The organism is Paenibacillus eucommiae, from assembly GCF_017874215.1.
Taxonomy (GTDB): Bacteria; Bacillota; Bacilli; order Paenibacillales; family NBRC-103111; genus Paenibacillus_AI; species Paenibacillus_AI eucommiae.
Window position 1 is genome coordinate 1 of record NZ_JAGGLB010000034.1, and the last position, 57,671, is coordinate 57,671.

A 57,671-nucleotide genomic window follows, 5' to 3' on the forward strand; every position below is an offset into this window, starting at 1 on the left:
AATCGGGCTCGTTCTTTAACCCTTACTACAAAGCGAATGCTGTCTTGAAGCCACTCTTTAAAGTGAAGGTATTTTTCATAGCCTCGATCCATCACGTAAGTTACATCGTCGGCTTGAATGAGCTCCATGACAACTTTGGATTCACGAACATGTGAAGTGGTAAAGATTACTTTATCGGGAAAGCCGACAGATGGATTCACCACCAGATAGCGCATATGTAGCGTCACACCACATTTTCTGGAACCGCATTTAGCCCAGCTTCCGAGTAAGCCTGGGAGCGAAATATTCGAGGCATCGATAATACTTAAGCGACCAATCGTAGGAGAAATACCGGAACCTTGCTGGCTCAACTGCATAATTTGGCCTACCAATTCAACAAACAATGCTTGTAAACTAGATGTACATAAACTGAGTGTTTTACGAGAAAGTTGAGAACTGCTGATGGATTCCAAATTCAAGATGGTTTTGAGTTCATCATGAGCGTCAAGTAGTTGAGTAATCTCGCCGTATGTTCCTAAATTCATAAGTTGGCCTAACAGATGAAGTTGAATGGTATTTCCGGTGTACAGCTTCTTTGCTCGATGATCAAAAAGTACGGAACGATATTGTTCAACGTTTAAAACATTTAGGCATTGACAAATGACGGAAATTTTCTTATTGTTATCCATGGTTGGCTCCTTTTTGTGAGTGGGTGATGGATAACACGTCACCTCTTACATTAGGAGCTTTTCTTGTTTTTGTCCATGAAAAGATCATCATAATTTACCTTATTTAGTAAATTATTCTTCATTACATTTCATGTCAGATTCAATGCATGCTTAATGTGAAAAACATCGTTAAAGCAGCAGATCCTTCTCAGCTGCATGCTCTTCATTCCTAGCGCTGCGCCCGCTAGGAAATCTCCTCCAATCAAGATAAAAACCCTTGCTGGCTGTTCGTTTGAGCTTGGTGTTCGTGTGATTCGTACGATTGTAGCTAAAGAAAGGGAATGGCTGTGGTGGAAGAGCGTTAGCGTCCGCCTTTAAAGATTTGTTCTTACCTCCTCATCGATTCCACTTAAGGGAACAAATCTTTAACAGCGGCTGGAGCCCACAGCCATTCCCTCCGCAACGCACCCAAGTCACGAACACGCACATCAAAGGACGCGGCAAGACGTTTATTTTATCCAGCTTGTCGAAAGGGATTTTCGCACAATAAGCGAATACAATTGAAAATGATCCAATTGACGATTGGAGGAGACCCGTTTGGTAGGCTGCAGGTTTCAGTTGTTAGGCAGTTTGAAAGTTACCCTCGACGGCGAAGAGTTATCGGAAATCCCCGGCAAAAAAGCCGCACTGCTGCTGGCTTACTTGATTATCGCTATGGATGCGTCACCAAGTAGAAGGCAAATCGCTTTTCATTTCTGGCCTGACTCCACCGAGAAGCAAGCATTGTCCAATTTGCGGAAGCTTCTTCACGATCTTCGGGAATCCGTTCCGGGAATCGATCGTTATCTGAAGATTACGCCCGCATCGATCCGCCTGAATACGGAACTACCCCTCTATTCGGACGTGCGCGAATTCGAACAGACAGCGCAAGGAACAACCGTTCGTGAGCTGAGCAGAGCAGAAGAGCTATACAGAGGCGAGCTGCTGCCGGGGTTCGGCGAGGAGTGGCTCGTGGTGAAACGGGAACAGTTGGCGCAGACGTACTTGACCGCGCTCGACAAGCTCGTATCGGTTTTGGAACGTCAGCGGGAGTATGCGCCGGCTCTGTTATTCGCGCAAAAGCTGCTTGTGCAGGACCTGTTAAGGGAGGAAACGTACCGCACGGTGATGCGGCTGCATGCCTTGAACAAAGATATGGCAGGCGTCGTGCAAACATTTCGGAGGCTGCAAGATGTTCTGCATGCTGAACTCGGAATCGCCCCTTCGGAGGAGACGCTGCATCTGTATGAAGGGCTAACGAAAAATAGGAGCGGGATTTCCACGGCTTTGCAAAGCAAAGTCCCTCTGATCGGCAGAATAGGCGAATGGGAAAGCTTGCTGGGCGTCTGGAAACAAATCGCGGCCGGCGGAAACGCCCTGCTTCTGTTGAAGGGGGAGGCGGGAATCGGCAAAACCCGATTGGCCCTGGAGTTTAAGGCACACTTGGAAAGCCTGGGGATTCAAACCGCTTTTGCCGGCTGCTATCCGTCGGTCAGATCGCTATCCTATAGGCCAGTAACCAGTTGGCTCAGGAGCCTTCCGCCGCCGAAGCTTGGTTCGGTGTGGCTGTCCGAATTGGCGCGTCTGCTGCCCGAACTGCTGGAGCAATATCCGGACTTGTCGAAGCCATCTCCGATTCAAGAGAAATGGCAATTGAACCAATGGTTCGAAGCGATCGAACGGATGCTGTTGGCCAGCGAGCCGCTGATGCTTCTACTTGACGATATCCAGTGGAGCGACGAAGAGACGCTTCAGCTGCTGTCCTACCTGATCCGGGGCGATTCCAAAGCCAGGCTGCTTTTGGTGGCGACGATGAGAACGGACGAAGATGCAGGAGATGCCGTCGCGCATGTTCTGGGCGAGCTTCGGTCCGAGCGGAAGCTGATCGATATCGAGCTGGCTCCACTTAGCCGGGACGAAACGGCCCGCTTGGCGGTCGAAACGCTCGGCGATGCGCTGGCGGACCGCCATTCCGCGAATTTATACAGGGAAACCGGCGGAAATCCGCTATTTATTGTGGAAACATTGCGGGAATGGCAAACGAGTGGGGACAGCGGGGAATTCCGATTGTCGCAATTGGCGAAATCTATTATTGAGAATCGGTTGAACAGGCTGTCGCCGGTCAATCGCAAGCTTGTATCGATCATCGCGGCCGTCGGAAGGCCCTCCTCTACAGCGCAATTGACGATGATAACGAACTTGGAGGAGGACGCGATTCTAGAGCGTACGGAGCAACTGGTGCAATTGAAGATTTTGCAGGAGACGGGGGGCGGGAATTACGGCTTCACCCATGACATCGTCAAGGAAATCGCGTACAAGCTGAACAATGAGAGCAGGAGGCGCAGGTGTCACCGGCAAATCGCGGAAGGTTTGCTTGCCTACCATCGTATGCAGATCGAACCAGTTGCCGGAGAAATCGCCTTTCACTACGAGCTTGCGGGGATGGATCGAGAGGCCATTGCCTACTATGAATTGGCCGCGACGCAGGCGGAGAAGATCTATGCCAATGAGACGAGAATCCATTATTATCGGAAGCTCTTCAGCCTGCTGCCAACTACACAGACTTTGCCCGTTCTGATGAAGCTAGGGGACGCTTTGATCGTGACAGGTGATTGGAATGAAGCGGAGAAGACTTACAAGCAATGGCTTGAGCGTTACGGATACTTGGTCACGATCAATGAGCGGTCCTATTGCGACGTCGCGCTCGGCAACTGCTTGCGACTGAAGGGCAAATATGAGGAAGCCAGACTCCATCTGGAACGGGCGTCCTACCACTTCAAGCTGACGGAGGACCATGACGGACTCGGCTTTGCATACGGAACGCTCGGTATTTTGCATTACTTTATGGCAAGCTACGACAAGTCGCTTCGATATTTCCTGGAAAGAATGGAATTGCCTCGTACCGAAAATCAAATGCAAACGCAAACGCAAGACGATGTCCGGTTCCTCGGCATGATCGGCTTCCTGCATTATGACCAAAGCGAATACGACCAAGCGATTTATTGGTTCGAGAGACAAATCGGCCTCGCCACGGAAATCCGGGACGCGTTTTTCGTCGGAGATGCAATGGGCGGATTGGCGTTGGTTTATTTTGAGACGGATGATATGGACCTCGCTTACGACCGCATCGTCGAGAAGCTGGAGATCAGCAAGTCGATCGGGGCGCAAATGGGCTTCGCGATGGGGATGGGCATGTTGGGCAAATATTATTACTTGCTCGGCTCCCGCCTGCAAGCGGAACAATGTATCGCCTTCTGCCTTGAAGAAGCGGTGCGCATTCAGGATTGGCATATTGCCGCGGTAGTGCTCGGCATCGAAGGCTGCAATCTAATGGAGCAGCACCGGTATGAAGAAGCCGGCCGATGGATCGAACGTTCGGCGAGGTTAACCAAGCAGCTGCGTATCCCTTTCTTCGAATGCGAGGCGCTCTATTTCACGAGTCTTCTAAGGGAGCGGCAGAATCAAATAGAAGGTTGCGCGGAGGCTGTCGGTGAGGCGCTGAAGCTCGCAATTCGGCTTAAACGGCGGGACTTGCAGGTTAAGCTGCTTGCGCAGCAGCAGCATCTGAAGACGCGCTTGGGACAGATCAGTTCTGGTGAAGCGTTGGACGAACTGCAGCGTCTGAAGGAACAATACGCCGGTGAGCAGGAACAGGCTGCAGTTTGCTTCGCAATGTGGCGGCTGGAACCCGGCTCGGATGTACTTCGGACCGCCGCGTTCTCCTTGAACGAAGCGCTGTACCGGAAGTCGGGCAAGCAGGAATATTTCGGCCGTTTGCGCGAGCTTTGCGGCTTCGACCAAGTCATGGCCGCACGCCCAATGCCGAAGCTTGCGGCAGAGGCCGTGCGGCAGAAGCGAATTTCCCCGAACCTATTGGTAGATATCGATCGTTTTTTATTGCTCGATTAATTTCGACAATAGTCTATTCTACGGTTTTTCCACATTTCGTCCCTCAAAACCCGTCTTCAATGTGGGTTTTGAGGGTTTTTTCCAGACTTAGTTCCACTCCAGCTTACACACCGACTCTCTCAGTTTATGAAAGTAGTCTTTCTTGCTCCCTATAATTTTCACATTGCGAAGCCTCCATTTAGCAGGATTTTCCTCCATTTCTGTCGAAATTGGTAGAATGTGTTTTGGAATTGGAGGAAGGAAAGCTTTGAGACTACATAATAAATTAATAGGTGGAACCGCCATTTTTGTTTTGTTATCCGGAGGAGCAAATGCAGCATATGCGTCCGTTCAGAGCGTAACGACAGAAAAGACTATTAGCACGAGTGTTGAGCAAGTTGAGCAAAGTAAATCTATTTCTAGTAAAGCAACAGTTGCAAATATTGTAGATATCACCAATCTGCGCAAAGGGCCGGGGCTAAATTTTGAGATAGTCGCTAAGGCAAAAGCTGGTGAATCCTATCCAATCGTCGGATTTAAAGGGGAGTGGTATCAGCTATCGCTGAAAAGCGGAGGTACTGCTTATGTTGCTAATTGGGTCGTGAAGACTGATGTGATCGATAGCAGCCAACCTGTTTCAAATGGTGAACAAAAGCCAGATATTATTGAGGAGAACATTGATAATCAAGTTAAGAAAACGATAGTTAATATTGTAGATAATACTAATTTGCGCAAAGGACCGGGGCTAGAGTATGAAATAGTAGCTAAGGTAAAGGCTGGTGAATGGTTTCCACTTGTTGAGTCATCAGGGGATTGGTATCAAGTATCCCTGCAAGGTGGAGGTATTGCTTACGTAGCTAAGTGGGTCGTGGAAACTAGCGTTATTAGCGAAGGTGATAGTAAAGTGTATATCTATCATACTCATAATCGCGAGTCTTGGAAAAATGTTGCACGTGATACGAAGGGTACCTCTTTCGATGATCGAGAATGGAATATTACGTTGGTAGGCAAGCAATTGGCGCAACAATTGTACAAGAAAGGTATACCCTCATTCGTTGAAGAAACTGACTTTGCAAGCAAGCTGAGTGAGCAGAAATTAGGCTACTCGCAATCTTACGCTGAGTCACGAAAAGCTGTAAACAAAGCAATCCAGTCTAATCCTTCTCTATCCTATTTCTTCGATATTCATCGGGATGCCGATATACCGCGTGACAAAACAACGGTGACTGTCGATGGAAAAACGTACGCACGAATTATGTTCGTCATTGGAGACGGCAACCCAGCCTATAAGGAAAACAAAAAATTAGCAGAAGCGCTGCATGCGATGTTGAACAAGAAATATCCAGGAATATCAAGAGGCGTTTTGCTAAAAAGCTCTCATCAAGGGAATGGGGAGTACAACCAATCCGTCTCTAACGGGAGTTTACTGCTGGAATTCGGGGGCATAAACAATACGCTTCAAGAAAACCTGCAATCAGCAGAGGCCTTCGCCGATGTTTTTGCCGAGTATTATAAATCAATAAAATAGAGGGTGAAGAGGAGGCAACGCAGCGGGCAAGAACTGTGTTGCCTTTTTTTCATAGGTTCAATAGAAAGAGTGATCATTTATGACAAATTCTCAAAGTAAAAAAGAATATGTACGTCGTATTCATAAAGTGCAAGATTATATAGAAGCGAATGTTTGCGATTCTCTTTCATTAGATGAACTTGCTGCCATTGCAGGTTTTTCAAAGTATCACTTTCATAGAATTTTTAAGGGTATCGTAAATGAATCTTTACTGCAATATGTGAACCGTGTGAAGCTGGAGAAAGCTTTGAATTTACTTATTCATCGGCCAGATATGACAGTTACGGATATTGCTTATCAATTTGGATTTACTGATCCTGCTATTTTTTCGCGGGCGTTTAAGAATTATTTTCAGGTAAGTCCAAACTATTACAGAAATCATTATCGCAAGAATTGCAAAGACTTGACTGAGAATTCTCCTTATCATGAAGGTATGATCAAAATTACAGAAAGGGAGAACGAAAATAAAGTACAGGGCAAAGTTACAATTGAAACTGTTGATGACATGCATGTTGCTTATGTGAGACATCTTGGCACGTACGAGGACCTAAAGATTGTTTTTGGATCTCTCATGCAAAAGCTGTTTACTTATCTAAACAAACGAGATCTCATTGATCACAAAAGAACAAAAGTGTTAACTATTTATCACGATAATCCTGAAATTACTGAGGACCATCACAGAAGGACCAGCCTTTGTATAACGATCCCAAGTAACGCTGCCCAGGCCTTAGAAAATGGGGACAATGATATTGGAATTATGATAATACCTTCGGGCAGGTATGCTGTAGGCCATTTTGAAGTCTTCCCACATGAGTATAGTGCAGCTTGGGATTATTTGTGCGGAGAATGGCTGCCCCAAAGTGGTTTTCTTCCTCGTGACACCTCTAGTTTTGAAGTATACCTTAGCGAACCAGACCCAGATCCACGAACAAAGCAATGGGTTGATATCTACTTGCCGATAGGACCTCTTGCTTAGTCAAATATAAGGGGCGATTTCATGAAAAATATAACCATAAAAGGCGCGCGGGTGCACAACCTCAAGCATATAGACATCTCTATTCCTAAAAACAAGCTGGTAGTAGCAACAGGTGTCAGCGGGTCAGGCAAATCCAGCCTTGTGTTCGATATCCTATTCGAGGAAGGGCGCAAACAATACCTTCAATCTTTAGGCATACTTGCAGGACTGGATGACGAAGATAAGTTCGACAGGATTCAGGGTCTAAGCCCTGCCATAGCCGTACAGCAAAATATAATACGCCAAAGCAACGCACGTTCAACCGTAGGCTCAAGAACCAATATCATGAATAGGCTGGCACTGCTCTATGCCGGTGAAGGCAGCATCATCTGTTCTTCCTGCGGCACACCTGTGAATGACAACCTCACCTGCTTACAATGCGGGCATATAGAGGAGCGCCTGCCGCCAAGTTATTTTTCCAATAATTCTCCGAATGGAATGTGTATCAAGTGTTCTGGACGTGGGGCGTATTTTGAAGTGAATATAGAAAAATTTGTGGCGGATAGCCGCGCAACTCTCGGGCAGGTTCTGGATAGGGCCGGGTTAACTCCTGGTTATTTGCGGTTATTTCAAAGGAAATTCAGCGAATATGTAGGGATCCCTTTTGTACAATTACCCGAAGAAGTGAAGGAAGATATCATCTATGGGCATCATGCAACCGGCAATTCTGAAAAACGCAGCCCTTGTTTAACAAGAATTTTTCATGGCCGCTTTTCTAGAGGAGAAGACTTAAACGGTGTGTATGCCAATGTACTATGTTCCGATTGCTATGGATTTAGGATTGGAGAAGAAGCGCAAAGAGTGCTGTTAAATGGCAAGCATATTGGCGAACTCGGGTTAATGACAATCTCAGAAGTGCATAAGTTCCTTAAGGATTTGCTCCAGCAAAATGCGCTCACACAATTTGGTAAGAACCTGCAGGAAGAAATATTACGCAAAACCCATAACTTGATTAGAGCACGGCTCGGCCATCTTTCCCTGTACAGAGAAATGCCAACGTTGAGTGGTGGAGAAATACAGCGGCTATTCCTGCATGCTCATTTGGATTCCAAAATGGATTCCCTAATCTATGTTCTCGACGAGCCAACAGCAGGACTGCATGAGTCTGAAAAAACGGAACTTCTTAAATCCATCCAGGAACTAAAAGATTTGGGCAACACGGTAATTGTTGTAGAGCATGATAAACATGCTATCCAAATGGCGGAACATATCATTGATATAGGGCCAAAAGCCGGCATCGAAGGCGGACAGGTTATTTATCAGGGTGATTTAGAGGGACTGCTCCAGTGCAAAGAATCCATAACAGGCCAGTATCTTTCGGGCAAAACTACCATGCCTGCAAGAGCCATTCATCCGTGTATAGAAACGGCACCTAGTCTTACAATCCGACACGCCAAAACCAACAACCTCAAGGATGTGACAGTCGCATTCCCTTTAGGCGTTATGGTCGGGATAGCAGGTATGTCGGGCAGTGGGAAAAGTTCGCTGATTTCAGATACTTTGCTCCCTCTTCTGAAAAGCCATTTTCATGACACGTCGGTTGACACCGAAGAGAACGAAATGGACAGCGAAGAAGGAGGAGCAGTAGTGACTCAACTTGTTGCCGACAGGCTGGAAGGCTTGGAGCATATTAGTGGATATGCGGAAATATCACAAGCTCCCATTGGCAGAAATGTAAACTCCAACCCCGCGACCTATATCGGTATCTGGGATAAAATACGCAGGCTGTTTGCAGAAAGTCCGGAAGCCATTCGGCAAAATTTATCCGCGGGTCATTTTTCATTCCATTCAAAAGGGGCTTGTTCGGTATGTGGCGGCAGCGGAAGCGAGACGATTTGGCTTGGCGGTAACCTGAAGATAGATAAAACTTGCGCAGAATGCCACGGAAAAAGGTTCAATGATGAAGCTTTATCTGTTAAGTACAAAGGTAAAACTATTCACGATGTTCTTGAAATGAGTGTTTCGGAAGCAGTTGTTTTCTTTGAAGATAACAAGGGCATTGTTGGGACTTTGAAAGTAATGGAACGGATCGGCATGGGATACATGAAACTGGGCCAGTCCACTCCAACATTAAGCGGCGGCGAAGCGCAAAGGATCAAACTTGCAAAAGAGATTGGCCGAAGACGGAAAGGAAATATCCTTTATGTTCTTGATGAACCTACCACTGGCCTTAGTCTGTATGATACGGCAAAACTCATCGAATTGTTAGATGAGCTTGTAGCAAATGGTAATTCTGTAATCGTCATTGAGCATAACACGGTCGTCCTCACTTCCTGCGACTGGATGATAGAACTTGGGCCGGGCGGCGGTCCAGAAGGAGGGCATATCCTTGCAGAAGGTCGGCCCGGGGCACTGAAGGAAAATCCAGAGTCCATAACCGGGAGGTATCTATAATGCAAAGAGACTACTGCAGAGATTACTGGCCAACAGCAGAGTGGCGGACGCAAAATCCGGCAACCTTGGGCATGGACATTGAAAAGCTTTCAGAGCTTGATCCTATGATCAAGGCCCAATATAGTGGTCTCAGTGGTATTGTTGTTGCGCATAAGGGATATATGGCCTTTGAAAAATATTATAACGGCTGCGGCCCGAATGACACCCACCATGTAGCTTCAGTGACGAAAAGTATCACATCTGCCCTCATTGGCATCGCTATAGACACAGGATGTATCAAAAGTGTTGACGAAAAGGTACTGGATTTCTTCCCCGAATATGTTTCCGGTGCCACCGATATACAGAAGCGTGGGGTAACCATCCGGCATCTTCTCACCATGACGGCGCCGTTTCCCTTTACATGGAAGCCAGGAGGAGGCGTGCAGGAGCCACTCGACAGACTGCGGAGGCAGAAGGACTGGGTTAAGTATGGCCTTGACTTGTTGGGCCAGAAAGGGCGGCCCGGCGCGTTCCAGTATTGCACTGCGGGGGCGCACCTGCTTTCGGCTATTCTCACACGCACCACAGGAAAAAGCGCCCGCGAGTTTGCAAGCGAGCGTTTATTTGGGCCTATTGGCATGCAACCAATTCCTGATTTCCAGATGAAATCATTTGGTCTCGAAGATGTGTTTGGGAACAATCTAAAAGGATGGATTCACGACCCAAACGGCAATTCAACAGGAGGATGGGGGATTACACTAACTCCCAGAGATATGGCACGTTTTGGATTTCTATATTTGAATGGTGGTAGTTGGGATGATAAACAGATTATCTCCAGAACGTGGATAGATGACTCGCTAGCGATGAACTCCAACAAATACGGCTATTTATGGTGGTTACATGAAGAGGACGGAATTTTTGCCTACTTAGCAATGGGTGATGGCGGCAATGCTATTTGTTGCATTCCGGACAAAGACCTCATAGTAGCCATCACGTCCAAAATCGTCAGCAAGCCTCGTGACATATGGGCGCTGATTAAGAATGGTATTCTTGCCTCTGTAGTAGGTTGTTGAGCGGCGGTTTTTAAGATGATTCAACCTACTTTCAACCTACATTCAACAATAGCCCTCCCTTTTGGAAGGCTTATTTCTTATTTTAGATTTTCCGGCATTCTTTCCTTATGTTATACTTTGTATAAAGTTTAGCGTCAGCGTTAGTTTCCATCTTGAACCATGCAGGAAGATGGTTAATTCGAGCGATGACGCGTTAGAGATCATTCATTCCACGAAAAGGAAGGAGAAACAATATTGAATAAGGAACAATTGGAACGAGTTTATAAGGGGAAGGGTTTTATCGCAGCGCTGGATCAAAGCGGGGGAAGCACTCCAAAGGCGCTACTGCAGTACGGTATTAAGGAAGACAGCTATTCGAATGACGAAGAGATGTTTGCAATGGTTCACGAAATGAGAGGGCGCATCATCAAGAGTCCAGCGTTTGTTTCGGAACATATTTTGGGAGCCATCTTATTTGAAAACACCATGGATCGTACGATTGATCATCAATTTACCGCCGACTTTCTTTGGGAGAAGAAAGGCATTGTGCCTTTTCTGAAGGTCGATCAAGGGCTTGCCGGGCTTGAAAATGGCGTTCAACTTATGAAGCCTATTCCTGATCTCGACGATCTTTTGGGGCGGGCGGTTGAAAAAAATATTTTTGGAACAAAAATGCGCTCGGTTATTAAAGAAGCCAACCCGGAAGGCATTAGACAAGTAGTTGAGCAGCAGTTCGAAATTGGCAAACAAATCCTGTCGAAGGGGCTCGTTCCTATTATCGAACCTGAGGTCGATATTCATAGTGCGGATAAGAAGGAATCGGAAAAAATATTAAAAGAAGAGATTTCCAAGCAATTGTCCTCCCTTGATAAAGACGCAAAGGTAATGCTGAAGCTTTCCATACCGACAGAAGATAATTTTTATCGCGAATTGATGGACGACCCGCATGTTGTAAGGGTTGTAGCCTTGTCGGGCGGATATGATCGAAGTGAAGCCAATGAGAAACTGGCTCGTAATCACGGCTTAATCGCCAGCTTTTCACGTGCCTTATCTGAGGGGCTAACAGCGCAGCAAACAGACGAAGACTTCAACGCGATGCTATCGAGTACAATTACGTCCATTTATAAAGCATCCATCACCTGATTCTTGGTAGATGGCTCAGCATAAGTCAACAACAATGAACACGCCGATTAAGGCGTGTTTTTTGTTGTTGACGTTGAGTAATGGGGCATCCGCTAACCCTGGAAGGTAGTCATGGACAACATTGTAGCAGCACGGTGGGCCGTTAAATGGTTGCAAGTGACCGTCAATGACCTAGATCATGACCAGGTCATTGACTAAATAGGAGGTGGGACTCTGACGGGTGCTGCTTAATCTCTGAGAAGATAAGGGGGAAGAAAAAAGTGACAGGAGGAAGTCAAGATGGCAGTAACAAAGGAGGGACGCGGTCCTCGGAAACGGATGATCCACAACCCAGTGATTGGGGATACCGTTGAGTTTTTGCAGACCAAGGAAGAGACGGGCGGTAAGTATGAATTAGTGGAGGTGACACTTACACCGGGAGGGGGCAATGATCTACACTATCATCTGGACTATGAAGAGGAGTTTGAAGCTGTAGAAGGTATCCTTTCGATTGAATGCGACGGAGAGATATACCGGCTAAAGCCCGGTGACAGGGCGATAGCCCGCATTAAGTCCGTGCATCGCTTCTACAACGACGGCAAATTACCGATTCTGTTCCGTGTTAAAGTTACACCGGCACGCAACTTTGAGCAGATGCTCCGTATTGCCTATGGTCTCGCCTATGATGGCAGAATTAAGCCAAACGGATTACCTCGTAATGTGCTCGAGCTGGCTGTTTTGTTTATTAAAGGTGGACTGTACCCGCCGTCGCCACCGTTATCCGTTTTGCGTCTGATCTTTGGAGTGCTCTATGGAATTGCCCGGTTGTCAGGGGTAGAGAAGCGACTGCTGCAGCGCTACTGCTGAGGGAGATAGCTGTTAAATTAAGTAACGCAAGTTCATTTGTATTATTTCCTGAAGGAGAGACGTCATTATGCCCTTTTTTCGAACAGCAAAAGCAATAGAACGATTAACTAGGATCCTGGTGTTTGTCTTGTTGCTAAGCTTCCTGGGAAGCAACCTGCATCCTGCGACATATACAACCTATGGAGAAGCACTACTAGCGGACAGTGTTGAGGCGAATGTCGCCGTGACGGCGGGGATCCCGAATTCGGTGCAGAATTTGGATTGGGACTTACTTGCCTACAACCGCGTCCAACTCAGTTGGGAGGCCCCCATTCCCGGGGCAGAGGAAGATCCCCCAGTCGTGAAGTATGTGATCTATGACGGGAACGACCAACTGCTGGGTGAGACGACGGACACCCGGTTTGTAGCGGATAATCTGGAGCCGTCTAAATTATACCGGTTCAAGGTTGTAGCGGTGAACGAATTGGGAGTATCGTCCGGATATAGCAGCGCGTACGCTGGAACTTCACCCCGATACATGGCCGAGATTGTCAGCCTGCCTGACATTACAGGAGAGGAATATCCGAGTCTAGCTCTTAGCAGAGACGGCAAACAGGCGGCGGCAGGCGCTGATTGGACACCTCTGTACGGCATCGACATAGCGGCCAAGACGGCGGCCCCTTTGCCCATCACGGCGGACGGCGCTGCCCCGGATGGAAGCATCAAGGAAGTGATGATGAATCGCGACGGCAGCGTTATCGTTTTCGCTTCCAATGCGACGAATCTGAGAGATAGCCCCCAATCGGGAGAAGTCATTGGCGTCTATGTGTTTGACAGGACCGATGAAACTCTGGAGCTGCTCAGCGCCCCAGGAGAGCGGGGATTCAGTCCTTCCATCAGCGGTGACGGTAAGAAAATCGTTTTCGCGGAAGGGAGACATATCATCCTTTACGACCGCACGGACGGCTCACGCAAACTGCTCAGCGTCGGGGAAGCCGGTGCGGAAGAGAATGGTACCAGCACCAGTCCAGCAATTAGCGCTGATGGAAGCACGGTTGCATTCATTTCGACCTCGACCAATCTGTCTGGTGGACAGGCGGAAAACATGAATGAAAACGGGCTGTTTCTCTACAATCTGGACGCAGGAATGATCACTCACGTGAACACAGAAATCGCTTTCCGTCGCCTAGCACTTTCGGAAGATGGCGGCAGCGTCGCCATTCTGGGCAAGTGGGGTGGCTATAACGTACCTGGAGTGTTCCGCCCGGGGACAGGGGAATTGATATATCTGAATGAGGGAAGACCTCAGGGGGATGCCGGCGACAAGCCGTATTCGTTCATTTCCATCAGCGATGACGGGACGGTAGTTGTTGCCGATGCCGCCGACAACAACCCGAATTCTGGGCAATCTTCACGTTATAATGAAAGGTACGACCTGGGAGCGGTGGTTACGGCGAGACAGCTGTATAATCCTACCTACTCCAACAGATACGGAGTCGTAGACGGTTCCGGTCAGCGGATGTTGTATTTCATCCCCGGTGGTGTTGTGCTGGAGTGCACCAGCGCCGAGGCATGCGAAGGGGCAGAGCCGGGCGATGTTCTCGCTAGCGCAGGTTGGAGCGCCGTTCAGGCGGACCGCATCGGCCCTGATTTAAAGCCAGGCAGCACCCTGAACCTGCAGGCGAATGGACAGCCGGGCTTATCGGTAGAGGCTGCTGTGGTATACGATACCTTGACCGAGAACGGCAAGACAGCGGCGCTGCCCTTACTTGAAGACGGGCAAACGGCCGGCCTGTACCGTGCCAACTGGACGCTGCCGGAAGGAACAGCCCGCATCGTCTCCATACAGGCGCAGGTAGGTGGCGGAAGCGGAAAGGCGATGACGGGGCTGCCTGTAGGCGTCGCCAGCGTGCTGCAGGTAGAGCTGAATGAAGCGTCTTCCAGCCTTGATCTGACTGGCGCAGTGATCGAAGCGTCAGCACCCGGCAAATCGACGGTGACCTTGCCCTGGCAAGCGGGTCAAAGTCGTTACCAATTAACCGTATCCGCTGGGGATGGGTATACGGTGCGGATGTTTGTGAAAGATGAAGAAGGGACGATCGTGCTGGATGAGAAATCCGGCGTAACTGCAGCAGCCGGCGCAATGACTAGCATTTCGCTGATTCCGGTGCCTATAGCCAAACTAGCGGTTCACGTCCGTTCGGATGGATCATCCGCCACCGGTACCAAAGTACAGTTCAAGACCCAGCCGGACGGCTCAACGATCGGTGAAGTTGAGGTGGACACTTCGGGAATGGCGATTCTGCCCGGAGAGCATCTGGCTGGAGAACAGATCCGGATCCACATCTTGCCGCCAGTAGGCTATGTGGCGGAAGCCGATCGCACCATCAGCTTGAAGCTGGGCAACAATCGGCAGGAATTCCAGGTGTTCAATTCCAACTCCGCGATCCGGCAAGTTCGGGTAGATTATGCGAAGGAGCTGGATATCGGCTATTCCAACAGAATTCCCGTTCAGGAGAGTGATGTCACCATTGTCGCCGAGGGTACACCCGGCTTGGATCTGTTTGCCAAAGTGGATTACCGGCAGTGGGATGCCCAAGGAAAGGCGCAACAGAAAGAGCTGACTCTGCCGCTTTATCCCCACGATCAGGACAATTCCCGTTTCGAGGGTATATTTACAATCGGGGAAAATGTGCTATTGCTGGATCGAGTGACGGTAACCACGGATGATGGCCGTTCGGCCAAAACCTTGGAATTGAACCAAAACGTCGCGGGACGAATTGTCTACATCTTCCCTATGCCTGATCCGGAAATTGCCGGCTGGACCGATCAGTTGGAAGGCGCCATTTTATCGGTTGGGTATAACAAAGACAAATACTCCCGATTCTGGGAGACACGAAAGCTGAACAAAGACATCCAATCAGTTATCTTCGATGTGCCTTTTGCGAACGCGCCTTACTCTACAACGTTGAGCAGCCAAAGTCATTCCCTGATGTCGATACAGAAGGGGGTGGCCGGACCGGCCTTCGGTCAGACGGTAGAGATTCCCTTGCCACTGACATTCAAGTATGAACTCTCCGGTTCGGTTACCACTTCAGACGGAAAGCCTGTCACTGTTGATTATCAATTTACTGACATGGCTGGAGAGATTCTCGCCCGCGGCACGAATAGTTATTCGATTTACTTTCCGCTGACAGTATCCGGCCTACCGTCTGGCGAATTGCAGATTATCCCGAGGGATCCGTCCTATGCGCCTTACACACAAGCAATATCTATGGATACGTTCAAGAAGAAAATAGACATCGTACTGCAGAAGCGCCCACTGTCCACGCTCTCCGGGACAGTCATCGGCATCGATGGCACGCCTGCTGCATCGGTCTACGTCACAGCGGAAATCGTACAGGATGGATTCAGCGCTGTGTACTCCGCTAGGACGAATGCGGCCGGAGTCTATACGTTGACCGTTCCGGCAGGCCAGGTGAGCATTGAGGCCATTTCGCAATCATATCTGACACAGGGATACCGTTCGGTCAAGAAGACCGTGAATGTTCCGGAGACAGGGATGCCGCCAGTTAATATACAGCTTCTGCCTGAGGCAAAAGTCGCAATCAACCTATTCTTAAAGGAAGATGGCGGGAATTGGCGGGGGCCGCTACCGTTAAACGATTTTTATCGGAGCTTTTATGGAATTACGAGTACCTCCCCGATCCATCAATCGGGAAATCCCTTCCGCATTCTGGCATTGCCCGGAGAAAAGGTCCGGATATGTGCGGATGGCGGTAATGTCGGGATGACCACAGCCTGTGCCGAAACGGTGATTGGCAATGATAACACCGGAACAGTGGAATTAAAGCTGGAGGGCAGCTCCGCCACAGTGACCGGGAAACTGCTCTTGCCGGACGGCAAGTCAGCACCTTCCACATTTGTCCAGGTGACTGATGCGGCCAATGGAAACTGGCTGCTGTCCACTTCCATCAATCAAAAAGAAGGTCAAGGCTTCACCTTCACCTTACCTCGTGGTGGAAAATACCGTGTCGACTTCTCGGCTAATGGATTTACAGCGGTCATCGAGTTTGACGCCGCCAACCAAGAGAAAGTCTCGCTGGGCAACGTCACCTTAAGCGGTCTGGGAAGGTTTGGCGACAGCAGATCCAACGGTATCAGTTTGTCTTCTGACACCGGAACAGCGGGGAATGTGGCGACCGTTCGGTTTAACTACGGGAATGACGGAGTGGGACATACGCCGGTTAAAAACGGGGAACTGCTTATGGAATTGCCTGCTGGCGTTGAGCCGATAATCGGCAGCGGAGTGGTGGACGGCAAGCCGGCGTCCTTCTCCAGGATCGGCCAAATGGTGTCTGTGCCTATTGGACCAATCAGCGATTATCAGCGCGGCAGCGGTCACCTCCAGGTGCGCATCGGAGCGGCAGCACAGAAATACGTGACCTTTACTGCGGATATCTCCTATCTGGAGGAGTCTGGGGCGAAACACCGAGACCGGCTAGGTACCGCAATTCTGCGGATCGCATCCGTCACTCTGCGCGCTCCGCAACTTACAACAACGACCCACCTCGAACTTACTGGAAATGCGCCGGAGGGGGCGGAAGTTAGGGTGTATGACGGCAATAAATTGCTGGGAGTCGCCATCGCAGCCGCATACGGCGTATGGGGAATGAGTGTGGAGCTCGCCGATGATAGTATCCGAAATCATATCCTGCGACCCGAAGCGTTCGTTGACGGACAGCAACTGATCGGGGAAGTGGTGTCTGTACTTTACAATCCGAATGATCCGGGACTCGATGAAATGACGCTGTACGAGTCCCAAGGCAAGCCGGTAACCTTCAAAACTAATGACGGAATCGCGATCTTCCCTTTTGTCATTACCTCGTTAAATACGTTTCGCTACGAACTGAAATTCCGTAATCCGGATCTCATCTATGATGTGCAGGTGCAGATTGGGGATGCTTACTCGGAGGCAGTTAGAAAAGAAGAATTGTTCGTGGGCATCGTTCCTCGTTCTTCCAATGTGGGACCCGTGTGGGTGACTTATCGCAAGAAACACGATCCGGCTCTCCCGGCAATCCCGGCGCAGACCGAGGAACAGCTGCGCGAGACGCTGCCGGAGGCTTGGCGCAATTATGAAATTCTGAACGTAGTCAAGGAAGGGGAGGTAGACAGTTCTGGCAAAGTTCTACCGGTGGGTGCACTAGAAGTAAAGACCAAATTGAGCGATGATTTTGAGAATACGGTAAGCTTGTCCATCCAGGAAGCCGATTACACCCTCAAAGCCAAAGATCAGGCACAGATAGCGAAGACAGGACTGCCCGTTTATGGCTTCCAAGTCAGCCGACAGGAGACGGAGCAAACGCTGACCACTAGTGTGAGCTTCTATACCGACAACCCGGCACTGGTGCAGAGCTTGCAAAAGGATATTGGTGGTAAAAGTGGAGCTGTGGGCAATGCGGGAGAACCCGGTGGCACAGGCAGCGAGCCCAAAAAGAAGTTTCTAAAAATAGACATGAAGGGGATGGGAAAGGTAACCTCCTCCGCAGAAAGCGCCTTTAAATGGGCCAAGAAGGTGGAGGGCTGGGTCACTTCCCCGCAAATGCAGCGGGCTTACAAAGATCTTGAAATAGCGCAAGCGCTGTGCGATCCAGTTGCCGCCGAGTATTACTCCAATTTTGCCACAGAAATTATCGCCGACATCATCATGACGTATGTCATGAAGGAAGGTGTAGATATCGTTAAGGGGAAAGCGGAAGGCATCCCTTTTGCAGGTACGGTCATCGACAAAGTCGCTGAGATGCTAGACTCCACGATCGAAGACGAATTGAAGGAACTTGAAAAATATTTGGCGAAAAATGAATGCAAGCTGAAGCCCTACCCTTCCCCCCGGGCGGAGCGGCCGGTGGCTAATCCGAAATACATCTATGACCCCAGCGGTTATGTATACGAGGGCATGCCTGCCAACCGACTGGAAGGAGTAACGACGACGGTATTCGAGAAGGTGCTTGGCGAGTGGGAATCCTGGGACAGTGCATGGTATGGGCAGATCAACCCTCAAATCACTGATAAGCAAGGCCGGTACGGATGGGATGTGCCCTTGGGCAAGTGGCGGGTTCAATACGAGAAAGCTGATTATATGACTGCGTATAGCGATGAGTTGGACGTTCCGCCGCCGCAGACAGAAGTCAATATACCCATGATCTCTTATAAACCTCCCGCTGTAAAAAGTGTGCGGACCCTGCCGAAGGGTACTAGTGTAGAGGTGAAATTCACAAAACCTATGGCGGTGGACACCGCGGAAGGCGAGTTGATAGTGAAAGACGCCGACGGGAAAGTGGTGGAGGGTACCGTAACTGGCATCGATTCTTATACTGGAACGGATGGGCAAGAAGTCGCTATGGCGATCCGGTTCACGCCGAATGCTCCGCTGACCGTTGGCACTGCGTACACTCTGATCGTTCGGAAACAGATGACCAGCTACGCGAGTGTTCCACTGGAGCAGGAAACGAGTCATGTCCTCATTATTGAGGAGATGGATACAACACCGCCGGGGGATGTTGAGGATTTGTTCGGCAGCATCATGGGGACGAAGGCGACTCTGATGTGGGAGGAGCGCGACGATTCTGACCTGGCAAAAGTCCGCATCTATCGCAAAGCTAAGTCGGACGAAGGGTATACACTTGCGGAGGAACTAATAGCGGGAACGCTGTGGGCGGAAGTGGAAGGCGTAACGGACGCTCAGGAATACACCTTCCAGGCTGTAGCCGTGGACGCAGCAGGAAACGAGTCCTCGGGAGCGGTGTGGACCTGGTCGCCTATAGCGACAGAACCGGATCTGACCGCACCGGTCAGCGTTAAGGAAGCAGCAGTCCATACAGACGGAGCGGGTGCCTTGAAGGTGATCTGGCAAGATCCGACAGCAGTAGATCTGGCCTATGTCCGCGTCACTTGGAGCGAAAGCGGCTCGGATCAGCCTGGGCAATCGGTCCAGGTAGCTGCGGGCAGCCAGAGCAGCCGGATTGTTGGGCTTCAGCCTAATAAGGTCTATCGGATCGAGCTCACAGCTGTCGATAAGGCTGGGAACGAATCGGTAGTGACCGTATTAGACGGGAAGACAAACAGCCAGACTGGCAGCACTCCAAGTGGTGGCTCTGTCGGTGGTACCGGCCAGAAGCCTATTGATCCCCTCAAGTGGAAAGTCGGTGTTGACGGTTTACAATTGGACGCGTTCGTCGGGAAGCTGAGGCTGCATGCGGCCAAGGGAGCATTACCGGAAGGTGCAGTGGTCCTGCTGGAGGAGCCGGCGAAGATCGGGAGCTTACCCATAGGATATCGAGCTTTCTCTCCGATGTATACGATCAGCTCCGAAAGTGGCAATCCGTCGCATCCGGTATCGCTTGCCATCAGCTACGACAAGAGCCTGCTGGGCTTAGTTGATCCTCGTCGCCTGGGAATTTACCGGCTGGAGGAAGACGGCAGTTGGATGTATGCCGGTGGCGCTGCGGACCTCGACAGCGGACGGCTGCAGACTTCGATCCTTGCTTTCGGCAAATATGCGGTACTGCTGAAGGAAATGACCTTTGCTGATACGCAAACCCATTGGGGAGCTTCATTCATCCACATACTGGCCAGCCGTGGCTTCGTCAGCGGGGTGAGTTCCGATCGTTTCGAGCCCAACCGATCCATTACCCGGGCGGAGGCGATAAAGATGCTAATGTCACTGCTGCGGCATGTGGGAGTGACGCGATCGGGTGCAAGTGAGACGATAGGGAACGTACAGAGCTTCTCTGACGTTCCGACAAACGCTTGGTATGCTTCAGATGTGCTATTGTCAGCGCAAATCGGGTTGGCGGTCGGCGATAACGGCAAATTTCGTCCGCTTGATAAGATTAGCCGCCAAGAACTGGTCATATTGTTAGTTCGCACATTTGAATTGTGTGGGCTGGGTTCGGCGGATGTTGCGGCTCTTGCAGACGCAACGGCCTTCAGGGATTGGAACGAAGTGGCTCCTTGGGCTCAGGATTCCCTGAAGAAAGCAATTGCTCGGGGCTGGATTACTGGAACGCCGGAAGGTCGTCTCCTGCCCGACAGTTTCGCCACCCGAGCTGAATCGGCGGCAATGATTGTTAGACTCATGACATCTCTAGGCTTAATTGAAGTGAATCCAAAAGAGAAGAACCAAGGATAATCGACCGGGATCACTATTTCTCATCAAAGCGCCTTCAGCGTCTAAGGACGCCGAAGGTGCTTTTGTTTGATGGAGCGAGCTGCTGCAAGGAAAAAAGTGACTTGCAAAGCTATCCAATGTGACCGTCATTTAACAAGATCATGACCAGGTCATTGGCTAATTAGGAGATGGGGACCTGACGGGCGCTGCTTACTTTCTGCGATGATAGGAGGGAGTTGAAAAAGTGACTGGAGGGTTTCTAAATGGCAAGAAAGATGATTGTGGGTTCTACGTTTTATTTTGTAATTGGTGTACTGATGGGAATGGGCATGTCGATGACGGAATCATTCGTGCTGAAATCGGTTCATGCACATGTTAACCTGCTGGGGTGGGTGTCTATGGCCATTGGCGGCATTGTATACCATTTATTCCCTTCTGCGGGGGAGTCGCGTCTTGGCAAGTGGCACTTCTGGCTCCATATGATCGGTATTCCTCTTATGACAGGAGGACTCACTGGACTTATGCTATCGGCGAACACGTTATACACGCTTCCGATTGGCGTTGGCGGAGTGTTGGTGGTGGTAGGTACAATTCTGTTCTCAATCAATTTACTGCTCCACATGCGGGAAACATCCACGCCGCCAGCCAAGAGAGATACCCTGGATGAGAAATAATAATTCATGCTGTTAGAAGGTGGCGATTTCATTACACATAAGCTTAGCTGAGCCCTGCCGGGACGGTAGAAAAATCGTGTTTGATTCCCAACTCAATGCCTTTGGTTGCAGCTGACTTTCAAGCACTATAAGTATAAGCACAATAAGTATACGATCGTATACTATTCTACTCATTCATTATCATGTTATATTATGGATATTAATCGGAGGCAATATGTTGAATATCAGAACGAAACAAGCGCTATTCTCATTAGTAATGTGTATTTGTTTAATGTCGGGAATCATCCCTTCTATGCAAGCGCAGGCATCAATTCCTAATGTTACCTTGCAAAAATATATGTTGGTCGATCAATTCGGCTACAGACCAGGCGATGATAAGGTCGCTGTATTGGTAGATCCACAAACAGGCTATAACAGTGCGGATGCGTATATACCTGGAAACACGCTAGAGGTAAGAAGAGTCAGTGATGATCATGTCATGTTTACAGGATCACCCACGGTGTGGAATAACGGCGCAACCCAATCCTCCTCAGGGGACCGAGGCTGGTGGTTCAACTTCTCTTCCGTGACAGCAGAAGGGGAATATTACATTTACGATGTACAAGGGAGCTTTAAATCCTACAACTTCACAATCGACGAGAATGTTTATAAGGATGTATTGAAGGCCGCAATCAAGACGTTCTACTATCAACGAATTGGAACACCGCATCTGCCAGAGCATGCGGGTGCGGCATATGCAGACGGCGCAGCTTTTGTTGGCCCCCATCAAGATTCTCAGGCCAGAAATGTATTCGATCGCAACAACCCCGCTACGGAAAGAGACCTATCTGGGGGCTGGATGGATGCAGGCGACTATAACAAATATGTGACTTACACCGCTCAACCCGTCAATGAGCTATTATCCGCCTATGAGCAGAACCAGGCTATCTTTACCGATGATTACGATATCCCCGAGTCCGGCAACGGAATTCCCGATGTGTTGGACGAAGTGAAGTGGGAGCTGGATTGGCTGAAAAAGATGCAGGATAGTGATGGAGGTGTCCTCTTAAAGGTAGGGGTTCCGAGCAGTGGCGGAATAGGAGAGTTCGCTAATCCACCTAGTGCCATAACGAGTTACCGCTACTATTTACCGAAAGCTTCTTCTTCTACCATTATTACATCGCTTAACTTTGCTCATGCTGCTTTGGTTTATCGGGACTTTCCTTCACTTAAAAGCTATGCCGACGATTTACAGCAAAGGGCAATTAAAGCGTGGGACTGGTATCAAGCGAATCCCAAATCGGACAATGCGGATCAGGGCGAGATTGAAGCCGGGGATGCGGATATGTCAATTCAAAGCCAAGCCCAGATCGCTACAGTTGCCTCTGCATACTTGTTTGCTTTGACTGGCGAAGCTAAATATCATGCAGAGTTCAAAAATAATTATAAAACCACATGGCCGTTAAGTGATGGCTACTGGGGCATGTATTACGGGGAGCAAGCAGAGGGTGTTATGTTCTATACGACACTTCCGAATGCTGACCCTGTAGTGAAGGCACATATTTTGGAAAGACGCGATGTTCAGGATTTCGATGAAGCCTTTAATGATAATGACGACTTGTACCGGTCCTTTGTACCGGATTTCTCCTATCACTGGGGCAGCCTTCAGGTTCGAGCGCGACTTGGGGCAACAGCCTACGACTTCGTTCAATATGAGATCAATCCGAGCAAGAAGGATAATTATAACAAACGTGCCCAGAACATCCTGCACTATTTTCACGGCGTAAATCCTACCGGGTTCACCTATCTGACTAACATGAGTGAGTATGGGGCCGAAAGCTCAATCTCACAAATCTACCATAGCTGGTTTGCAGATGGATCGCAGTGGGATCTGGCGCCGCCTGGATTCGTACCGGGCGGACCGAGCACGCAGTACAGCGGAACTTCATCTCCTCCGTTAGGACAGCCCATGCAGAAGATGTACAAGGACTGGAACGGCATATCTTGGGAATGGCCGAATAACGTCGATGCTTCCTGGGAAATCACGGAGAATGGCATCTATTATCAAGCGGCATACGTGAAGCTTCTGGCCAAGTTTGTGCCAGCTCCACCATTGCCAACTGAGGCGCCTTCCGTACCTATGGCTTTATCTGCACAACCAACTGGCACAACATCGATCGCATTACAGTGGAGCAAGTCGGCTGCTGCCTCCGGCTATGATATTGAAGTAGATGGTATTGTGCAGGACAATGGCCCTAGCATTGCCTATACCCACGAAGGACTAGCACACGGTTCAACTCATGAGTACCGTGTAAGGGCGAAGAATAGTATCGGAATGAGTGCATGGAGCAGTGTGATTAGCGCCGTAACCGATGTTCCGCCACCACGACCAGCGATTCCCGATCACATGACTGCATCTGCAACGAGCAGCTTTACTGTGGAAGTGAACTGGAATCCTTCAAGCGGCGCAACTAAATATGAAATCGAAGTGGATGGTGTGTCTGTGGATATCGGAAACTTCACTTCCTACATGCATAAGGGATTGGCTTCGACCTCTACCCACAGCTACAGAGTAAGAGCTAAGAATAGCGGGGGAATAAGTGACTGGGGCCCCCTAGCAACGGTGACAACACCCAAAGCTCCGCCAACAAACGTGATTGACCTTTCACATAACGGTACGAACGGCTATACGTTCGGGCAGGCTTCCGATCAAGTGAAGCGATATCAGACTTTTATTGCAGATTCTTATCCCATTCTTACTAGCCTGGATGTTATGATTAGAAAGGCCGGAGCACCCGGCAATGTAACGGTAGAGCTATATGCAGCGAACGATAATAAGCCGTCAGGTCATGCATTGGCTTCGACAACGATTGCCGCGAGCTCCGTATCCGATGATTATGCCATTGTGAATGCTCGCATCCCTTTTATTGGGCTAAAAGCCGGAACAGAGTATGCCATTGTATTAGGACAATCTACTCCGGGAGAAGGAGGAATCTATGAATGGCTTGCTGGATTTGATGTGAATGGCAGTTATGATTATGGTAAAAGAACGGTCAATGAATGGGTTGATGAATCCCATATTGGCGATGGTTGGATGATGCTTCATGTCGCACAAAGCCCAGGGCCTCAGCCATCAGTGCCTGCCGTTCCTTCAGGTGCAGTCGCTGTTGCAACTAGTGCTGCATCTGCTACCGTGAGCTGGAATGCTGCTCAAGGAGCCTCGTCTTACGAAGTAGAGATAGACGGCTCAACTATGTATGCTTCTACAACACAATTGTCCTATGATCACAGTGGGTTGGCGGCAGGATCATCCCATTCCTACAGAATTAGAGCCAAGAATGAATCAGGTACAAGTGAATGGACGAGCTACATCGCTATCACGATTCAGCAGCCCTCATCCTCCGTTATCGATATCTCCCATAATGGGTCGGAAGGCTTTACTTTCGGGGAAACCCGCGATCAGGTCAAAAGATGGCAGATGTTCGTCGCGAATACGAAGCAAAGCTTGACCAAGGTCCAGGTGAAAGTAAGAAAGTTTGGCAGCACAAGCAATATGACGGTAAGTCTATTTGCGACTAAGAACAACAAACCTACGGGATCTGCGCTGGCAAACGTTACGGTTCCGGCAAGCTCAATAAGTGAGGATTTCGAAGTCATAAATGTTCCAATGACCTATTCGGGATTAGCAAGCGGGGCTACTTACGCCATTGTCCTCGGCCAGGTGAAGAATTCCAATTACACAACTTATGAATGGTCGACGTCAGAGGTTAGCAGCAGTTTAAGATCCGGTAAGTATAGTGGTGACAAATGGATCGATGAATCCTCCATCGGCGATGGTTGGTTGAAATTGTTCGTAGAATGATTGATCTGCTTCAGCTCCAGTTCCCGAGGGCTTCGTCTTCGGGAACTGGAATTTCTGCGTTCTAAAGGAATCTCCAACCGAAAGGGGCACATGAATGTGATAACAATTGTACTAGCAGATGACCAGACACTGATGAGAGATGGCCTGCTTACGATCCTCAGCCTACAGACGGATATGCAGGTGGTGGGTATGGCACGCAACGGTGAAGAAGCACTGGCTATGGTTCTTGAACTAAAGCCGAATATTGTCCTAATGGATATACGTATGCCAGGCATTGGCGGATTAGAGAGTACAAGGCAGATTAAAGCCTGTTTACCTGAAACTGTCGTCCTGATTCTGACCACCTTCGCTGAGGATGAATACATTATTGACGCTTTGGCTGGAGGAGCAACGGGTTATCTACTCAAGGATATTCCCGGGGAAAAGCTCTCTCAAGCCATTCGGGATGCTGTGCGGGGTGAGCTTCTGCTCCCCTCGTCCATTGCTGCCCGACTAGCCGTAAGAATCACTTCCTCCGATGCCTCAGCCCAGGCGATGGTAGGGGCAAGCCGGCTGAAAGCTAGCGGACTAAAGCTTTCTGACAAGGAACAGGAGGTCGCAAGGGCATTAATGGAGGGAAAATCCAATAAGGAAATCGCAGGGCTGCTCTATATGAGTGAAGGTACAATTAAGAATTACGTGAGCGGTATATACGCCAAGCTCGGAACCCGCGATCGGACCGTAGCTGTGATGACGCTGCATGAGCTGCTTGAGAGTCATTTATGAAGATGGCAGCTAGAACCTATCTACCCCGCTCTCGCTGGATCGTTGTACTGATTGGTCTATCTTTGACGATCATGATAATAACAGCACTCCTTAATCCCTTCCAAGGGGAGACGAAGGTATCCAACTCGTCCAATCTTTATGCTCTCTATGCCGCGGAGAAGTGGGAAGCGGTAAGGGGTGATCTTCCTGTTGCTGGTGGACAGTTCGAAGAGGATAAGGCTGCATGGCGGCCGCTTCCGGAGGTGCTAAAGGAAATTGAACACAACCAGGCAGCGGCAGAAGACATCTTATGGGTTAGAAGAACGCTACCCTCCAATATAAATGATATTACTGGACCCTCGGAGCTGAAATTCCGCGGGCTTGCCCGGTTTGAGGTCTATCTAGACGACAAGCTTGCTCTTGACAGATCGGAGAGCAATGTCACACAAGGCAGCTCATTGCTGCACTGGAGCCAGCTTGCACTTCCGGATGCTGCTGCGGGTCACAAGCTGCTGCTGCGGATTTGGCCTGACAGCAGCGATCTAGGGCCAATAGGCCATGTATATGCAGGATCACAAGAGGACCTGCTCGCAACGTTTCTAAGGACGGATTCCCTTCGGTTGATTCTGTCCGTTTGTTTTTTTTTCATGATGCTTCTCTCAGCAGGAGCCTGGTTGTTCTATGAACGAAGCCGTATCTACTTCTATTTCTGCATACTCACTCTAGCGGCTGGATATTCCTCCTTGGTCGCTACCGCTCTATTTTCCATCTACTTAGAAATGCCCGTTCTCGTATTCTATGGGGCTATCGGCAATCCAGTCGTTGCATGGGCTATAAGCGGCATCTTAGAGAAGCTGGCTGAAGAACACAACCGAAGTGGTTTTCGGCTTCTACGCAAGATATTTCTGATTCTGTCTATCTGGTCGTTGCTAAGTTCGGTACTGGCTCCTAAATTATATCAAGGCTCAATGGTGTATATCTTCGGGATTATTCTGCTTGCTGCTCCCTATGTGCTGTTCACAATCTTTCGAGCCTTCGGACAACGCAGGGATGAAACGAATTGGCTGTCAGGGGGAATGATCGCCGTACTTCTGTGCGTCTCAATCGATCGTTTGGTATTCACCTTCCCTGCAATGAATAATCTTGCTTTTCGGTTACTCCCGTTAACCATCTATCAATTGTTGAGCCAGCTTGTGCTTATTTCTCTATTTCTATTGATCTTCAGTATTGGGATGGTGCTGGTCATTCGTGCGAGAGCCCAAGTACAGGATTATACGTCTCGTCTGGAGCAGCAGAATGATCGATTGCAGGAGCTCGATCGACTGAAGGATGAATTTCTGGCTAATACCTCCCATGAGCTAAGAACACCTCTGCATGGCATTATTGGACTAACCGAATCCCTACTGGATGGCACAGCTGGACCAATAGGCGAGCAAGCCCGTGATCACCTCAGTCTTGTTGTATCCAGCGGCAGGCGGCTAGCTGGCTTGATCGATGATCTTCTGGACCTCTCTAAGCTGAATCACCGGGATATTGAACTGGACTTAACTCCGGTTTCCATGGAGCATGCTGTCAACAGTGTCCTTGCTGTATTCCAGATCATCGCCGCTCCTAAAGGCATCTCTCTTCATAGCGAGATAAGTGCTGATGTACCACCGGCTTGGGCCGATGCGAACCGATTGCAGCAGATTCTATACAACTTAATCGGCAATGCCGTCAAGTTCACAGATCAAGGCAGCATTACTGTACGTATCCAAGTGACAGGACGATGGATAGCGGTATCCGTCACCGATACGGGCATTGGAATTGCTGCAGAAGATCTTGCTCGACTAGGCGAGCCTTTTGAGCAGGCAGGAGCAACTGATCGGGGTGGAACGGGTCTTGGCCTTTCAATCACACGCAAGCTTACAGAGCTTCATGGCGGCAGTCTGGCTGTGCGATCAACGAAAGGGCAGGGGACAACGTGTACCTTTACCCTTCCGGTCGCCGCTCAAGAGGCAACAATCCCGGGAATGACAGGGTACGCGAATTCGGCAGTGGAGACGAGAACTACGAGTGATTGGAGATATTCAATTCCGATGCATTCTCTGGGTCCCAAAACCATTTCTCCGACGAATGTTGATCATACTGGCCTGCATGCTTCCGTACAAGCTTCCGGGAATGGGTTTAATCGTATTATCCCAGGCATCTCAGAGGATGGAGAACTACCAGCACTGTCCATTCTAATTGTTGACGATGAGCCCGTGAACCTGCAGGTGTTGGACAGCTACCTATCCGCATTGCCTATTCTCGTTCGCAAGGCTTCTACAGGAGCGGCAGCACTTGCGGAGATCGAGGCACAGCCTCCAGATTTGATTTTACTCGATATCATGCTCCCGGATTTGAATGGCTACGAAGTGTGCCGACTCATCCGTCAGCGTCATGATATTCACGAGCTTCCGATCATCTTATTGACTGCTCGGGATCGATTATCCGACTTGCTGGAGGGTTTCGAGGTTGGGGCCAACGACTATCTCTCCAAGCCAACAGCAAGGCATGAGCTGCTCGCGCGCGTTCGGTTGCAATTAAAGCTGATTGGCCTGACTACAAGACTTGAGTTGCTCGTTCAAGAGCGGACCCGGGAACTTGAGCAGACCACCTATCGGCTAAGGGCTTCCGTCCGCGAGCGTGCTGAGGCTCTGGCAGAGGTATCCGTAATGATGGAGCGAACCCGTATCTCGCAGGATATACATGACCATGTGGGTCATACACTAACCGCGTCTATCGTTCAACTGGAGGCTTCCATCATGCTGTTAGATAGAGGGAGGGAGCTTGGAATTGAGAAAGCCCGGCTGGCACAGTCCCTTGTGCGCAAGGGGCTGGATGAGATTCGCGAATCCGTGCGTATGATACGTCACGAGGATAGGGCTTTTCCAATGGAAATAGCTATGGAACAACTGCTTGAAGAAACGATGGAGACAACGGGGTGTACCATTGATTACACAATTGAACAGCTACCCGAGCTCTCTCCTCCTCAGCAACGTTCACTCTATCAGTCCCTCAAGGAGGGGCTTACGAATGGTCTTCGTCACGGACAGGGAACCCGGTTTCGCTTTAAATTGTCGGCAGTCGCAGGGAATATCGAGTTCGAGCTATGGAATAACGGTCATCCCTATACGGATAGTAAAGTAGGCTTTGGCTTACGCGCTATGCTGGAGAGAGTCCAAGAGCTTGGAGGCCAGCTGTGGCTTACATCTGACGAGGACGACAGCGGGTGTCTGCTAACGATATATTTGCCTGTATTGGCATAGGATGTATAGGTCGTTACACCGAGTTGAAATGGCTTTCCGATATATGTGATGTGTGTTGTTAGTAGTAATTGACAGTCAGATAGGTGATGCTCAGGCCGCAGGTGGTGAGAGTGACCCAATATCGCAGTCCACTTTGAATGCCCTTGTTGTGAAGGATTACTTACTTCTTTAAGCGAGATAAGCAGACGAGGGCCATTCCATTAAAGGAAACAAATTTTTAACAGCGGCTGAAGCCAACAGACCCTCCCTCCTTATACCCACGTAATATGAACACGCTCCTCAAAGGACGCCAAAGAAGGGCTTCTTCTTTAGCATATAAGAAGGTTTAAGTACCTTGTAATGCTAAAGTATAAAAGAAGGGTTACTCTTTCTAATTGAACTAAAAGTAAGTTTAAGTTTTATGGAAAAGAGCAATCCCGCAGCAGCCCTTCTCCCCAGAGTTGAGCGTGTGCTTCACTTAACGATGTTTTTCATCGCTAAAGTATGAGTTTCCAGGCAATCAGCTACTTTAATGATGTTTTTCATCGCTAAAAGAGGATGGAGGGCCTCACTTGGGGGTTAAAAGGGGTTTTAACGATGTTTTTCATCGTTAAAGTAAGTTTGTGGACTCGGCTACATGCTTTTTAACGATGAAAAAAACATCGTTAAGTAGTAGGCAATTCATCCCCAGTTCCGCTTCGGATTGGACCTGCCTTCTAATTGGGGGAGGCCAAACCTCCGCTTGCTTGTTAACCTGACCACATTGGCCAATAGGCCTTCCGTCCCTCTCTCCATGCAACCGCGTAACGAACACGCTCCTCAAAGAAAAAAATATAAGTAGAATTTTTAGATGATGATTTTGATATAGTTTATAGTATCGGTTGCAAAAGGAGTAAAAAGGAAAATGAGGAAATATGTCGAATGTCCATTATAAGAAATTATACATAGAGAAGTCTGGAGATTACTTGCAAATGTTACTTTTTTAAAATCCGGACGTATTACCTTATGGTGGTATTGGAGGTGTAAGAGTTGGTTGGCATAAAATACATAAAACTACTCGGACTTATTTCTGGTGTGGTGGTTTTAAATATCCTCGTGCTCTCGCCCGGATTTATAGGGGTTGAGATCGGCAGCGGTGCGTTTGCGACAGCATTTGGGGTAACGCTGTTATTCGCCAGTGCACTGGGGCTGCTTTACGGGAGCTACGTCTTGTTGTTTAAACAGCCCGTTGTTCAGCCTGTAAAGCGTATCACTACGCGCGAAGATTATGTGGAAGCTTTGACTGCATACAGAAGCGTAAAAGCGCTGGAGAGTGATATCAATTTTGCCTTAGAACAGTTGGATCGGTTGAAAAAGAAGAACGACACCCTGTTCAATGTCCTGAATCAGAGATTCGATCCGGCGGAGCTAAGTTACAAAAAGTTTGCCTCCGTCATTCAGGAAGTAGAGAAGCTCTTCTATCTTAACATCAGAAGTATCCTGAACAGGCTCCATGTTTATGACGAATCGGAGTTCGAGAGTGTCAGGAACCAGAAGTCGGCTCGCTTTTCCCGGGAGCTTCTTCAGGAGAAGACAAATTTGTACAATGAGTTTTTGGCTTTCATGAGGGATTCTCTAGGCACGAACGAGGAAATTCTGTTGAAGCTGGATAAGCTGCTGCTTGAAATATCCCGCTTGGATAGTTTTGATCCGGGGGTTATTGAAAATATGCCTTGTATGCAGGAAATAGACTCGTTGATTAAGCAAACCAAATATTATAAACAGTGAGAGGTGTTACGTTTGGCAAAGAAAAGCAGGTTCCTCCTGATATCAGGCGGTATTTTGGTACTCGTTTTTGTGCTTGTGTATGTAGGGGTCAGTCTGACCTCCAACTTGGGGAAATCCACGGTTCAGGTGACCGCAGAAGAGGCGGCTAAGCGATTAAACAAGCTTTACTCCAACATCTCGGTAACTACTGAGGCGCTGGTAAAGGGGCAGATCGACGTTGACCCGATCGATGTTGCCGCGTCGTTGCCAGATATCTCGAAGTTCCCGGTTACCGTAACTAACACGACGAATAATTTTGTGGAAATCTTTTCTTCTACAGAGAAATCGGGCTCAGGCGTTGATGGATGGTTGACGGAGGTCGCGACCGAGTTCAACAAGGCGAATATCAGTATAGACGGGAAACCCGTTTCGGTCAAGGTTCGCAATATCGCTTCCGGTACGGCAGCGGACTATATTAAATACGGTAAGTATGTACCGGACGCCTTCACCCCTTCAAACGAGCTGTGGGGAGAAATGGTCAAGGCCAGCGGCGTTAAAACTCAGCTTGTTAGCAAGCGTCTCGTCGGGAATGTTCCCGGTATTGTCATTGCCAAAGCCAAGTACGACGATTTAGTCAAGACGCATGGAGCAGTGAATGTCAAAACCGTGACTGAAGCGATAGCCAATAACGAATTCTCAATGGGATACACGGATCCCTTCGCCAGCTCTACAGGCTTGAATTTCCTAATCACAGCTCTCAATACTTTCGACAGCTCCAATATTTTGGGAGAAAAGGCTGTTCAGGGGTTTGAGCAATTCCAAACCAATGTACCCTTTATTGCATCTACAACCATACAAATGCGCGACGCGGCTAAGTCAGGTATGCTAGACGGTTTTGTTCTGGAGTACCAAACCTATGCCAACGCGGCAGACTTAAAGGGCGGTTATGTGTTCACTCCTTTTGGCGTAAGACATGACAGTCCGCTGTATGCTTTAGGTGAGTTGCCGAAGGCCAAGTTAGACATTATTAAAAAGTTTGCGGAATTTGTTGCCCAGGATAAGTATCAAGCGTCTGCGAAAGAAAAGGGCTTTAATAATCTTGAAGACTACAAATCGGAGCTTCCCGTTGTGGATGGCAGCCTTCTTTCATCCGCGCAGAAATTGTGGAAAGAAAAGAAGAATGGAAATAAGCCGATTGCCGCTGTGTTCGTAGCCGATGTTTCCGGCAGTATGGCGGGTGAACCTCTGAGCCGATTGAAAGAGTCCTTGTTGAAGGGACAGAAGTATTTAGGAAGAGACAATAGTATCGGTCTGGTTTCTTATTCAAGTGCTGTATCCATTAATTTGCCTATCGGAAAGTACAACACGAATCAGCAGTCGATGTTCGTCGGCGCGGTGAACAGTCTCCAAGCGAGTGGAGGTACGGCTACCTTTGACGCCATTGTTGTGGCGATGAAGCTGCTTCAGGATGAATTAGCGGTGAATCCCAATCAAAAGCCCCTTATCTTCGTCTTGAGTGATGGCGAGACCAATGAGGGCAATTCGTTGAAGAGTATCAAGGGATTAATCGAGAAATACGCGGTTCCCATCTATACGGTGGGGTATAACGCCAACATTGAAGCCCTTCAAAACATTTCCAGCATCAATGAAGCGGCAAGCATAAATGCAGATACGGATGATGTTGTCTATAAGATCGGAAACTTGTTTAACGTTCAAATGTAGGCGGAAAAATGTTGCCTGAAAAATGTAGCTTGAAAAATACAACCTAATACGGAGGAGGAATACGATGTCATTTTCCATGGAAGTAGCAAGCCCGGATGAGATTAAGGCAGTGATTGAACAAGAGGTTAAGCCTGTGCCCGAGGATGTTGCCAAACTCAAAGAGGTGGCGGATTCCAATGTCGCAGCGATCATGGCGCTCGATGTCGGGTCACTGGATAAGCGCAAGGAGATTCTGCAATCCATTGAGGCATTCGGTCTAAACACGATGAGATCGTCCTCGGAGAAAAATTCATTGCTTCAGGTTTCGGTAGGGAATCTTTCCAAGACAGGCGATGAGGGCGGCCAGGTGGCCAAGGGTTTGACTGAGCTGCACATGCAGTTGAAGGATTTGGATCCGAGCATGGTGGATTTCGCTAAGACCGGGTTCTTAGGGAAATTGTTTAATCCGCTGCGAGCCTACTTCCTCAAGTACCAAAAAGCCGACTCCGTCATCGCGGATATCGTGCTCTCTTTGGATAAGGGCAGGGTAACGCTCAGGAACGATAACACAACACTGGAGATCGAGCAGCAAGCACTTCGGGATTTGACCAAAAAGCTTCAAAAGGAAATTCAGCTTGGGAGTTTGATGGACGAATCGATTGAGTCGCAAGTTGAGGCGGCAAAGCTGCAAAATGAAGACCCGGAGAAGATCCGTTTCATTACCGAAGAATTGCTGTTCCCTCTGCGTCAGCGGGTTATGGATTTGCAGCAGATGCTGGTAGTCAACCAACAGGGAATTATGGCCATCGAGGTCGTAATTAGGAACAACAAAGAATTGATTCGCGGGGTAGACCGGGCTAAAAATGTGACGATATCGGCGTTGAAAATTTCCGTTACGGTAGCTAGCGCTCTTTACAATCAAAAGATTGTATTGAAAAAGATCGAGCTCTTAAACCAAACCACGAATGAATTGATTGCAGGCACGTCCAGAATGCTGAAAAATCAAGGGGCAGAGATCCAGAGGCAATCGCTCGAAACGAATATCTCGGCGGAAACGCTGAAGCAGGCTTTTGCCGATGTGTTGTCGGCTTTAGATTCCATCAGCTCCTACAAGCAGGAAGCACTGCCTAAAATGCGCCAAACGATCGATCAGTTCCGTGAAATGGCGGATACCGGCGAGAAGCAGATTCTTCGTTTGGAGAGAGGCCATAAGCTGGGTCTGTAGCTGCCTGTGCTGCCAGGCATTTTGCGTAGTAGTTCATAAAGAACTCTCCAGGTATGGAGAGTTCTTTTATGAGTAATAAATGCCGTGTGATCGCGCTTGTTCGAATAAAAATTATTTTTTCTTTATTATTATCCAAATTTACCCAGTAAAAAATAATTGCAAATTAAAGTTGAATCGTTTATTATGGATATCGTAGGTCCATGTTAATGGGAGTCTTAGGAAGGGGGGAGGGGACCATGCAGTTTTCTAAAAGTACAGATTACGCTCTACACGCCTTACTTCATTTGGGTCACTCAGATCGTCCCAATAATATTGGAATCAAGGAATTATCTGTGACACTTGGCGTTTCTGAAAGCTATTTATCCAAAATCATGTCCAAGTTGAGGCAGGATGGAATCGTACGTGCGGTACCGGGAGTGAACGGCGGTTACGAGCTGGCACGACCAGCGGAACAGATTACTTTTCTTGATGTGATTCAAGTGATTGAAGGAAGACAGCAATTGTTCGAATGCTCGAATTCGAATTCGCAGCAGCATCGAATGTTAGATGAAGCTGGGGGTGTGTCACGGGAGCATGAATCCCCAAAAAAGAGCGGATGTTTGGTTGAGAAGGTGATGGACGGCGCGCAACGGCATCTGCACCAATACTTGCGAGAGCATTCTATCCAGTCGGTAATGGATGAAGCTTTCAAGCGTTGCAACCATGAGGGAAACAAGAAGTGATACGCTTCTTGTACTCTAATTATGGATATCATAGATCTATGGAGGATTATAATGATGGTGAAAAATCAACATCTTGATGTGGTGATTATTGGGGGAGGCCCCGCAGGGTTGAACGCCGCCCTCGTGCTGGGTAGGGCAAGGAAAAATGTAGCAGTGATCGACGAAGGACGTCCTCGCAACGCTGTGACTCGCAAGACCCACGGATTTCTCACCCGCGACGGAATAAGCCCCAGTGAATTCCGGCAAATTGCGAAGGAAGAGATTAGCGCCTATCCCTCCGTGTTTTTCGTGGCGGATGCAGTCGTGTCGATTGCGGGAACGGACGGACATTTTCAAATTGCGACTGCGCTTGGTAATACCTTTGCATGCAAAAAGCTGTTATTTGCCATTGGAATGAGAGATCTGCCACTGGACATTCCTGGACTGGCGGAGGTATATGGGAAAAGCGCATTTGTATGCCCGTATTGCGATGGCTGGGAATTAAGAGACGAGCCGCTTGTCGTCATTAACAAAGGAGAAGTGCTCATGCACTTCGCTCCATTTATATCCGGTTGGACGAACCGCTTTACCATCTGCACGAACGGTCCTGATGAGCTGACGGATGCTCAGCGCGAGGAGCTCCAGCTTAAACAAGTACCTATGTTCGAGTCGCCGATCCAGCACATCGACGCAAGCGACGGAATCGTGCGGCAAGTAGTTCTTGAAGATGGTACGACGATTCCATGTAGAGGGATCTTTTTCAAGCCAGATCTGGTTATGGGATCGGACTTACCACGAGCCATCGGATGCCATATCGGGGAATTGGGAACTGTTGTTGTCGATAACATGGGGAAAACGAACTTACCAGGCGTCTATAGTGCCGGGGATTCAGCATCGCCTATGCATCAGGCTATTGCAGCCGCCTCTATGGGCGCAATGGCAGCCGTGGCCATGAACAATGAACTGAATGCAGAGGCTTGGAGGAAAACGGATGAACATTTTTGAGGCAGAATGTAAGGAGGGGATGAAACGATGAATGCATCAGTTACAAACGCGACGTCAACATCGATCGATTTGACAAACCTCAAGCGCGGTCCGATCATGTTTGCCCTTATCGTTGGAATGTTCGTTGCCGCTTTAAACGAGACGCTAATGGGAAATGCCCTTCCCGAACTGATGAAATCGTTTGGAGTGTCCGCGGCGATGGCTCAGTGGCTCGCTACCGGCTACATGCTCGTCGTCGGCGTGCTTGTTCCGGTAACGGCGGTATTGCAGCAATGGTTCACGACCCGGCAAATGTTTCTTGCGGCGATGAGCTTGTTCTTCGTCGGTACGGTCACCTCGGCGTTTGCGCCGGAATTCGGCGTGTTGCTGGTCGGACGGATTATTCAGGCGATAGGCACAGGCATGCTGATGCCGCTTACAATGAACACCATCATGGTTATGTATCCTCCTGAAAAGCGGGGAGGCGCGATGGGGATGTTCGGACTCGTCATCATGTTCGCGCCGGCAATTGGCCCGACCATTTCGGGTTTGGTCGTTGACGGGCTATCGTGGCGCTGGCTGTTCTATCTTGTGCTGCCATTGGCACTGATCTCAATTATCGTCGGAGCCGCCGTCCTGAAGAATGTGTCGGACATCACGAAACCGCGAGTGGACCTGTTATCCATCGGGCTCTCGACGATCGGCTTTGGTGGAATCGTCTATGGGTTCAGCAAAGCCGGGGAACACGGTTGGTCAGAGCCGCAGGTAATCTGGACGATTGTGGCGAGCGGTGCTGCCTTGATACTGTTCGTCTGGCGGCAGCTGTTGTTAAAGGTGCCCGTCATGGATTTACGGGCATTCCGGTATCCGTTATTTTCGCTTGTCGCAGTGCTGCTCGTCATGCTTATGATGACGTTTTTCTCTACGGCGATCATGCTTCCGTTGTTTATGCAGGGAGTGCTGCTGTTGACGGCGTTCAAATCTGGTTTGATCCTGCTTCCTGGAGGGATAGTGAACGGGATCATGGCTCCGGTCGCTGGAAAGCTGTTCGATAAATTCGGACTGCGTGTGCTTGTCATTCCCGGACTGGTCATTGTGGTCGTCTCGTTGTGGCTGTTAACCCAGTTCAACGAAGCATCAAGCACCGGTTTTCTAGTCGCCGTGTACATCGTGATGATGATCGGCGTCTCGCTAGTGATGATGCCCGCACAGACGGCTGGGCTCAACCAGTTGCCGCGCCATCTGTACCCGCATGGGACGGCGATCTTAAACACGCTGTTGCAGGTAGCCGGTGCGATCGGTACTGCCCTGTACATCAGTATCATGTCCAATGGACAGAAAAATTACCTTAGTGGATCGAGCGACCCGCAGTCTCCAGGGGAAATAGTCAAAGCACTTGCAAACGGCATAAATAACGCTTTCTGGGTTGGCGTTGTCATCGCGCTTGGTGCGCTCATTCTCGGTTTGTTCCTCCGCAAAGCGAAATCGCCGGAAACAAAAAATGAAGCGTCGGCTTGATGAAGATAGACGTTGATCCAGGACAGAACGTCATAAACTATAATGAAAAGTGAGGAACCACCATGAATGATTTTTTTAATGAAGCCATATGGGAACAAGCATGGAAAGACCATGGCGATACCATCGTGAACAAGATGAACAAGGCCGGAATTGCACCGGCCAAAGCTTTTGATCGTAAAGCGAAGACTTTTAACGAGCAATCATTTAATGAAGAGGGGAGGAAACGAACCACACGAATCATAAACTGGCTTGAAGGTCAGGGGGTTCGATTCGAAAACGTCTCTGTGCTGGATATTGGTGCCGCCTCAGGAGTGTTTTCAGTGCCGTTTGCGGAGCGGGGGGCCCGTGTAACCGCGGTAGAATCCTCTCTTCCGCTGATCGAACTACTGGGTGAAAACACTGCGAAATTTACCGAAAACAAGGTGGAAATTGTACCCGAGCCTTTTGAGGATATTGACGTGCAGGCCAAAGGATGGAACCAGGCTTTCGATCTAGTTTTTGTCTCGATGTGTCCGGTCATTTATAATTGGGAAAGTGTAGAAAATATTATTTCTTGCGCGCGTAATTTTTGTTATATCAGTATGCCAGCGGATTCCACAGAGCATAGTTTGTTTAATGAAATCTGGACGCTCATCACCGGTTTGACCTTTAAAAAGAAACCTACGGAAATGGGATATTTGCTCCATCTGCTTTATCTCAAAGGCTACTCCTATGAGTCGCTGATAACGCGAGAAACAAAAACGATGGAAATCTCCAGAGAAGCGGCGTTGCAGGAAGTAATGAACTGGCTCCGCAGTCAAGGTCTGCCTGCAGATGAACGGAATTTGAAAATGGTAGCTGACTATTTGGAGCGAACGTATCCGTCCGGCAAAGTGGTTGTCCGGCAGAGCGGCCGTTTTGGCAAGGTATTGATTCGATTGAAGGATCAGAACATGCACACCAGGGAAGATCTGTAAAATAGCGAAGGGGACCGGAGAGGGCCGTGCTGCGTTTTGAGAGGTAATAAATAAATTCCTAATTTAATTCATATGTTTGGGGGTGGTGCCAGCTAGGCTGGTACTACCCCCATTTCTTGAACTTATCCGCAGCAAGTTGACGAAAGGCTTACCGCATGGCCATCCTCGCAAAAGATGAATGGTTTCCTCATGCTTTAAATCCCAAAATGTTCCTTCAATAGCTCCTTGTATCTAACACGGTCAATTTTCTCTTTTGTAACTATTCCATGATCCCAATGTGTAAAAGAAGTATTTGTTAAGGTCAGATTACCGCCATCGGTTAGTTTGGTGATTAATGGATGCTTATTAAATGAAGACTCTGTATGTTCAACTATAATCTTTTGGACGGCATTACATTCGGATAGGTCAGTTACCGGTTTTCTGGAATCGAAGGTGTACCCGATCTTCCAATCGGTATCCTTATGTTTCAATTTCATTTCAAGCACATAGTCACCAAGCTCTCCGTTGCTTCTTTGGACTCGAAATTGGCCATTACTGGAGGTAATCGTTTCTCCGGATAAGGGGACAGGTTTTAAAGGTAGATTCCCTCCAAAACCCGTATCGATTAAATACGTTTGACCCTTGTGAGTGAGAAGGATAGTTACATGGGTTCTTCCAAATGTTAGATAGGATTCCGTGTCATTATTATAGACAACCCCACGTGTTAGAACGGCGTCAAACCCGTTGTCTATTAAGAAGAGATAAAACATCGGGTTGATTTCGTAGCAAAGTCCGCCTTCGTTATTAACTAGAATTTTATTGACTAAATATGGTTTAGAAATAACGCTTGTTTTATTTTCGATAATTCTTAAATTTTCAAAAGGGATGGCTTTTGCCGTTCTTGCCAGAACGTTATCCAGGACTTCGAAAGTAATCGTTTCGCTCCCTGGAAGATGTATTCTTTTACGGAATAAAGCATTTAGCTCATTCATGATCATTCCTCCAATAGTTAGCTGCATAATTAGAAATGATACAGTGAAATCATTGCTGGAACAATATCCAATTATACTAACTGCACCGGTACAGTTGGGAACAGGGCGGGGAAACGGTCTAGCCGGCTAGCCTTGCTGATTGCGATCTCTTTATAGGTGATCCGGTAATCTGCACAAAAAAAATCTGGAAAAAGGCGAACCTAATCCAGTTTCTTGGGGCTTATTCGGTTCGTTGAATTGTTAACGCAATGCTTTTAATGCTCCGCTCCAGGCGACGACTTGGTCGAACAGCGTGTTGGCGGCGGCTTCCTGATGAGGTGCGGGTTTCAGAATGCTGTAGTTTTCGAAATCCGTAAAGACTGAAAGGGTGACCTGAGCACGTACGTCAGCAACATTCAGCTCGCCCAAGATGAGTCTCAGGTTTTCTGCCGCTCGGGCCCCACCTGTTCCCCCTCCATAGCTGACGATGCCTGCCGCTTTATCTTTCCATTCATTAAAAAGATAGTCAATGGCGTTTTTGAGTGCTCCAGAAATGGCATGATTATACTCGGGCGTCACGAAAACATAACCGTCAAACGAATTGATTGCTGCAGACCAAGCCAGCGTATGCGGCTTCGTATATTGACCCATTATTGGCGGCTTTGGTTCATCAAATAGCGGCAAATGGAAATCTGCAATATCCACGATTTCGTATTCAGCGTCACTACGTTTTTGGGCGATCTCATGTACCCAATGAGCGATGGCCTCGCCTCTGCGCCCTGGACGTGTGCTGCCAATTATGATAGCGATTTTTAGCATAGTAGTTTCCTCCGTTCTGATTAACTCTATGGCATATCATAACAAATTGATTCATTTAGCTTCAACTGAAACAACCGTTAAAACTAAAGTTTCCGAGGGACCGAAAAGGTGGCAATTTAAATGTCGTCTGTGTGTGGAATGCTAGCTGAAGCTTTTGGCCGGGTTTTGTTGGTGTATGATTTCAGCTATTTTTTTTCCGATTTCACTGACATCCTGTAGAATATTGCTAAGGACATGAACACAAACACCATTATCTAAAAATCTTATTAGAACTGAGGAAAATCCAGGAATACCTCCACTATGAGCGACTAGCTTACCAAACGGGGTGTCTTGAATAATCCATCCGTAACCATACATATAATCATGCTCCCCCTTGACGGGAGTGAACATTTGATCGATAAAGGATTTTTTTAATAGTTTTTCCGTATGAAGCGTTTGATCCCAAATGTGCATATCTTCAATTGTGGAAATAATGGCTCCTGCTGAGTAGGCATTGGAGGGATCGAAGAATGGAGCGTTCAACAATGATCCATTTTCACTGAGGTGATATCCTGATGCACGAAAGTCTAAAATGCAACCGGGAGTATCTAATCCTGAATCTTTCATGCCGAGTGGTTCGAAAATATGTTCCTTTAAGTATAATTCATAGGATTGTCCTGAAATCTGCTCTAAAATGGAACCAAGTAGAACATACCCAGAATTTGAATACTTGTATTGTTCTCCAGGGGGAAATTCTAAATCATTCTGAGAGAAACGTTCAATTAGTTTTTCAGGTGAAGAAGGTTGAGCGGACCATTCTAACATGTGAGGATCATCTGTATAATTGGGAATGCCAGAGGTATGAGTCAGTAAGTGATGAACAGTGATCTTGTCGCCATCCTTTTGGTTGGGGAAGTATTTACTAACTGGATCATCCAGATTTAGTTTACCTTTTTGCACTAATTGGAGGACTGAAACTGCAGTAAAAGTTTTTGTGATGGAGCCAATGCGGAATTTAGTCTTAGTTGTGTTTTCAACTGCAAGTTCAAAATTTGCTTTCCCAAATCCGTTGGAGTATAAAATACTCCCATTGTGTGAAGCCAATATGGCTCCGCAAAATTTTCCCTCTTGGGCTAAAGGCTCCAAATATGAATGTATATGCTCTGTAACGTTTGACAAGGGACCATTCCTTTCTTGAAATGAACAGTTGTTTCTTTAGATTAAGGAAAAATTTAGGGAAATGCAACTCCTGCTGAAAAACATTACGGAGAGCCCGAACACTAATAGTGGAAGCCGTTCCTACCAGCTGTTCACCGCTTTCAATTCATTAAGTTCAGGGTGCGCCTTGCGGACGACAGACGGTCTAGCTAGCACAAGAACGATACCGATGAGCAACAGGCTCGAAAGGACAAGAATCCACCAGGCAGGGAAGATATCATACAGGAAGCCATAAAGAACCATTCCAAGCGGCATAAGTGCTGTTGACATTGTTTCTAGGATAGAGAACACGCGAATTTTGTAATCGTCATCAATCATTTTTAGCAGCATGACTTGTATCGGTTAAGCAAGTGATTATTCATGAATATATGCATCACCCGATCGAGTTGTCGTTTTTCTACGAAGGCGATGCTTATGCAGCACGTTGTTATTGGGTATTAGGGGATAAGGAAGAAGCACTCCGTTATGCCCAAAAAGCGCTGGATCATATTTCGCAGATGCCGCATACACCTTACAAAGATTTTATTATTGAAACTTATGAATGGATTATGAAGTAGAAAAAGGCCTGGCGGCGCCCTTTGAGGTGCATGTTCATAACGTGGGTTCATGAGGAGGAAATGGATGTGGGTTCCAACCGCTGTTAAAGATTTGTTCCCTTGAATGGAATGGATATAAAGTTGGAACAAATCTTTAAATGCGGACGCTCCGCTTTTCCACCCACACTCATTTCCTCTTTTCAGCCTACTGAGTAGGGAACACGGCTACCTCAAACGAGCAGAACAGCATAGTCTCCTGCTGATTGTTTGGTCAATGGTGATAGACTTTTCTTTGAATCATTATGCCGATTATGATATAATTTATATCGTATTCGGCATATTTTTTTGCGATATTTATTAAGGAGCCAAATTGACCAATGTACGAAATACAAATTTATGAAGATAATGATGGGAATTCAGAGTTGAAAGATTGGTTTCGCGAATTAAAACGTCGTAAAGATAAGGGAATAAAGGATGCCAGAATCACACTTAATCAAATACATTATTGCATTGAACGTATTAAATTGGATGGGACTTACGCTCCTGAAGAAATTGCCAAACACATTATCGATGATATATGGGAGTTACGTCCAGATAAACATAGGGTTATGTTTTTCCAGGCGAAAGAAGGCAGATTTATTTTATTGAGTTACTTTCGAAAAGAAACGCAGAAAACCCCACCAAAAGAAATCAAGAAGGCTATTCAATTAAGGGATGACTGGAATAAAAGAAATCATTGACTATTTACAATAGAACAAATGGAGGAATTATGATGAAATTCGATGATTTTATAAAAGAGATTGGTGAAAATACAATTGAGGCGGAAGCAATTAGACAGATCGCACGTATGGTTTCTGAAATTGTTAAACGTCGTAAAATGCTGGGATTGACTCAAAACGAGGTTGCTAAAAAGGCTGGTCTTTCTCAAGCACAGGTAGCACGACTAGAAAATAGTTCGCAAATTCCAAGAGTTGACACCTTAATAAAAGTAGCCATTGCTCTCGGAATGAGTATTAATTTGAGTGAAACGGAAGAAGAAGCAGTTGCCAGTAATCTGCTTGCACATGCCTAAAAAAACATGACTTCCGATAATAGGAGCCATATCATCCGTAACCTTTAAGACCCCAAGTGGCACTTCTATAACATACGGAAGAAAGGAGTGGGGAGAGCATGCTTCAATATGTGGAAGACGCGAAACAAGGGGATCGGCAAGCTTTTGAGCATATTGTTCGGTATTATTCAGCGATGGCGAATGCGGTGGCATATGAGAAGCTGTATGATTTTCAATTAGCGGAAGATGCGGTTCAGGAGGCATTTACAGAAGCATTTCTGCATTTGAGTAAGCTGCGAACGGCAGAAGCGTTCCCGGGTTGGTTCAAAGCTATTGTTGCACGGCAATGTTACCGCATCATCCGCAAAAAGAAGCACCACGCGGTTCTCTATACAGAAATCGAGCCATCGATAGAGGCTTCTACAAGTCCAGCGGACATTTCGGACATTATCGCGAAAAAAGAAATGCAGCAGATGGTTCATGACTCTATTGCGGGATTAACGTCTAATATGCGAATTGCTGTGCAATTATTTTATTTTCAAGGGTACTCTCTCCAGGAAATCTCCAATCTTCTCGGCTCTTCAGTTCCGGTGTTGAAAAAGCGCCTCTTTGATGCTCGCCGAAAGCTGAAGGGATCGCTGCCCGTAGCGGATTTGATTTCGGTTTTCAACCATTTGTACGAAGGAGGAAAAGGTATGCTGCACATTGTAAATGGAGATTCAGTCGCGGAGAAACTGCGGCAAGGAATCGTGCACGGAGATATTCTAGTGTGGAGGGAGTTATACCCTCATGGTCCAGTAAGTTTGAATCCTGCTGAATGGAACAATCGCGCGGCTCGGGCACAATACCTGGAGCAAACGCTTGGAGTTCCTCAAGCGGAATTTATCCAGGGCAGCGAAGCGCAAGAGAAGTCCTTGGCTAATTTTCATAAGTATGAGGAAATTGTGTTATGGTTTGAGCATGATTTATTCGATCAGACGATGTTATGTTATTTGTTGCATTGGTTCTCGGGGCAGTCTTTGTTAACAACGAAGCTGAGCTTACTGTGCATAGGCGAGTATCCAGGAATTGAACTATTTCGAGGGCTGGGGCAGCTATCCTTGGATCAAATGGAAACTTTGTCAGGAACATGGAAGACTATCGGGGCAAAAGAATTGGAGTTAGGCAAAGTATTTTGGCAGACCTACACATCTCCTGACCCAAGCTTGCTGCAGCAATTGCTAAGTAGAGATACCTCCGCGCTGCCATTTGCGCATGATGCATTTCAGATGCATTTATCGCGGTTTCCTTCTACATTCAATGGACTTGGCATCGTAGAGCAGACAACGCTGGAGATGATTCATGCTGGAGTCAGCAGCCCATTTGAATTGTTTCAGGATGTGGGAAATAAGCTGAACGCTTTAGGTATGGGGGATCTGGAATACTGGCATATTCTAATGCAAATGTCACAAGATCCTTACCCCTTGCTGCAAATTCGCGGATTAAAGGCTTTTCCTGCCTATAACGAATCCTCGATAGCACTTCGTGACTGTCAAGCTGTTTTGACAGAGCTGGGCAAGAACGTTTTGAGTGGAGAAGAGGACTGGATGGCGAAGAAAGGGATAGACCAGTGGTATGGTGGTGTGCATCTGCAGGGAAATTTCCCGAGATGGCGTTGGGATATGTCTGGACGAGCGATTTATGAAGTATAAAACTTTGATTTAAAAAAGGGAAGCCAGGCGGTGATATTGTGGAAGTATGGGAAACGCAATTAGTATCGACTAAGCGAGGCACTTTCGAGGTATTTATTTCAGGAGTAGGAAAACCAATTTGCGTAACGCACCATTATTCCGCATTTACCAAACGGGGAAATTATTTTGCTGATATGTTTTTAGAATTTGGGCAGGTCGTTTTAGTTAACTTAAAGGAATGTGGAAATTCTGGCTGTATAACAGATGAAAGTGAGCTTAGCATGGAAGCATCCGTTGAAGATCTGGAGGCAATCCCGAATATCACTTGGTTTTGAAAAGTGGTCGTTTGCGGGACATTCAACGGGAGGAATGCTCGGCCTTGTGTATGCTGCTGCTCATGCAAGTTCTCTTGATAAATTGATTGTTGTAGGGGCCGCAGCTTCAAACAGGTATATGGACGCGAAAGATAGCATCTATTGCAGAGAGAACCCCAAAAATCATCGACTTCTTGAAATTTTCACAATATTAAATGCTCCCGAGGCCAGCAATGAACTAAAATCCCAAGCAGCTCGTGAATGGACGGAGATGTCCCTGAACCATCCAGATAGGTGGGACGATTACTTTAGTAAGCCCAGCAGCGGAAGAGTTGTTCAGAAAAGATTGGATTACTATAGCAGGCATTTATCTTCGTTCGATATTTCAAGTCGCTTAAATTTAATTAGAACCCCAACTTTGGTGATGTGCGGCAAATACGATACGCAGTGTCCTGATGCTCTCGATATGTTGAGAGGATGCTCCATAAATAAAGTCTCCTCTAAATATTAAATTTAAAGGCGTTTCGTAAAGCTCATCATAAAAACATGGTATTTCTATTTCTTTACCATTTTGAGGGTTTTTCAAACGCACTATCTTCGTAAGATTCTGCTGAGGCAATTGGCAGAGTTTCTTTAGGGATTCAGTCTTTGTACATTTCCAGGTAATTTGGAATCGTATCATAAAACCCCTTCGAAGCCTTAAGTGCAAGGAAACAATTTATGATTCTTTCGTTATTGCTTGTTCTTATTTTATTTGGTTCCGGGTTCCCGCCAGTGTGATTGTTGAGAAAGTGCATTCATGTTATCTGCCTCCTGTGTTGCAAACAGCAGCTCCACCTGTGGGCTACACTTGGTAGTTCGAATGATATTGAGTTGCTTATTAATAAGGACGAGTGGGATCTATTATTGAATGCTCATGCTTATCTATGAAAGCATCAAAAGCATCGATGCCCTCTTGTAAAATCATATGCGCTTCTTTATGAGTAATTGGTATGACCCAGGAGACACTGATTATTTCTTCTCCTATTTTTATTTCTTCAAAATCCTCACTTTCTCCTCTTAGTTCATCAATCAAGAGGGCTTTTGTAGTCCAGTTCTCTGGTGCGAGTGCGCTCTCAGTCATTACTCGTGGTACTTCCGAAGATTTAATATTTTCAATATTATGGGCAATTAGATCGCAGAAATATGAGAATATGCGATCAATGCTTTCTTGCCCCAAATCGGGTTTTAAAGCTAGCATCCATTCAGTCTCAATAGGTTTTCCAGTTTTTCGAATGGAATTAGATAGGCCGACTGTTGCGAATCTTGCAGGAATTTTATCATTAATTGATGGGAAGTAATAAATCTCAATATATACGCCAATCTCCGGCTTTGTCATTATGACTCTGTATTCTGGCATAGACCATTCTTTAATATATAAATTAAGAATAATTGTTCTTCTAATGTCGAAGTCCAGAATTTTTTCTTGGCTTGACTCTTTACTGATTTGCACATCCATCACCTTTTTTCTTTGTTGGTTTTCTCTGTTTAAAGTTATGGCCCGAACCCAACCGATCTAACGAGTATGCATGTCCTATATGTCTCTCCGGTGCTGTACTACGTTCTTGCTGAAGGTATGACCATTTCTAGAGTGCTTATATACGAAGTTACTTAGTTTCCTTTCGATTATTGGTGCTTAATGACAGCTTCTTTTGCTCTATGGACAATATCATCCACATCGGAAAACTGACGCTCAATAGATGCTAGCGCCTTCAATAAAAAAAGGCCAAGATTTTTATCTCCTAGGTATAGTTCCGTTGCGGCGAAAAATTCGATGTCTTCGAGTTTTTCTATATTTTTTTTATGATTGATGTTTTTAGGGAATTCAATATATTTATGGAGGGTTAAGACTGCATCTTCGCCCTTGGTTTTAAAATCGTGAACAATTCCATTGAATATGGTGTCTTTGAATCCTTCCTTGAGCCTGCCTTTTTCATTCAATGCATCCGGATGAAATGTCGCCAAATATTTTTCGTTTCTTATGGCCTGATCATTAATGATGTAGGATATTTTTTCTTCGTCAAGAATCTTTATTATTTCATCAATTGACTTGAACTTTAGTCTTGCAAATCTTGCCGGAGAAAATTGCTTGCGCAAAGAATCTTCATTATTTGAAAGATATGCCCTAAAAGAAATTTCAGAATTTCCTTCCAAGAGTTCTTTGAAATAAACAAGATGCCTTTCATCTACCATATCTGCCTCCTGTACTTCTTGATCTTTTAGGTATATTATGGTCACACATTTTAGTAAATTTTTCTGCAAATTGGCTAATTGGCATAAACTGAAATACGTTACTCATACCTCACCCCTCTTTCGATTTTCATTATCTTCTCATGCATCAAAATAACTGTCAAATTCAACATTAATAGATTTTAACTCTAAATGAACATATCTACAAACAAGGTTTTTCCTTTAAAATCCAGAGACCAGTATCCATCGTCAAAAATCGGTTCACTTGCAGAAATTGAGGCAAGAGATTTTAAAGACTACCTTCACTTTTATGGTTATCAGGTTGGGTTGTTTAAACTGGAACTTTACTGCAAAAACAATACAATTAATAGAGAGCAATGAGGATTCGCTTCTAAAAGATCATTTAATCAAGTATTTCAGGCGTGAAGAAAGGATGCTCTCCCTTGTCTGATTTGTCATTGAAGAGTACAAGTATACAAAATTCACCAACTTACGTTAAAATGATAATATATCTACCCAAGAAGAGGTGAACTAGTTGCTCTATGAATATACTAAAGGGTCAAAAAGTTGATATTACAAAGGATCGAAATATAAGTAAGCTGCTTATTGAGCTGGAATGGAGCCAGGCGGATGCGACTATCGAAATAGATGGTGCTGCGTTCCTGTTATCTGCCTCCGGACAATGTGAACAGGATGAAAATCTTATTTTTTATGGCAATCCAGTGAGTCAGGAAGATGCGGTGCTTCACTCCAAACCGAATGGGTCGAGTAAAGAACAATTCACAATGTCTATGCAGAAGCTGCCTGCCGAAGTTCAGAAGATTGCTCTTGCCCTGACTGTTCAAGAAGGGGGGAGTGCGGATCACCATTTCGGATCGGTCTCGCAGCTTAAGCTCCGAATCATTAATCCTGTTAATAGTGAAACCATTATCGCATTTGAATTTGGAACGGACCTGAATCAAGAAACGGCTATTGTTGCGGGCGAGTTATATCTCCATAAGGGGGAATGGAAGTTCAATGCAATTGGAAGCGGCTTTAATGGGGGATTGGCTGCCTTATGCAGCAATTACGGGATTGAAGTTCTAGAGGAAGAAGCAGCAGATGAGGAAGCGGGCGAGGAACAAGAGTCGGCACAGATGGCACGGGCTGAGTCTTCCCATTCTCCATTGCAAGGTGGGACGCAGCAGCCAGTTTCCGTTGCAACGCCGCCGCGGATGATTAGCCAAAGGTTGGTTGTGCTGCACAAACAGGAAGCTGTCTCGATTCAACCTTCTGCGACTCTCACTGCGACACTGCAATGGGAAAATCCGCGGCATGATTTGGATCTATATGTATTCTATGTAAACAAGCAAGGAATAGCAGATAAGATTCATTATAAAAATAGGGAGAAAGCCACTTCATCCTCTTATTTCGAATTTAAAGGTGATTCGGCCCAAGCAGCCGTAGAAACGGTAACTATTCGTTCCGCAGATGAATTGCTTTACGTTCTGTTTGCTGTATACAGTCCACTGACCAATGGAGTTAGCAGCTTCAAGTCTATGCGAGCTCGAGTTACAGTGAAGACAGATTCGGGACAAACCCTGATCGCTCCGCTTACCCAAAACAATCAGTCCGCTTCTTGGGTGGCCATAAGCAAGCTGGATCTATCCAAAGGGAATCAACTGATTGTCAGTCACGTTGAAGCCTATTCCAAGCCTGGATCGAATCAAGAACCCCGATTACAGCCAGATGGAATTTTTCATATGAACTAAATTACATAAAAAACCTGCTGAAGCACATGGGCTCTAGCAGGTTTTTTCACATATAGAATGCCAGGTAAGCCCGTATTTGTCCGCTTTCATAGCAGCCGTCTATCCCAAATTGAGCGGGTGCTTTCACTTAATGATGTTTTTCATTGTTAAAATAAGGAAGTGAAGACGACTAGTGTTTTTAGCAATGAAAAACATCGGTAAAGTATCAGCTCTTCATCCACGGCGCCGCTCCCGCTGGGAATCTCATCCAGCCAAGAGACAAATCCTTGCTGGCTGTCCGTTTGAGGTAGCTGTGTTCCCTGCTCAGTAGGCTGAAAGAGGAAATGGACGATGGGGTGGAGAGCGTTAGCGTCCGCATTTAAAGATGGGTTCCTTCCGCTGCTTGGCTACATTCAGGGAACCCATCTTTAACAGCGGTGGAACCCATCGTTTATTTCCTCTCCCCGCACTGGGGCTAGAGTTACGCACTTCAATGGACGGCACAAGGCACTGTCCTTATAAATTAATATAACGCTCAAAAACATGACCATAATCTTTGATCCTGTACTGCTTGCGTGTATCCACTAGCCATGAGAAAGCGGCCTGGTTCAATTCCTTGAATTGCTGGGCTGTATTAATTTCATGTTGGCGGACATGCATAAGAGTGCTGGATGCCAAAGCCAGACTCTCCTTAGCTTGCTCTAAGGTAATATCATTTTCATGAATAATTTCTGCGATTTTCAGCAGGGCTTTGTATAGATCCTTGACTTCGGTTATAAATTTTTTATTAACATCAATGGAGTACTGCACAGATCCCATCATAAATTTAATTTCGATATCCAAATCTACCGTACCCGCTGTTTCGAGCATTACATTAGAAATTTTATGATTGCTGTAGGTCAATCTGCGAAGCGTGCGTTTTTTGCTTAATGCACTGTTGCCATCCAGATGTATAAGAGCTAGATTGGTAAAGCAATACTCATCGGACTTGGATTTAATCAAGAAAAATATCTTCTCATCATCCTCATGCATGATGTAATCATCTGAATCTACCTTATCATAGTTTTCAGGCTTTATTACGGAACCAATGTCGCTTAAACCTAAAACATCGGCTGCTATTCTACCGAACATACGATCAATCCCTTCATTTTGGGTTTCGACTAGATTATACCATTTGGCATATAATATAATCAAAGATAGGAAATCAGAAGATTGTAAATGAAGGAAGTTGGTTGCCGATGGAGCCTATTTCGCAATATCGTTACGTTCAGTCCATCGCAAAAGCCACAATGAGTGAGTTGAAGGACTTTATTACAGAAGGTGTTTCTGAAAAAGAAATAGCTGTTAAAGCCGAGAACATCATGTGGGAAAAGGGGATTCTTAGCTTTTGGTACTATGAGGTGGGAGCTTTTGTTCATGTTGGTAAGAGAACGACAATTTCTGAATCAGGCCGCATAGGCATGGAGAATATGGCTTCAAAAGAGAAGATATTTATTTTTTCCAAAATGGGGAATTGTTTGTTTTATAGGAGGGGTTAGTTTGTATGACGAATTGGAACTGATGAATATGCAGGCAGAGGTTCTATATACTCACGATGCTTTGGGGAAAATCACAAAAATTAATGATTCGGAAGAGCAGCCAGCACCTCGGCTTTTCTGGGGGAAAACAAACAAAGGCAATGTGATCAGATTTCGTCCTGATGTGCCCAAAGCCATGATGAATCAACTTGCAGAAATAATAAATAACAGTGACGTTACCAACCTTGCAGTGGCAAAAATAATTAACAAATTAGAGCAACATGCAAAAATAAGTAGTTTGTGGATAGGTCCAGCTTATGTTTTTGTAGATCACAGTTTTGCTGGCAGCAAAGCTGTTAAAGTAACAGATGACAATAGACAATTTTTAGAGGCCGGGTTCGAAAATGTATGGAGCACAATCGAACATCGGGAACCATGTTATATGGTAATTGAGGATAATAAAGCAGTCTCCGTGTGCTATTGTGCAAGAAATACAGATAGAGCGGCAGAAGCAGGCGTCGAAACCTTGGAAGAATATCGGGGAAAAGGTTATGCTTTAGCTGTGGCCTCAGCTTGGTCAGCGGCGATACATGAATCCAAAAGAATTGCGCTATACAGCACCTCCTGGGATAATTATGCTTCGCAAGCCGTAGCAAAGCGTCTCCAGCTTAACCTTTATGGTAGTGATCTATCGATATACTGAATAAAAGAAGATAAATCAAGCAGTTATGATAATTCGTTCGACGAAACTGATCAAGAAGGGGTGCTATGCTTATCCTGAACATGAACTATGCCGCTGTGATTTTTGATCTTGATAATACACTGGTTAACCGGAAATTGGCTTTCCAGTCATATGCGAAGCTTTTTACAGAAAAATTTGTTGAGATCGCGGATGAAGACAGTACGGAAACAGTAAATTACATCATATCGGCCGACCAGAATGGCTATCGGAAAAAAAGAGATCTGTATGAAGAATTAAGAAGCAAGCTGGCTATGAAAAATGAACAAACTACCGTTGAAGATATGCTAGAGTATTGGTTTGCAGAGTTTTTTAAAAGCTCTATCTTAATGCAAGGTGCATTAGAGGTCCTAGATACTATAAAAGGTCAAAACATTAAGCTCGGCATGATAACTAACGGTTCCGTTCATTCACAGTATGCCAAGATCGATGCAGTGGGGATAAGAGATTATTTTCATACGATTATAGTATCCGATGAGGTTGGAATCAAGAAACCAGATCCTAAGATATTTAGTATGGCACTTGAAAATCTCAACATTAGCGGCGAGAACGTATTGTTTGTGGGCGATCATCCTTCAAATGATGTTAAGGGAGCCTTAGATGCAGGTATGCATGCTGTATGGCTGAGCGGGTTTGGTGAATGGAATTTGACCGGTGTACATCCAACCCATACGATATCCCAGCTGTCCGAATTAAATGAAATTTTCAGATGAATGCAAGCCAGGCTAACTAGCTAAGCTAACTGAGTTAACTTAACTATATTTAGCCATAATTTCAGAAAGCAAATCTTTCATACAATCCACCAGCTCTGGTGGGTTTTTCACTGTCGCTTCAATTCCCAGCCCAATCATAAACTTCGCGAAGAACGGAATATCACTCCTTGGAAAGCTGCCCTCCAGCCAACCCGAGCCATCCTGGCGAGTATTCAGCTTGGGTACCGCCCACATTTCAGCCTCGCACCTCTGTACGCCTTCTTTGCTCAACTCCACATAAAGAGTCACGTTGTCCTGCTCCATTTCTTGCATCAACAACTTGTGATCTTGTTTATGTCCTGTATGCACAAAAAATTCCCTGTTTCCTAGATGAATATGCCGAAGATCCAAGGGTTTGGATGAGGTTTCGGAAGCAGCATATGCGGCCGTATGAATTCTGTCACATCGGAATAAACGAATATCTCCGCGAAGAAAGCAATAGGCGGGACAGTACCATAAGCCATTGCTTGCGTAGATGCCAACCGGTTGTATTTCCCTGCTTGAACTTCCTTCCCGTGATTCGTAATCGATCAGAATGACTTTTTGATAAATGGCCGCATCCAGCAAAACGGATAAGTAGGGAAATTCAGCTTGCCTGGCGGGTGTCACAAAGTCAACCCTATCCTTCATTTGATCGATACGATCCCGAACATCTCCCGGCATGTAGAAATAGAATTTGCTCAAAGCCGAAGAAGACTCTGTCTCAAAGGGAAGGAAGGCATAGTGCCGTAAGGCATGACACGCAAAAAAGAGAGCGACAGCTTCCTGCTCGGTAAAAGCGATGGGAGGCAGGATTCTTTCGTTCAGCACCTGGTAACCGCCGTGAGGTCCGACCTCCGAATACAAGGGAAATCCCAACTCACCGAGTTCTTGCAAATCCCGTAATATCGTTCGTGGCGATACGTTAAATTCTTGGGCAAGCTCCTTGACCTTAAACTTCCGCAGCCTGTTAATGGTCATCATTAATTCTAGGAGGCGTTTTGATTTGGGTGACTTGGACATGATCTCACTCCTCGTATCATAGGTTCAGCAGCTATATGATGAAATTTATTTTATATCTATTTTTATATCTATTTTTATATCTATGACAAGACTTGTCACTATTATAAGCTACACTTGGAAATAAGCCCACTTGAACTTGCAGAGCGTGGCAGTCAAATTAATTGAAGGAGCTGTTTGAATCATGAGCTTGCAATTGAATTGTTTTATTATGTTGGATGGACATGCAGAGGAAGCTATCGAATTTTATGAAAAATCTTTGGGTGCTAAAATTCTCTTTAAACAAACCTTGGGTGAGGGGCCGGAGAATCCCGACAATCCCTTGTCAGCAGATGAAAAGAAGCGAATTGCACATTCCGTATTGCATGTCGGTGAAACAGAAATTATGGTCTCCGATACGGCCCCCGGTCAACCGCTTCAAAGGGGAAATCAAGTGAACATCTGCATAACGACTAGCGATACGGAAGTGTCCAAACAAATTTATACAGCCCTGCAGCAGGACGGTCAGATAGATTTGCCGCTGGAAGCAACGTATTTCAGCCCTGCTTATGGGATGATCACGGACAAGTTCGGTGTTACCTTCCAAATCTTCACTAAGCGCCCCCAATAAGAAAGATCAATTGGAGAAGAATGGCTCTTTTCGCATTATTGCGAGAGGGCCTTTCTTTGTCATCGATATCCCTTTTACTTAACGATGTTTTTCATTGTTAAGCTAAGGTTGTGGAGACGCCCCCGTGCTTTTAGCGATGAAAAACATCGCTAAAGTTGCAGCAGATCCTTGGAGCCCATCATCCCCAGCGCCTACGTCCGCTAGAAGATCGCTCCCACCAATAGATGTTAATCCAGAAGGCGTCCATTATCATGCCATTGACCGTACATTTTATTTTCTTTAGTATTTGTTATAAATTTCTCTAATCTACTCTTAAATAGTTCTGGCTGATTTTTATTGCTTTGTATCGTGTCGATCCGTATTCTTTTATAAAGAGCTGGAAATGCCAAAAAATTCTCATATACTTGCCTATCCTCTTTTAGCCTTTGTTCTATAACCCTATCTATTATAAAAGAATCGTGATCCATATCAGGAAGTACCTTCCTACCTTCGTCTCTCATTAACCCCAGCTTTTCGAGGCGGCGGACACGTTCTTTATTCAATTCAGTCCATGAACTTTTTTTGCTTCTAGGAGACAGTCTCTGAGCCACTTGGGTTTCAGATATTTTCTTTTTGACTCCATCAATCCATCCAAAGCACAAAGATTCTTCGACCGCGTCTAAATATAGCATCGCATCCGGGTTTGGCGTCATACTAACTATGACCCAGCAAGATTTTTCAGTCTTACAATTTTCCTCTAGCCAAGCCCTCAAATCTGCTCTCGATGTTCCTGTAATTAGATTTTCAATTTCCATAGATAAAATACAGTCCCCTTTCTAGGTATTAGATATTGTTTTGTCATTCGTATCGTCTCCTTTGGACTTACTTGCCAGGGACTTGTTTTTTTTGCATCTGTTGCTATTATACAAAAAGAAGCATGACAACAGTATGTCATACTTCTTTATAAAGTTTGAGTGTATTTTGAAGCTGCTCTTTTAAGATGCCTCGCAGTGTGTGGGGGGCGAGGGCTTCGGAGCCGCTGCCAAAGCCTCAGGTTCTACCCGGATCACTACTTCTTCCACCTGATCTTGCCATGCTCTGTTTGAAAAACCAGCCTCTTTAGGTACCTCGGGATGTGGCTGAAAGGTATCCTGTGTCAGGAACAAATTCAGCATCCAGGATAGTCGGAACTCTCGATAATCTTGCCGTGTTCGGCAACAACCATATATGTACCAATTGCTATGTTTGAAATGAAGCCTCACCGGCTCCGTATCACGGGTTGTGCGTTCATTTTTTGCATTGATGTAATTCAAACACGGAGGAGAGGCTACTGAGCACGGTGATCAGGGAAGCGACATCATACGAACCAAGCAAGCTTTTATCCGTTTTATAGTTTACTTTCATACTATACCCCCTATTTCGGGAGGAGTTACCCTCCCTTTTGAACTATTCAGAAATCAATCCATAAGATTTGAACACTGCAAGATCACCAACTCTTGTCCATGTAACACCATCGTCTACAACAATGCTTCCTTGTGTAGTTGTCCAAGTAGGAGCAACAGACCCAGTTGTACCTCCAATTGTGACTTGATAAACATTAGAATCAACATTAATCTGACTACCAACAGTTTTGACCGTAGATGCTGTCCAACCAATCTTATTCGCGATTCCTGATTTGATACATACCCATCCAAGATAGCCACCAGCTTGAACATTCGCGTTTCCATACACTTGTGGCTTAGACCATGCTCCAGATGAAGGTTCCGAAAACCCTTCCACTTGAGGATCGTAGCCTACATAAATACCTGCTTCTTCAGAGGGGAGGTTAATGTTTACAAACTCGTTATGCGCAGATATGAAATCCAATAAACCCACTTTTCTTGAGTTATCATAATAAGACAGATTTAGTCTACCCGTTCCAGTATACTCCACTTTAGAATTGGTAATGCCTAGTGTTGCACTGTGGGCGTTTTGTTGAATGAAAGAAAGCAAATATAAAAAGTTAGAATTCGAAATATAAATATTACAACGTTCTATATCTGTTCTACCAAAACCTGTGTTATGCTCTGCCTGAAACAAGTAAGTCAATGTGCTAATATAAAAATTACTGTCTATGACCTTTGTTATCGCAGAATCAGTTGGTGTATTTATGTTGCCATACTTTAGAATGGTGTCAATAAACTTACAATCTTTGTAAATAGCTGTCCTCGTTTTGTTACTAAATATATGATTATTCACAGCACTATTTTTAAACACAGTCTTTCTGAATTGGACTGTTCCTTTAGTTGTATTACTCCTTGAACTCAAGTTAACCTTCAAGTTAATAACACTTGAATTATCGATCTCTTTAAACTTGAATGTGATATCCCTCTGAATCCCTTTTGCCTCAAAAGCACAATCTTGTACCCGATCGAATGTTAAAGTGGGAACTCCAACAAAATACGTACTCCACTGGAATCTATTTCTTTCACAAATAAAGTCATCACTTGCTTCATAGCTAATATTGTTGACATCCACAAACATGTTGTCTCTTAAGATTAGGTGGTAACTACTGTCATTCCCATTAAAGTTTCCAGCGTTATTTGTATTTGAAATGTAATTGCCTTGAATAAGAACGTTAGCGTTAGGCAAATGAGCACTCATCAATCCTATTCCGGTAGCACATCTATAAATGTAGTTATCTTTAACGATAGCATTCTGTAGTGAATAAAGATTTATGGCATTAGATGTACAATTATAAAAGTAGTTTCCGTGAATATGAACGGTAAAACATCCAATTAACACACCTGTAAACATGTTATAGAATAAATTATTCCTAACAGTGCAACTATCGCCATATGAGTCTTCTTGATTAATCCCGTACCTTGTTGGATCGTTAAATCCAGGTTTTCTATCTAACACTCCTGTAGCATCGTGAAAGACGCAATTCTGAATAACATTATAGTCTCCGCCAAGGGTTACTCCGCCCCTGTGGATATTAAATAATTCACAGTTCTCAATGGTATTATGATGAGGAGCGAGACCAAATTTCAGTGTCCATTGCATGTTTTTATTTACATTTGTCTCATTGTAAAACAGAAACCTAAACTTCTTAGCTTCAGACGGGATTTGAACTGGTGTGTAAATCTTCTTGTTCTCATAACAACCAAGATAGGTATTATCTGCTTTGTAGTAGTAAACTCCAAACTCTTTCGTAAAGAGGGATGTTTGTCTAGTGAACCCTTGGCCACCAACTGAAAATACATTGTAACCAGCAGTTGGCAAATTGAACATTTGAGTAGTAAGTGTGCTTCCCGCCGCTGGAATCAAAGCTCCAGTGGCTCGGTCTATACCATTTACAGTCAGACCTAATCCAAACTCAACCATACTATAATCAGAGACACTATCCATGGTAATCTGATCCCCCATGAAGCTGCTAATCTTACAGTTCTTAACTGTACAATAGCTTGATCCTTTCGAGATCATAATCCCATATGTGTGTTCGTTGGCTAACTCTCCATTATTAGCAAAGCTCCGATCCATCTTATCTCCAACCATTATAAGGTTCTTGATATGGGTGTCGGTTACCCCTAGCATCTTGATTATAAAACCAGGGCCACCGCTTCTTGGACCAGGGTAATTGTAATAATCGGTGCCGTCTACCTTGGAATCAAAAGGGTTCTTGTTATCAGAGTCATATATAACCTTTGCTGATGCTAAATTGAAGTCTATCGTTATATTGCTTTTGGTGATTTCAATAGACCTACCGGAATAACAAAACATGTAACTCCCCCGCGGGAGAACTATATAATTGTATCCGTTATCCGCTGCCCAATTAATAGCATTATGGATTCCAAGTAGGTTTAAATCTCCCTTAATGTAATCAGCAGTAACGTAAGGAGGCGTTGCTACTCCAGTGACAATACCCCATCTTGAGTTTTCGATAACGTAGGTTAGTGTCGGGGAGGAAGCCCCCCCAACACCTGTTGGGAGTGCTTTAGCTTTCCACTGCCCATCCGATCCGAAAGTAAGGACATCATCCGTCCCGGGGGATCCAATCGTTACGTCAGAAAGCTCATCTAAAGAGGTAGCAGCCACCCCAACTGACTGGGGTGTTCCTGCTCTCCACTTTGCTATAGCCTGGTCGAATAAAAGAACCTGCTTATCCATAGGCGTTACACTTAAGTCAACATCCGTTAAATCATTTAGTTTGTCAACTCCTGATGATCCTCCTCCAGCAATAATAGCTGCGTCAATCTCTGCTAGCTTGGTCCTTAGTTGCTTTTCTGGACTTACATAGACTGCGTCGGAAATCGTAATTGGAAATATCTCTTTATTATCAATTGTTCTTTTTAACTTTTCTATTCTACCTTTCAATTAAATCCCCTCCATTTAAGGTGTTACAACAGTGGCTGCAGTAACTCCTGTTGATATGTTTCCTACTCCATCTCTTGATTTAACTGTAATGCTATAAGATTGACCTGAAACTAATCCAGTTAGATTGGTTGTGATGGATGGT

42 protein-coding genes and 1 pseudogene (1 of these 43 running past the window's edge) are annotated in these 57,671 nt (G+C 46.3%); 30 read left to right on the top strand and 13 right to left on the bottom strand.

From position 1 onward, the window contains the following. A partial coding sequence (locus J2Z66_RS33890) for a transposase (RefSeq protein WP_209977213.1) occupies positions 1 to 668 on the bottom strand: 668 nt, incomplete at its 3' end. A 576-nt stretch (positions 669 to 1,244) separates the two neighbouring features. Between J2Z66_RS33890 and J2Z66_RS33895 the strand changes: the two genes are divergently transcribed. The 19 genes from J2Z66_RS33895 to J2Z66_RS33985 all read left to right on the top strand — a co-directional run bounded on the left by J2Z66_RS33895 (position 1,245) and on the right by J2Z66_RS33985 (position 38,081). Next, positions 1,245 to 4,595, top strand: a complete 3,351-nt coding sequence (locus tag J2Z66_RS33895; protein ID WP_209977214.1) for an ATP-binding protein — start codon at positions 1,245 to 1,247, stop codon at positions 4,593 to 4,595. A 247-nt stretch (positions 4,596 to 4,842) separates the two neighbouring features. Next, entirely contained in the window at positions 4,843 to 6,102 is a 1,260-nt protein-coding gene (gene spoIIP, locus J2Z66_RS33900; RefSeq protein ID WP_209977215.1) for a stage II sporulation protein P, read from the top strand. 79 nt (positions 6,103 to 6,181) lie between these two features. Then, a complete protein-coding gene (locus J2Z66_RS33905) occupies positions 6,182 to 7,117 on the top strand; it encodes an AraC family transcriptional regulator (RefSeq protein WP_209977216.1) in 936 nt (311 codons plus the stop codon). 21 nt (positions 7,118 to 7,138) lie between these two features. Beyond that, the gene (locus J2Z66_RS33910; protein WP_209977217.1) at positions 7,139 to 9,550 is read left to right on the top strand and encodes an excinuclease ABC subunit UvrA; all 2,412 of its coding nucleotides are present in this window, start codon (positions 7,139 to 7,141) and stop codon (positions 9,548 to 9,550) included. Next, positions 9,550 to 10,602, top strand: coding sequence for a serine hydrolase domain-containing protein (locus J2Z66_RS33915; RefSeq protein WP_209977218.1), 1,053 nt, complete (start codon positions 9,550 to 9,552; stop codon positions 10,600 to 10,602). The genes J2Z66_RS33910 and J2Z66_RS33915 overlap by 1 nt, the downstream gene beginning before the upstream one ends. Before the next feature lie 234 nt (positions 10,603 to 10,836). Further along, a complete protein-coding gene (locus J2Z66_RS33920) occupies positions 10,837 to 11,724 on the top strand; it encodes a fructose bisphosphate aldolase (protein WP_209977219.1) in 888 nt (295 codons plus the stop codon). 279 nt (positions 11,725 to 12,003) lie between these two features. Next, the gene (locus J2Z66_RS33925; RefSeq protein WP_209977220.1) at positions 12,004 to 12,570 is read left to right on the top strand and encodes a cupin domain-containing protein; all 567 of its coding nucleotides are present in this window, start codon (positions 12,004 to 12,006) and stop codon (positions 12,568 to 12,570) included. Between the two features lie 67 nt (positions 12,571 to 12,637). Then, positions 12,638 to 20,743 carry an S-layer homology domain-containing protein gene (locus J2Z66_RS33930; RefSeq protein ID WP_209977221.1) on the top strand — a complete coding sequence of 2,702 codons (8,106 nt, stop codon included), beginning with the start codon at positions 12,638 to 12,640 and terminating at the stop codon, positions 20,741 to 20,743. A 242-nt stretch (positions 20,744 to 20,985) separates the two neighbouring features. Then, entirely contained in the window at positions 20,986 to 21,396 is a 411-nt protein-coding gene (locus tag J2Z66_RS33935; RefSeq protein ID WP_209977222.1) for a cytochrome-c oxidase, read from the top strand. A gap of 214 nt (positions 21,397 to 21,610) precedes the next feature. After that, positions 21,611 to 25,237 (top strand): glycoside hydrolase family 9 protein, encoded by a 3,627-nt coding sequence (locus J2Z66_RS33940; RefSeq protein ID WP_209977223.1) that lies wholly within the window; start codon positions 21,611 to 21,613, stop codon positions 25,235 to 25,237. A 96-nt stretch (positions 25,238 to 25,333) separates the two neighbouring features. Beyond that, entirely contained in the window at positions 25,334 to 26,002 is a 669-nt protein-coding gene (locus J2Z66_RS33945; RefSeq protein ID WP_376774534.1) for a response regulator, read from the top strand. Positions 26,003 to 26,004: 2 nt separating this feature from the next. Beyond that, positions 26,005 to 29,271: an ATP-binding protein gene (locus J2Z66_RS33950; RefSeq protein WP_209977225.1), complete on the top strand. Its 3,267-nt coding sequence runs from the start codon at positions 26,005 to 26,007 to the stop codon at positions 29,269 to 29,271. A 1,008-nt stretch (positions 29,272 to 30,279) separates the two neighbouring features. Continuing rightward, positions 30,280 to 31,017: a hypothetical protein gene (locus J2Z66_RS33955; protein WP_209977226.1), complete on the top strand. Its 738-nt coding sequence runs from the start codon at positions 30,280 to 30,282 to the stop codon at positions 31,015 to 31,017. A 12-nt stretch (positions 31,018 to 31,029) separates the two neighbouring features. After that, positions 31,030 to 32,718 carry a vWA domain-containing protein gene (locus J2Z66_RS33960; protein ID WP_209977227.1) on the top strand — a complete coding sequence of 563 codons (1,689 nt, stop codon included), beginning with the start codon at positions 31,030 to 31,032 and terminating at the stop codon, positions 32,716 to 32,718. 64 nt (positions 32,719 to 32,782) lie between these two features. Continuing rightward, positions 32,783 to 33,922, top strand: a complete 1,140-nt coding sequence (locus J2Z66_RS33965) for a toxic anion resistance protein (RefSeq protein ID WP_209977228.1) — start codon at positions 32,783 to 32,785, stop codon at positions 33,920 to 33,922. A 236-nt stretch (positions 33,923 to 34,158) separates the two neighbouring features. Continuing rightward, complete coding sequence (locus J2Z66_RS33970; RefSeq protein WP_209977229.1) at positions 34,159 to 34,644, top strand: RrF2 family transcriptional regulator; 486 nt, start codon at positions 34,159 to 34,161, stop codon at positions 34,642 to 34,644. 57 nt (positions 34,645 to 34,701) lie between these two features. Continuing rightward, positions 34,702 to 35,628, top strand: a complete 927-nt coding sequence (locus tag J2Z66_RS33975; RefSeq protein WP_209977285.1) for an NAD(P)/FAD-dependent oxidoreductase — start codon at positions 34,702 to 34,704, stop codon at positions 35,626 to 35,628. A 96-nt stretch (positions 35,629 to 35,724) separates the two neighbouring features. Next, positions 35,725 to 37,125, top strand: a complete 1,401-nt coding sequence (locus J2Z66_RS33980) for an MDR family MFS transporter (RefSeq protein WP_376774536.1) — start codon at positions 35,725 to 35,727, stop codon at positions 37,123 to 37,125. Between the two features lie 62 nt (positions 37,126 to 37,187). After that, positions 37,188 to 38,081, top strand: coding sequence for a class I SAM-dependent methyltransferase (locus J2Z66_RS33985; protein WP_209977231.1), 894 nt, complete (start codon positions 37,188 to 37,190; stop codon positions 38,079 to 38,081). Between the two features lie 194 nt (positions 38,082 to 38,275). Here J2Z66_RS33985 and J2Z66_RS33990 read toward each other — a convergent pair whose 3' ends face one another. The 4 genes from J2Z66_RS33990 to J2Z66_RS34005 all read right to left on the bottom strand — a co-directional run bounded on the left by J2Z66_RS33990 (position 38,276) and on the right by J2Z66_RS34005 (position 41,365). Continuing rightward, positions 38,276 to 39,052, bottom strand: coding sequence for an arylamine N-acetyltransferase family protein (locus tag J2Z66_RS33990; protein WP_209977232.1), 777 nt, complete (start codon positions 39,050 to 39,052; stop codon positions 38,276 to 38,278). A 240-nt stretch (positions 39,053 to 39,292) separates the two neighbouring features. Then, entirely contained in the window at positions 39,293 to 39,850 is a 558-nt protein-coding gene (locus J2Z66_RS33995) for an NADPH-dependent FMN reductase (RefSeq protein ID WP_209977233.1), read from the bottom strand. Between the two features lie 141 nt (positions 39,851 to 39,991). Continuing rightward, on the bottom strand, positions 39,992 to 41,008 hold the full coding sequence (locus J2Z66_RS34000; RefSeq protein WP_209977234.1) for a serine hydrolase domain-containing protein: 1,017 nt from the start codon (positions 41,006 to 41,008) through the stop codon (positions 39,992 to 39,994). A gap of 120 nt (positions 41,009 to 41,128) precedes the next feature. Beyond that, the gene (locus J2Z66_RS34005; protein ID WP_245376057.1) at positions 41,129 to 41,365 is read right to left on the bottom strand and encodes a hypothetical protein; all 237 of its coding nucleotides are present in this window, start codon (positions 41,363 to 41,365) and stop codon (positions 41,129 to 41,131) included. Between the two features lie 32 nt (positions 41,366 to 41,397). Here J2Z66_RS34005 and J2Z66_RS34010 point away from each other — a divergent pair, with 32 nt between their 5' ends. From J2Z66_RS34010 to J2Z66_RS34035, 6 genes are all read left to right on the top strand, one after another. Further along, entirely contained in the window at positions 41,398 to 41,604 is a 207-nt protein-coding gene (locus J2Z66_RS34010; RefSeq protein WP_209977235.1) for a hypothetical protein, read from the top strand. Between the two features lie 356 nt (positions 41,605 to 41,960). Continuing rightward, complete coding sequence (locus tag J2Z66_RS34015; RefSeq protein ID WP_209977236.1) at positions 41,961 to 42,323, top strand: type II toxin-antitoxin system RelE/ParE family toxin; 363 nt, start codon at positions 41,961 to 41,963, stop codon at positions 42,321 to 42,323. Between the two features lie 29 nt (positions 42,324 to 42,352). Beyond that, positions 42,353 to 42,655 carry a helix-turn-helix domain-containing protein gene (locus tag J2Z66_RS34020; RefSeq protein WP_209977237.1) on the top strand — a complete coding sequence of 101 codons (303 nt, stop codon included), beginning with the start codon at positions 42,353 to 42,355 and terminating at the stop codon, positions 42,653 to 42,655. Positions 42,656 to 42,753: 98 nt separating this feature from the next. Then, the gene (locus J2Z66_RS34025) at positions 42,754 to 44,325 is read left to right on the top strand and encodes a sigma-70 family RNA polymerase sigma factor (RefSeq protein ID WP_209977238.1); all 1,572 of its coding nucleotides are present in this window, start codon (positions 42,754 to 42,756) and stop codon (positions 44,323 to 44,325) included. Between the two features lie 38 nt (positions 44,326 to 44,363). Then, positions 44,364 to 44,639 carry a hypothetical protein gene (locus J2Z66_RS34030; RefSeq protein ID WP_209977239.1) on the top strand — a complete coding sequence of 92 codons (276 nt, stop codon included), beginning with the start codon at positions 44,364 to 44,366 and terminating at the stop codon, positions 44,637 to 44,639. Positions 44,640 to 44,673: 34 nt separating this feature from the next. Continuing rightward, positions 44,674 to 45,129: a hypothetical protein gene (locus J2Z66_RS34035; protein ID WP_245376058.1), complete on the top strand. Its 456-nt coding sequence runs from the start codon at positions 44,674 to 44,676 to the stop codon at positions 45,127 to 45,129. 369 nt (positions 45,130 to 45,498) lie between these two features. Here J2Z66_RS34035 and J2Z66_RS34040 read toward each other — a convergent pair whose 3' ends face one another. Beyond that, a complete protein-coding gene (locus tag J2Z66_RS34040; protein WP_245376059.1) occupies positions 45,499 to 46,116 on the bottom strand; it encodes a suppressor of fused domain protein in 618 nt (205 codons plus the stop codon). A gap of 167 nt (positions 46,117 to 46,283) precedes the next feature. After that, on the bottom strand, positions 46,284 to 46,850 hold the full coding sequence (locus tag J2Z66_RS34045) for a hypothetical protein (protein ID WP_209977241.1): 567 nt from the start codon (positions 46,848 to 46,850) through the stop codon (positions 46,284 to 46,286). A gap of 539 nt (positions 46,851 to 47,389) precedes the next feature. On the opposite strand from J2Z66_RS34045, the gene J2Z66_RS34050 reads away from it, so the two are divergent. After that, positions 47,390 to 48,598, top strand: coding sequence for a TerD family protein (locus tag J2Z66_RS34050; RefSeq protein WP_209977242.1), 1,209 nt, complete (start codon positions 47,390 to 47,392; stop codon positions 48,596 to 48,598). Between the two features lie 495 nt (positions 48,599 to 49,093). On the opposite strand, the gene J2Z66_RS34055 is transcribed toward J2Z66_RS34050, so the two are convergent. Further along, complete coding sequence (locus J2Z66_RS34055; protein ID WP_209977243.1) at positions 49,094 to 49,708, bottom strand: PH domain-containing protein; 615 nt, start codon at positions 49,706 to 49,708, stop codon at positions 49,094 to 49,096. Between the two features lie 107 nt (positions 49,709 to 49,815). Here J2Z66_RS34055 and J2Z66_RS34060 point away from each other — a divergent pair, with 107 nt between their 5' ends. The 3 genes from J2Z66_RS34060 to J2Z66_RS34070 all read left to right on the top strand — a co-directional run bounded on the left by J2Z66_RS34060 (position 49,816) and on the right by J2Z66_RS34070 (position 51,546). After that, the gene (locus J2Z66_RS34060; RefSeq protein WP_209977244.1) at positions 49,816 to 50,115 is read left to right on the top strand and encodes a hypothetical protein; all 300 of its coding nucleotides are present in this window, start codon (positions 49,816 to 49,818) and stop codon (positions 50,113 to 50,115) included. Position 50,116: 1 nt separating this feature from the next. Further along, positions 50,117 to 50,797 carry a GNAT family N-acetyltransferase gene (locus J2Z66_RS34065; protein WP_209977245.1) on the top strand — a complete coding sequence of 227 codons (681 nt, stop codon included), beginning with the start codon at positions 50,117 to 50,119 and terminating at the stop codon, positions 50,795 to 50,797. Between the two features lie 65 nt (positions 50,798 to 50,862). After that, entirely contained in the window at positions 50,863 to 51,546 is a 684-nt protein-coding gene (locus J2Z66_RS34070; protein ID WP_209977246.1) for an HAD family hydrolase, read from the top strand. A gap of 39 nt (positions 51,547 to 51,585) precedes the next feature. On the opposite strand, the gene J2Z66_RS34075 is transcribed toward J2Z66_RS34070, so the two are convergent. Next, positions 51,586 to 52,587: a helix-turn-helix transcriptional regulator gene (locus J2Z66_RS34075; protein WP_209977247.1), complete on the bottom strand. Its 1,002-nt coding sequence runs from the start codon at positions 52,585 to 52,587 to the stop codon at positions 51,586 to 51,588. Between the two features lie 181 nt (positions 52,588 to 52,768). Between J2Z66_RS34075 and J2Z66_RS34080 the strand changes: the two genes are divergently transcribed. Next, entirely contained in the window at positions 52,769 to 53,194 is a 426-nt protein-coding gene (locus tag J2Z66_RS34080) for a VOC family protein (RefSeq protein WP_209977248.1), read from the top strand. 227 nt (positions 53,195 to 53,421) lie between these two features. Here J2Z66_RS34080 and J2Z66_RS34085 read toward each other — a convergent pair whose 3' ends face one another. The 4 genes and pseudogenes from J2Z66_RS34085 to J2Z66_RS34100 form a co-directional block, all read right to left on the bottom strand. Continuing rightward, positions 53,422 to 53,988: a YdeI/OmpD-associated family protein gene (locus J2Z66_RS34085; RefSeq protein WP_209977249.1), complete on the bottom strand. Its 567-nt coding sequence runs from the start codon at positions 53,986 to 53,988 to the stop codon at positions 53,422 to 53,424. 136 nt (positions 53,989 to 54,124) lie between these two features. Further along, a pseudogene (locus J2Z66_RS34090) lies at positions 54,125 to 54,592 on the bottom strand (helix-turn-helix transcriptional regulator); the annotation flags it as partial. A gap of 27 nt (positions 54,593 to 54,619) precedes the next feature. Then, positions 54,620 to 57,529, bottom strand: coding sequence for a right-handed parallel beta-helix repeat-containing protein (locus J2Z66_RS34095; RefSeq protein WP_209977250.1), 2,910 nt, complete (start codon positions 57,527 to 57,529; stop codon positions 54,620 to 54,622). A gap of 15 nt (positions 57,530 to 57,544) precedes the next feature. Then, positions 57,545 to 57,671 carry the 3' end of a chitobiase/beta-hexosaminidase C-terminal domain-containing protein gene (locus tag J2Z66_RS34100; protein WP_209977251.1) on the bottom strand. It continues 2,252 nt past the right edge of the window, so 127 of the gene's 2,379 nt are visible here — the last part of the coding sequence; the start codon falls outside the window, past its right edge — the gene reads right to left on this strand; its stop codon occupies positions 57,545 to 57,547.

Bases quoted from the DNA above. Each gene is read 5' to 3' on its own strand.
- J2Z66_RS33905 (WP_209977216.1), top strand. From the start codon at position 6,182: ATGACAAATTCTCAAAGTAAAAAAGAATATGTACGTCGTATTCATAAA.
- J2Z66_RS33910 (WP_209977217.1), top strand. From the start codon at position 7,139: ATGAAAAATATAACCATAAAAGGCGCGCGGGTGCACAACCTCAAGCAT.
- J2Z66_RS33915 (WP_209977218.1), top strand. From the start codon at position 9,550: ATGCAAAGAGACTACTGCAGAGATTACTGGCCAACAGCAGAGTGGCGG.
- J2Z66_RS33925 (WP_209977220.1), top strand. From the start codon at position 12,004: ATGGCAGTAACAAAGGAGGGACGCGGTCCTCGGAAACGGATGATCCAC.
- J2Z66_RS33930 (WP_209977221.1), top strand. From the start codon at position 12,638: ATGCCCTTTTTTCGAACAGCAAAAGCAATAGAACGATTAACTAGGATC.
- J2Z66_RS33935 (WP_209977222.1), top strand. From the start codon at position 20,986: ATGGCAAGAAAGATGATTGTGGGTTCTACGTTTTATTTTGTAATTGGT.
- J2Z66_RS33940 (WP_209977223.1), top strand. From the start codon at position 21,611: ATGTTGAATATCAGAACGAAACAAGCGCTATTCTCATTAGTAATGTGT.
- J2Z66_RS33950 (WP_209977225.1), top strand. From the start codon at position 26,005: ATGGCAGCTAGAACCTATCTACCCCGCTCTCGCTGGATCGTTGTACTG.
- J2Z66_RS33965 (WP_209977228.1), top strand. From the start codon at position 32,783: ATGTCATTTTCCATGGAAGTAGCAAGCCCGGATGAGATTAAGGCAGTG.
- J2Z66_RS33970 (WP_209977229.1), top strand. From the start codon at position 34,159: ATGCAGTTTTCTAAAAGTACAGATTACGCTCTACACGCCTTACTTCAT.
- J2Z66_RS33980 (WP_376774536.1), top strand. From the start codon at position 35,725: ATGTTTGCCCTTATCGTTGGAATGTTCGTTGCCGCTTTAAACGAGACG.
- J2Z66_RS33985 (WP_209977231.1), top strand. From the start codon at position 37,188: ATGAATGATTTTTTTAATGAAGCCATATGGGAACAAGCATGGAAAGAC.
- J2Z66_RS33990 (WP_209977232.1), bottom strand. From the start codon at position 39,052: ATGAATGAGCTAAATGCTTTATTCCGTAAAAGAATACATCTTCCAGGG.
- J2Z66_RS33995 (WP_209977233.1), bottom strand. From the start codon at position 39,850: ATGCTAAAAATCGCTATCATAATTGGCAGCACACGTCCAGGGCGCAGA.
- J2Z66_RS34005 (WP_245376057.1), bottom strand. From the start codon at position 41,365: ATGATTGATGACGATTACAAAATTCGCGTGTTCTCTATCCTAGAAACA.
- J2Z66_RS34015 (WP_209977236.1), top strand. From the start codon at position 41,961: ATGTACGAAATACAAATTTATGAAGATAATGATGGGAATTCAGAGTTG.
- J2Z66_RS34020 (WP_209977237.1), top strand. From the start codon at position 42,353: ATGATGAAATTCGATGATTTTATAAAAGAGATTGGTGAAAATACAATT.
- J2Z66_RS34025 (WP_209977238.1), top strand. From the start codon at position 42,754: ATGCTTCAATATGTGGAAGACGCGAAACAAGGGGATCGGCAAGCTTTT.
- J2Z66_RS34035 (WP_245376058.1), top strand. From the start codon at position 44,674: ATGCTCGGCCTTGTGTATGCTGCTGCTCATGCAAGTTCTCTTGATAAA.
- J2Z66_RS34040 (WP_245376059.1), bottom strand. From the start codon at position 46,116: ATGGATGTGCAAATCAGTAAAGAGTCAAGCCAAGAAAAAATTCTGGAC.
- J2Z66_RS34045 (WP_209977241.1), bottom strand. From the start codon at position 46,850: ATGGTAGATGAAAGGCATCTTGTTTATTTCAAAGAACTCTTGGAAGGA.
- J2Z66_RS34050 (WP_209977242.1), top strand. From the start codon at position 47,390: ATGAATATACTAAAGGGTCAAAAAGTTGATATTACAAAGGATCGAAAT.
- J2Z66_RS34055 (WP_209977243.1), bottom strand. From the start codon at position 49,708: ATGTTCGGTAGAATAGCAGCCGATGTTTTAGGTTTAAGCGACATTGGT.
- J2Z66_RS34060 (WP_209977244.1), top strand. From the start codon at position 49,816: ATGGAGCCTATTTCGCAATATCGTTACGTTCAGTCCATCGCAAAAGCC.
- J2Z66_RS34070 (WP_209977246.1), top strand. From the start codon at position 50,863: ATGCTTATCCTGAACATGAACTATGCCGCTGTGATTTTTGATCTTGAT.
- J2Z66_RS34075 (WP_209977247.1), bottom strand. From the start codon at position 52,587: ATGTCCAAGTCACCCAAATCAAAACGCCTCCTAGAATTAATGATGACC.
- J2Z66_RS34080 (WP_209977248.1), top strand. From the start codon at position 52,769: ATGAGCTTGCAATTGAATTGTTTTATTATGTTGGATGGACATGCAGAG.
- J2Z66_RS34085 (WP_209977249.1), bottom strand. From the start codon at position 53,988: ATGGAAATTGAAAATCTAATTACAGGAACATCGAGAGCAGATTTGAGG.